Below are 55,761 nucleotides of genomic sequence, written 5' to 3'. Positions count from 1 at the left end.
GGGCCACCCAGCTCGCGCAGTGGCGGCGTTCCGCCCAGCGCGACCCGAAGACCGGCCTGACGAACGCGACGCACTGGAACCGGCTGGCTCGCGCGGAGCTGATCAGGACGCGGGCCAGGCAGACGACGGCCGCGGTGCTGCTGCTGGACCTCGACCACTTCAAGCGGGTCAACGACGAGGTCGGGCACCTCGCGGGCGACTCGGCGCTGGCCGCGGTCTCCGAGCTGTTGCAGAGCGAGGTGCCGCGCAGGGACCTGGTGGGGCGCTTCGGCGGTGAGGAGTTCGTCATCCTGCTGCCCAACACCGACCCGGTCGCGGCGGAACGGCAGGCGGAGCGCATCCGGCTCGCGGTCTCGCGCCTCGCCGTGCCGACCACCGCGGCCGACGGGCACCCGCACCTGTTGACCGGCTTGACGATCAGCATCGGCGTCGCCACGTCGGCCCGCTTCGGCCACGAGATCGACGCGTTGATGGTTGCGGCCGACTCCGCGCTGCTGAGCGCCAAGAACGCCGGCCGCAACCTCGTCACCCTGGCCTAGTCGGGCGTCGCGGGCTCCGTCGTCTCGGCGAGGACGGGCGATTCACGCGTACTGGACAGCGAACGGATCGCGGCGCTGATCACGGCCAGCACCGGGACCGACAGCAGCGCGCCGACCAGACCGGCCAGCGCCAAGCCACCGACGATGGCCACCACGACGGCGAGCGGGTGCAGCTGCACCGCCTTGCCCAGCAGCAGCGGCTGGAGCACGTGGCTCTCCAGCTGCATCACCGCGATCACGATCACGAGCACGATCAGCGCGGACACGAAGCCGTTGGCCACCAAGGCGACCAGGACCGCGACCGTGCCGGCGAGCAGACCACCGACGATCGGGATGAACGCGCCGAGGAAGACCAGTGCGGCCAGCGGGATCGCGAGCGGGACGCCGACCGCGATCAGGCCGATGCCGATGCCGACGGCGTCCACGACCGCGACCAGCACGGTGGCCTTGACGTAGGCGGACAGCGAGTCGAACCCCTTGGAGCCCGCGACGTCCACGCGGTTCCGGATGCGGGTCGGGACGGCCTTGAGCAGGCCGCGCCAGATGCCCTGGCCGTCGTGCAGGAAGAAGATCAGTGTGAACAGCACCAGCAGGAAGCCGGTCAGGATCTCCCCGACGGTCGCCGCGGTGGACAGCGCGCCCGAGGTGATCACCGAGGTGTTCGCCTTCAGCGCCTCGATCGCCTGGTTGATGTAGCCGGTGATGTCCTCCTGCTTGAGGTGCAGCGGCCCGTTGATCAGCCAGTCCCTGATCGTCTCGAGGCTCTGCGTCACCTGCTTCTGGAGGTCGGGGACGCCCTCGATGAACGCGGTCACCACGGACGTCAGCACGCCGATGACCAGCGCGAGCCCGCCGACGAGGACCACGGTCGTCGCGGCCCACTTCGGCACCCGCCAGCGGACCAGCGCCTTCACCGCCGGGCCCATCAGCGCCGACAGCAGCAGGGCGACGGCGATCGGGATGACCACGGTGGCGAAGTACGCGGCGACGTAGCCGAGCACGACGAGCGCACCCGCGATCACCAGCATCCGCCACGCCAGCGCGGCACTCACCCTGATGCCGTAGGGGATCGGTTCGTCGGCGTCCCGACGGATCGGAGTCGGTTCAATCTGCCTGGGTGCGCTCACGGGTGAAGACGGTAGTGCCAATCACGCCGCCGCGTCCGCTCATCACGGCTTGGTCGTGCGCCCTTCCCACCGGCGCCGCGAACCGGTGAGATCGATCAGGACCAGCAGGGGGCGGAGGAGCACGTGGGCGAGTACGTCAAACCCTCGGACCTGACCGAGGCCGAACGCGAGGTGTGCCGGGCGTTCGGGACGGGGGACCGGCTCGCGCTCCCGCTCCCCGGCAAGACCGATCGCCAGGTCAGGGCCGCTGTGCTGATCGCGCTGCTCACCGACCTCTACCGGGTCAAGATCGCCGGTGTCCCCGCGCTGCGGCTGTCCGGGGCCAGGGTCACCGGCACGCTGAACCTGGAGTCGGTCAAGGTCTCCTACCTCGTCGAGCTCGCCAACTGCGTGTTCACCAACCGGATCGACGTCCGGATGGCGCAGCTGGCGGGCCTGCGGCTGCCGGGATCGCGGACGCCGGGACTCAACGGCAAGAACCTCCGCGTGGACAGCGATCTGGTGCTGGAGGCCGGGTTCACCTGCGACGGCTGCCTCGACCTCACCGACGGCGCGGTGCAGGGCACGGTCCGGTTGGCGGGAGCGGTGCTGCGCAGTCCGCAGGGGCACGCGCTGCTCGGCGCCCGCCTCAACATCTCCGGCTCGTTGCAGGCGACGGCCATGCGCGCGAGCGGAGAGGTCCGCCTGCGCGGGGCCAACGTCGGCGGCAGCATCCACCTCGGCGGCGCCTACCTGGCCAATCCGGAGGGCGACGCGCTGGAGGCCTCCGGCGTCGTCGTCGCGGGCAACCTGTTCTGCGACCGCGACGGCGGGCAGTTCACCACCGAGGGCCGCGTGGTGTTCGCCGGCGCGCGGATCGGCGGCGACGCCGTGTTCTCCGGAGCGCGGCTGCGCACCCCGCAGGCGCTGGACCACCAGGTGCTGGTGATGCCGCGCGGGATGGCCGACACGACGGCCTCCCTCGTCGCCGACCGCATCCACGTCGACGGCAACGTGGAGATGGACAACGGCTTCACGGCCTCCGGCTCCGTGCGCGTGCCGAACGCGACGATCGGCGGCTACCTCCGGCTCTCCGGCTCCTGCCTCGGCGAGGAGGAGTCGGTCATGGGGCTCGACGAACAGGGCACCAAGCCGGTGCAGCGCGTCCCGCTCGCGTTCATCGCCGACGGCATCGAGGTCGGCGGAGACCTGGAGGCGCGCGGTGTCGGCGGTGAGGACGACGCGGCGGCCGGTGAGCGCAACGGTCCGATGTGCGCCTACGGGCAGGTCCGGCTCGTCGACGCGAAGGTGCGCGGCAGCGCCAGCCTCTCCGGGGCGCACCTGCACGGGCCCGGTATCGACTCGCTGTTCGCCGACCGCTTGGACGTCGGCGGCACCCTGTTCCTCCGGCACATCCGCGCGACGGGCTCGATCCGGCTGCAGAACGCCAACATCGGCTCGACCCTGGACTGCACGGGCGCGCACCTGACCAAACCGCGCCTGCGCCCGGACGGCTCGCTCAAGCCGTCGCTGGACGCGCGCGTCGCCATGGTCGGCAAGGACCTCCTGTGCACGCACGGCTTCCTGGCCAGCGGCGGCGTCCGCGTGCGCCTGGTCGAGGTGCACAAGATGGCCAGCTTCACCGGCTCCGTGCTGGGCAGCAAGGAGGCGCGGATCGCGCTGAACGCCTACGGGCTCTCCGCGCAGCAGCTGGTGGTGCGCTTCGCCGAGCCGCCCGCCGGGCGCGTGATCCTGACCAGGGCGACGGCCGTCTCGGTGACCGACGGCGAGTTCCTGTGGGCCTCAACGGGCGGCGTCGACCTCGAGGACTTCCGGTTCGAGGCGATCACCGCGACGCCCGAGGTCAGCGTCCGCACCAGGGTGAAGTGGCTGCGCCGGGTCATCCCGGACTTCGCGCCCGGCCCCTACGACCTGTTCGCCACCTTCTACCGGCGCTCCGGCCACGAGGAGCGCGCGGTGCGGGTGCTGCTGGAGAAGCAGCGCAGGCGGCACTGGGAGCTGGGCCTTGCGGGCAAGCTCTGGGGCGCGATCCAGGAGTGCACGGTCGGCTACGGCTACCGGCCCTGGCTGGCGATGATCTGGATCGCGGTGTTCTGGCTGGCCGGCGGCCTGTGGTTCGACGACCACCGGATGTCCCGGCTGGACGACGGGCAGAACCCGGAGTGGAACCCGTGGCTGGTCTCGGCCGATCTGCTGCTGCCGATCATCAACCTCGGCCAGGACAACATGTGGGCGTACACGGGCACCTCGCAGTGGGTTTCCGGTGGTCTGGTCGCCCTCGGCTGGGTGCTCGCGACCACGGTCGCGGCCGGTGCGACGCGGGTGCTGAAGCGGAACTGAGCGAAACCCTCGAAATATGTCTAGAGAGATTATTCTAGACAACTTATCTTCGAGGCTTCGAAATGCCGCCTTCGGTCAATGTTGATCACCTGCGAATTCGAAATGGGGTTGCTCGGGGTCGTTGGAAATGCTCGTGATCTGGACCACACTCGTCCATTAACCCGATGGTGGCATAAAGCGCGGCGCTACTCGCTTTCGGCGTTGTGCGCCTGACAGAGTTCAGCTCGTCGACAACGACACCAAGATCTGAACTCAGCGGAGGCAGAACGTGACCAGCAACCAGAGCGCGAACACGGGGGGTGGCCGAGTGCGTCGGCTGCTGACCCGTGCGCTCCTGGTCGCCGGTACCGCTGCCACCGGCTGGCTGGTCGCCTCCGGCACCGCCACCGCCGCTGAAGCTCCGCTGCTGTCCGCGCCTCTTGAGGGTGTCGTCGACTCGATCGAGGCCACCGCCAAGCCGGTCGCGGACACCGCCAGCTCCGCCCTGACCGCCGTTGTCCAGCAGGTCGTCTCCGCGCCCAGCAAGGCTCGCAGCCTCGCCGCGCAGGAGGACGCAGACCCGCTGCACGGCGCCGTCGAGGGGCTGGCCGGGCTGCTCAAGCCCAAGCACGACAACCTGATCGACGTTCCCTCCGCCGTTCTGGAGAAGGTGCTGACCGGCGCGGGCTCGCCCCGCTCCGCCTCCGCCGCCCAGGACGCCGGGACGGCCCAGGCCGACCCGGTCGGCCCGCCCAAGACCGGCGGGCCCGCGAAGAACGACGCCGGTCACAGCCCGGTCGCCCTGCCGCCGGTCGTGGTCAACCACGGTCCCGCTGCCGGTGAGACCGAGCGCCCCCAGCCGAGCAAGGACGATTCGCCGCGGTACCCGCTGCCGTCCTCGCCCGTGCAGATGCCCGGTGGTTCCTGCTCGTGCCTGCACGACGGACCCGGTACCGGTGGTTTCAACGTGGGCGGCTACCTCTCCGCCGCTCACAACCTCGTCGTGCGTGGACAGGCGCTGAGCGCCGCTGCCCTCCACCGCATGGCCGCCGCGACTGCCAAGCAGCCCGGCACCACTCCTGACTGAATTCCCCGCGCGGCCAGCGACAGGTTGAACGCCTGCGCCGCCGGGTCAGTCTTCTGACGCCTCGTGTGAGCGCTCGTCTTCTCCTTCGCCAGTGGCCGCGCCAACAGCCCGGTGGGCATCCGCCCATCACCCCCAAGACATGGGTGGCTGTTTGCCCCGACGCGACAGCGTCCAGCCACCCGCCTAAAACCCCCGAATTCAGGGGACAACCAGAAGGAGATCCACATGCATTCCTGGGCGAAGCGTGGCATGAAGGCTGCGCTCCTCACCGGTGGGATGTTCATCCTCGGTGCCGGTATCGCGCAGGCCGGTGAGGCGCAGGTCAACCCTGACGCCCCCACCACCCCGCTCGGCGGCAAGATCTCGATCCCGGTCAACATCGACAACAACGCGGCGGGCCTGCCGCTCGTTGGTCAGATGGACCTGCCCAGCTTCAAGCGGGACATCACCATCGACGTGTCGTCGCTGGTGAGCGGCCTGCCCGGCGGCAGCGCCGACGCGGGTGCCGAGGCCAAGAAGGCCGACAAGAAGGCCTACGGCCCGAACAAGAAGGCCGCCAAGGAGTCCGGCACCGTTCAGGACCCGTTCCGCTCGAACAAGGTCGACGCCGACCTGATCGTGCCGGTCGACCTGTCCGGCAACGCGATCGCGGCCGGCGGCAACGTCGAGGTCGAGAACGAGTCGTCCTACAGCTACAACAACCCCGAGGTGATGGTCACCGACGGGACCCACCAGGGCCTCGCGGGCAACGTCGTCGACGTTGACGGCGTCGTGCCGGTGCAGCTGACCGGCAACGCGATCGCCGCGGTCGGCTCGGCCACCACCTGGAACACCTCCAGCACCGACGTGCAGTCGGGCAGCTCCGTCGTCACCAGCGGCGAAGAGGGCTCGCTGGCGGGCAACGTCATCAAGCCGGCCATCGCGCTGCCGATCCAGGGCTCGGGCAACGCCATCGGCGGTCTCGCCGGTGTCGCCGAGGCCAACAACCAGTCCGACATCTCGGCCGACGTGAGCGGCGACGCCGCCAGCACCGGCGAGGACGGCACGGTCTCCGGCAACATCGCGCACGCCCCCATCGGGCTGCCGGTCGAGCTGAACAACAACGCGCTCGGCGCGCTGGTCGGCACCTCCGACACCAACGGCACCACCTCCGCGACCGCCGTCGCCAACGGTGACCGCGACACCAACGGCCTCGACTCGCTGCTCGGCGGCAACGTCGTTCAGGCGCCCATCTCGGCCGACGCCGTCGCGTCCGGCAACTCGGGTGGCGCGCTCGGCGCGAACACCGACTCCGACAGCGCGACCGAGTCCTTCTCCGAGGCCGCTGGCACCACCCACACCAACGGCTCCGAGAGCCTGGGTTCCGGCTCCGTCGTGGACGTGCCGCTGGCCCCGTCCGCGCAGGTCCTCGGCAACGCCGCTGGCTGGGTCGTCAACGCCGACTCGTACCACGAGCAGACGACGACCACCGGTGCCGGTGGCAACAGCTACACCCTGGGCGACGACTCGCTGGCCTCCGGCCTGCTGCCCAGCGTCCCGGTCGCGCTGCCCGCCTCGGTGGCCGGCAACTCCGGTGGCTGGATCGCCAACACCGACGCTCAGGTCGCTGACCAGGGCACCCACGGTGCCGGTGGCTTCGTCGGCACCCGCGGCAACGACTCGCTGATCTCCGGCGACGCCGCGCAGGGCTCCATCGCGCTGCCGATCGACGTCGACGGCAACGCCCCGGGCTGGATCGTCAACTCCGACGCCGTCAGCACCGACACCACCACCACGCACTCCGGTGGCGAGGTCTCCGCTGACGACGACGACGCGCTGGGCAGCGGCAACGCCGTGTCCGTGCCGGTCGCGGGCCCGGTCGGCCTGTTCGGCAACTCCGGTGGCTGGATCGCGCACACCGAGGCCGTCGCCGAGAACACCGACGTGGTCACCGCTGGTGACGACGTCAAGGCCAACGGCGTCGACGGTGGCATCGCGGGCAACGCGGTGCACGCCCCGGTCGCCCTGCCCGTCCAGGGCTTCGGCAACTCCCTCGGCTGGATCGTCGTCGGCGAGGCCGACGCCACCAACGCCACCTCCTCCACCGCTGGTGGCGACGTCGACACCGACGGCACCGACGGCGTCATCACCGGCAACGGTGTTGTGCCCCGCGTGTCCGGCCCGGTGCAGCTGTTCGGCACGGGCCTCGGCCTGACCAACAACGTCGAGGGCACCGCGGACAACGTCACCGAGGTGACCACCGCGGGCAACAACACCACCGTTGGTGACAACGGCGGCATCGCGGGCGACATCGTCGACGTTCCGGTCGCGCTGCCGGTCCAGGCGTTCGGCGACGGCATCGGCGCCGGCGGCATCTACGACGGCACCGCCACCAACACCACCTCCTCGGTCGCCGGTGGCGACAACGTGACCAGCGGCGTGCACGGCACCGCCAACGGCACCGTTGCCTCCGTGCCGCTCGCGGGCGCCGGCCAGATCTTCGGCGACGGCGTCGGCCTGGTGGCCAACACCTCGGGTGTCGCGGACAACGTGACCTCCTCGGCGGCCGGTGGCTCCACCGCCACCAACGGCGTGACCAGCTTCCTCGGCGGCGACATCATCACCGCGCCGCTCGCCCCGGTCGTGCAGGCCGACGGCGTTGCCGGCTCGGTCGGCGGCACCTCCGACGCGCTCGCCGTTGGCGACGCGGCGGCTGTCGCCGGTGGCGACTACGTCACCGCTGGTGACAACGGCTCGGTCTCGGGCGTCATCGCCCAGGTTCCGGTCGCGGTCGCCGGTGAGGTCGTCGGTGACGCGGTCTCCGGCCTGGCCGTGACCGACGGCACCGGCAGCAACGCGGTGACCACGGTCGCCGGTGGCGCTGCTGCCACCAGCGGCGAGGAGGGCGGCAGCCTCTCGGGCGTCAACGCCCTGCTCCCCGTCGCGGGCGAGGCTGCGATCTTCGACCTGCCGATCGAGGTTCTCGGCGAGGCCGTTGCCGACGGCGAGCGCGCCACCGCGGTCTCCGCTGGTGACCAGGCCGCTGCCTTCTCGCTGCCGGTGACCGACAAGGCGCTGGGTGGGGGCCTGCTCAAGGCCGCCGAGCTGCCCAGCATCTCGTCGCTGCCGAAGCTGCCCACCACCGGTGGTGCCGCTCGCTCCGCCACGCCGCAGCTGCCCAACCTGGGTGGCCTGACCGGTGGCCTGACCAAGGTCCTGCCCACCGGCCAGATCGGCCAGCTCCCCAAGCTGCCCGCCGCGCAGCTGCCCACCCCGGGTGCCAAGGGCCGCGCGTTCGACGCTCCGGCGCTGAACACCATCGACACCTCCATGGTGTCGGGCCTGGTCGGTGGCCTGGGTGGCCTGAAGGGCTGACCCACCTCCCAGGGGTTCCCTGAACATGTGGGTGCATCGGGGAACCACTGAGCACTGCCGATTCTGAAAGGCGAAGCCGGGAAGCGAAAATCGCTTCCCGGCTTCGTCGTGTTCTTTATTCGGGACGTTTCGCCAGGGCGTGACCCGAGAGTGGAGAAAAGCGTCAGTGGTGGAGGCGCTTTTCGACGCAGTCGAGGACCGAGAGAAGTGGCGCCTTGCCGTCGCTGGTCACCCAGGAAACGCGCAGATCCGGCCGCAGCGCGCGGCCCTTGCCCATTCGGACGGGTCGTTCGGCCAGCTCGCGGACGCGGTCGGCGATGGCCGCGCCGTCGCCGTTGGGGTGCTCGGCGACCACCGCGAACTCGTCCCCGCCGTAGCGGGCGACCGTGTGGTCCGCGCGCAGACCCGCCCTGAGCCTGCCGCCGAGCGCGGCCAGCAGCTCATCGCCCTTGTCGAAGCCGTACTCCGCGTTGACCTTGGCGAGGTGGTGCACGTCCAGCAGCACCAGCGTCGTCAGCGTGCCGAGGGTGCGCGCCCTGGTCAGGGCCTGTTGCAGGCGGTCGACCAGCAGCGCGCGGCCGGGCAGTCCGGTCAGCGAGTCCAGCAGTCCCCTGCTGTGCGGCATGTCGTCGTTCACCGGGTTCAGCTGGATCAGCACGCAGCCGCGGCTGCGGTGCCGGACCGGCGTGAACTCCACCCACAGCCGCGTGTGCGGCAGCCCGGCGTGCTGGACGAGCACCGCGAGCGACATCTGGGCCCAGTTCCGCAGCACCTGGGAGCTCAGCTCGCTGGGGGTCGGCAGCGGTGCGCCGGAGTCGTCGAAGGCCTGCCAGCCGTCGGGGCGCCTGCCGGAGAGCAGTTCCGAGCGGCTCAACCCGAGCAGCGATCCGGCGAGGCGGTTCGCGGCGATCACGTCGCCGTGCTCGTCCTGCAGCACCAGCCCCACGGGCAGTTCGGAGACCAGTTCGTCCCACACCGCGTGAGTGGTCGGTGCCGCCGTGGAGTCCATCTGCACGGTCATGGCTGCGCACCTTCCGCCGATCGAAGGCTGTGACTAAGCCCCTCTGTCGTAAATCGGCTCTGGCAAGCGCCGTAGAGACCACCCGAATGGGGGATATCTGTCGAGTGGTCGGCTGCCGCGCCTGGTCCAGGCGGCTCACGCGCCGCAGTGAACACAGAACTAGCACGTTTTCTGGTTCCCGGTGGCTGTCGGGGCGCTGAGGTAGACAGAAGTCATGACACCGGACGACCTCCGCGCGGCCGTCGCCGCGTGCGTGAGCGGGCTGAGCGCCGTCGCCGACCAGGACTGGTCCCGCCCGGCCGCCGGGCTGGAGTGGACCTGCTCGCACACCGCCGAGCACCTGGCCGACGACCTCCTCTACTACGCCACCTCGCTGGCCGCGCGGGCGACCGAGCAGCTCAAGGTCTGGGGCAAGATCGAGGAAGGTGCGACGAACGCCCAGGTCATCGAGGTGATCAGGGCGACCGGCGAGCTGTTCGCGACCGTCGCCGACGCGGCCCCGCCCAGCGCGCGGGCCTTCCACCCGGCCGGTCCCACCGATCCCGCCGGGTACCTGGCGACCGGGGTCGGCGAGGCGCTGCTGCACAGCCACGACATCTGCGCGACCTTCGGCGTCCGGCTGGACCCGCCCGCCGACGTGTGCCGCGCGATGCTGGCCCGCCTGATGCCGCACGTGACCGAGGGCGGAGACCCGTGGCGGGTGCTCCTGTTGGCCACCGGACGAGGTGATCTACCTGGGAAGACACGTGTGACGAAGTGGCACTGGCGGATTCCCGTCGGGGACTGATACAGGTTGGTATCACGCGGTATCATTCCCGCATGGCGATGACTCTGCGGCTCACCGACGAAGAGACCGAGGCGCTGCGCCTGGCCGCCGAGCGGGAACGCCGGTCGATGCAGGACATCGCGCGCCGGGCGATCCGCGAGTACGTCAACCGCCGCAACGCGACCAGGGACGCGGCGCTGGCGCGCATCGTGACCGAGGACGCCGAGCTGCTCAAGCGCCTGGCCCAGTGACCTGATGGTCGAGGACCCCCAGGTCGAACCGGTCGACTACCTCGACCTGGACGACCTGCTCGCCGCCGCCAACGCCGCGCTCGGCCACGCCCCCGACGTGCGCGACTGGGGGCTGCTCGAAGCCGCGCTCGCCCGGCCGAAGGCCGTCGTCTTCGGGCAGGACGCCTACCCGACGCTGCACGAGAAGGCGGCTTCGCTGCTGCACTCGCTGGCCCGCAACCACGCGCTGATCGACGGCAACAAGCGGCTGGCGTGGGTCTGCACCAGGCTCTTCTACGTGCTCAACCAGCGCGATCTGCGCGCGCCCTCGGTCGACGACGGCGAACGGCTCGTGGTCGACGCCGCCACCGGCGCCCGCGACCTGCCGCAGATCGCCCAGGTGCTCGGCGAGTGGACGACTCAGTCCTTCAGCTGACTCGTCAGCACCTGTGAGCAGCGGCCGAGCAGTGCGCGCAGTTGGTCCTGCTCCTGCTCGGTGAACTCCGCCGCCAGCGCGCGCTCAACCGCGGACGCGCGCTCGTCGGCCAGCTCGAACGCCTTGTACCCGGCCTCGGTCAGCCGCGTCTCCAGCACATTGCGGTGCAGCTCGTGCGGCTCGCGCCTGATCAGGTCCGCCGCCTCCAGGTTGCGCAGGATCGTGGTCATCGTCTGCGGCGTGACCCGGCAGCGCCTGGCCAGCTCGGCAGCGGAAACCCCCGGCTGCTCGGCGAGCACGAGCAGCGCGGCGTACTGGGGGACGGTCAGCCCGGCCGGGCGCACCGCCGCCTGCTTCACGGCCATCAGCTCGTGCTCGACGCGCTTGATGTCCGAGCCGAGGCGCTCCTCCAGCGGCATGCCCATCCGCTGATCGTACGAGGCCGCCGTTCGCGATGAGTATTGACGAGCATCAGAGTACTGATTACTTTGTGAGTCCTTACTCAACTATGAGGACGGACTGCAATGCGTAAACTGACTATGGGGCGGCGGTCGCTGCTCGCGCTCGCCGTCGCGACCACGGCGGCGGTCACCTTCGCTCCGGCGGCCTCCGCGACGCCGCACGGGTTACCGGCGGTCGTCACCGCCAAGGCGCAGAACCTGTTCCCCGAAGGCATCGCGTGGGACCCGGTGCGCGGTGGGTTCCTGGTGACCTCGATCAGCGACGGCACGGTCTCGCTGGTCCGGTCGGACGGCGGAGTGCGCCAGTTCGCCGCGCACCCGCGGATGGTGCAGACCTTCGGCGTGCACGTCGACCCGGTGCGCGACCGAGTGCTGGTGGCCTACGGCGACATGGGCAGCGGGCGCCGCTCGACGCCCGAGACGACCTGGAAGTCTTCTGGCGTCGGCATTTTCCGCCTCAGCACGGGCAGGCTGCTGCACCTCGTCGACCTCGCCATCGGGCCGGGCAGGCACGCCGCTAACGACCTCGCGCTCGACCGCGCGGGCAACGCCTACGTCACCGACCCGGCCTCCGACACGCTCTACCGGGTCGACCCCGAGGGCAGGCCCTCGGTGCTCGCCCGCGATCCGAAGCTCGGCAGCACCGGCATCGGGATGAACGGAATCGTCTGGCACCCCAAGGGTTTCCTGCTCTCAACGCGCTACGACACCGGGGCGCTGCTGCGCATCCCGCTCAACGCCCCGACCCGCATCAATGAGGTCCGCACCGACCAGCCGCTCTACGGCGGTGACGGCCTCGACCTGCGTCCGGACGGCACCCTCGCGGTGGTGACGAACTCCTTCGGTGGCAACGGAAAGCCCGCGGTGAGCGTGCTCCGCGCGAACCGCGACTGGACCGAGGCGCGCGCCGTGCACCGGGCCGATCCGTGGGCGGACTCGCAGCCCACGACCATCGCGCGCACGCCGTACGGGAGCTACGTGCTCGACGGGCGGATGGGCGTGTGGCTCGACGGCAAGGGGAACGCGGACCGGTTCACCCTCCGCAGGCTGTGATCAGGACGAGTCGAACAGCGCGCTGACCGACTCCCCGTTGTGGATGCGCCGCATCGCCTCGGCCAGCGCGGGCGCGATCGAGAGGATCTTGAGCTTCGGCCCGCGTTCGTCGGCGGAGATCGGAACGGTGTTGGTGCAGACGATCTCCAGCACGTCCGGCTGGTCCCCGATCCGCTTGAGCGCGCCGCTGGAGAACAGGCCGTGCGTGCAGGCGACCCGGATGGTCCTGGCGCCGAGCTCGCGCAGCCGGTCGAGCAGTTCGAGCACCGTGCTGCCCTTGGCGATCTCGTCGTCGAGCACGATCACGTCGCGCCCGGCCACCTGACCGATCACCGAGCTGATCTGCACCTTGTCGTCGGCGAAGCGCTGCTTCGCGCCCGCCGCGACGGGGACGCCGAGCAGGCGGGCGAAGTGCGCGGCCTCCTTGGCGTTGCCCAGGTCGGGCGACACCACGGTGGTGTTGGAGAGGTCGTACTGGCGGAAGTGCACGGCCAGCTCGCGCAGTGCGTGCAGGTGGTCGACCGGAACGCTGAAGAACCCGTGCACCTGCGGGGAGTGCAGGGTCATCGCCAGCACCCGGTCGGCCCCCGCCGCGACCATCAGGTCCGCGACGAGGCGGCCGCCGATGGAGATGCGCGGCGCGTCCTTCTTGTCCGAGCGCGCGTAGGAGTAGTGCGGCATGACCACGGTGATCCGCCCGGCCGACGCACCGCGCGCGGCGTCGGTCATGAGCAGCAGTTCGACCAGGTTCTCCTGCACCGGGCGCACGAGCGGCTGGATCAGGAACACGTCCCGCTCGCGGCAGTTCGCCTGGAGTTGGACCTCCAGGCAGTCGTTGGCGAAGCGCTGCGTCCGCACCGGGTGCAGCGGGACTTCGAGGTGCGAGCAGATCTCGGTGGCCAGTTCCTGGTGTGCACTACCGCTGAAGACCGCGATGTCCCGCACGGACCGCTCCCTGTTCGACGACTGGGCAGGCGCTTCCGATCGTAGCCGTGATCAGCCGGCCTTTCGGCTCGTCATGCCCTCGCTCGTAGGGTCAACGCCCCAACTGAAGATCTTGTCCGGGTGCACGCGGATCAGCTCCGCGCTCATGCCCGCCGGTGTGTTCTCCTGCTCCGACAAGGCTTCCGCGCGGCCGCGGATCTCGATCCCGCGCACCCGCCACGGCTTGAACGAGGCCACGTCGTCCACCACGAGCGCGGCCCTGCCGGTCGCCAGCACGTTGCGGAACTTGCGGGTGGCTCCCATGTTGTAGCCGCCGATGTCGATCGTGCCGGTGTCGGCGTTGTAGCGGAAGCCGACCGGGTTGTTCTGCACCGCCCCGTGCGCGTCGACGGTGGCCAGCCTGCCGAGGACCTGCTCGGCGAGGTAGTGGAGTTCGTGCTCGGTGAACGTCATGCCTCCAGCGAACAACCTGAACCGGAGTTGAGGTCAAGGTACGGTGGGGGCGTGAACCAAGTGCCGCTCCGAACGCCCGAGCTCACCGTCGGCCAGCTCGCCGAACGCAGCGGGGTCGCCGTCTCGGCCCTGCACTTCTACGAGCGCAAGGGGCTGATCCACAGTCGCCGCACCTCCGGCAACCAGCGCCGGTACAGCCGCGACACCCTGCGCAGGGTCGCCTTCGTCCGCGTCTCGCAACGCGTCGGCATGCCGCTGGAGGTGATCCGCGAGGCGCTCGCGTCGCTGCCCGACGAGCGCACGCCGACGCCGGAGGACTGGGCGCACCTGTCCCAGGAGTGGCGCTCCGAGCTGGACACGCGGATCGAGCAGCTGGTGCAGCTGCGCGACAACCTCAGCGACTGCATCGGGTGCGGCTGCCTCTCGCTCAAGACCTGCCACCTGTCCAACCCGCGCGACGTGCTCGGCCAGCAGGGCCCCGGCCCGCGCAAGCTCCTCCCGGAAACGTTGCGTACCAGGGAAAGCGCTCAGTCCACTATGGACTCATACGCGCCGGTCTGCGAGTAGCAGCGTCGCGACCATCGCCAGCGCGACCACCCCGCCGAGCGTCATGACGGTGGCGGTGGACGTGGCGTCGACGACGAGGCCGCCGAGCAGCGCGCCCGCGGAGAGCATCGCCTGGAACGACGAGGTGAACAGCACGGTGGCGGCTTCCGGCGTGTTCGGGGCCGCCGCCGCGAACCACTTCTGGGAGCAGGCCGGAACGGCTCCGTAGCCGATTCCCCAGAGCACCAGCAACGCGAACGCGCCGATCTCCGAACTCCCCGCGACAGGAAGGGCCAGCGTCGCGAACGCGATCAGGAGACCGCTGATCGCGAACATGCGCGGAGACGTTCCCGAGAGGAAGTTCCCGACGACTCCGGCAATGCCGTACGCGATCAGGAAGACCGTGACGGCACTGGTCTTCGTCACTTCCTGGAGGAACGGCGTGACATAGGTGTAGGTCGCGAAGTGCGCTGTCACGACCAAAGCGGTGACCGCGATCCCGAGTCGGATCTGGCGCTGCCGCAGGAGTTCGCGGAGCGTGCCGAGACGTGTCACCTGAATCGCTGGTAGCGGCTGCATCCACCACAACAGCGCGCCCAGCACCACGAGCGTCAGCAGTCCCATCACGACGAAGGCGCTGCGCCAGCCCGCGACCTCGCCGATGAACGTACCTGCGGGAACGCCCAGAACCGAGCCGAGCGGAACGGCCGAGAAGATCACCGAAGTGGCTCTGCCGACCGATTCCGCCGGAACCAGCCGTGCGGCGAGGCCGGAACCGATCGACCAGAAACCACCGATCACCAGGCCCACCAGAAAGCGGGAGAACAGCATCACCCAGTAGTTCGGCGCCGCTGCGGCCAGGAAATCCGCGACCGCGAGCACGAACATCAACGCGCACAACATGGTTCGCCGGTCGAGGCGTCCGGTGACCGCGGTGAGCACCGGAGCGGAGATCGCGGCGAGAATTCCCGGCAGCGTCATCATCAGACCCGCGACGCCCTCGGAGATCTCGAAACTCGAACCGATCGAGGTGAGCAGTCCGATCGGCAGGATCTCCGTGGTGACGATGGAGAAGATCCCCATCATCACCGCGACGACGGCGGGCCAGTTCCTGGTGCGTGTTGTTGTTGGCACGAAAGACAGCCCACCAGCCGTGAGTGCCGCTGTCTGGCGGCTTCGCGACAACTCCGTGCCCTCACGAACTCAAGATCAACTCAATGATCTCGTCGGTGGGCCGCACATCGCCGAAGGTCCGATAGACCGTGTGCAGCGTGGCGTTGTGGTCCTGGTCTCGCCGCGCGGCATTGGCGTCGGCCGCCATGATCACCCGATAGCCCAGGGTCTTCGCGTCGCGGGCCGAGGACTCACAGCACACGTTGGTGACCGTCCCGGTGATCAACACCGTGTCGATCCCCTTGTGCGCCAGCAACTCCGGGAGGTCGCAGCGCCCGGGGAAGAACGCGCTCGCCGCCGACTTCTCCGCGAAGAGGTCGTTCTCGTGCGGCGCGAAACCCGACCACAGGCGCTCCGGCAACGGCCCCGTCCCGCCCGACGTGCGGAACACCTCCGCCACCTCCGGGCCGTAGAACTCCTCGTCGATCGCGGTCCGCTCCGTCGTCGCCGGGAGCACCCACGCCACCGTGCCGCCCGCCCCGCGCAGAACCTCGGCGAGCCGGTTGATGTTCGGCACGATGCCCTGGCAGTACGGGCTCTGCGTCACGAAGAACGGCACCATGTCGATCACCACCAACGCCGTGCGAGCCGGAACGAGGCTGGTGAAGGCGAAGCGCCTGCCCCGCCGCTGCTCCTGGCGCGCGTACTCGCGCTCCTCGATGAACCACTCGTGTCGCATGTCAGGGCGGTGTCAGCGTCGTGGCGGTCCGCTGTCAGCGCGGCTGGCCATCGTGGTTCTCGTCAGCAGTTCAGCTCGACGGCCCACGAGAGGAATCATCATGGGACAGCAGGGTAACGGCGGCTTCTCCGACTCCGGTCTGCGCAGGGTGCGCGAGGTGCTGGCGGGCCACGTGGACTCCGGCAAGATCCCCGGCCTCGTCGCGCTGATCAGCCGGGGCGGGCACACGCACGTCGAAGCGCTCGGCACGATGCGCCACGACGGCGGCGCCGCGATGAGCCGCGACACGATCTTCCGGATGGCCTCGACGTCGAAGCCGGTCGCGATGGCGGCGGCGATGATCCTGCTCGACGAGTGCAGGCTGCGGCTGGACGACGTGGTGGACCCGTGGCTGCCGGAACTGGCCGACCGCAGGGTGCTGAAGCGGATCGACGGCCCGCTCGACGAGACCGTCCCGGCGCGCCGGCCGATCACCGTGCGGGACCTGGTGACCTCCACGTTCGGGCTCGGCATGGACATGACCGCGCTCGGTTCTCCGATCATGAACGCGGTCTTCGAGCAGGGGCTCACGCCCAACCTGCCGACGCCGATGCCCGAGCCCGACGAGTGGATGCGCCGCCTCGGTGAGCTCCCGCTGATGCACCAGCCCGGCGAGCACTGGCAGTACCACCTCAGCAACGACCTGCTCGGCGTCCTCGTCGCCAGGGTCACCGGCCAGTCGTTCGAGTCCTTCCTGCGCGAGCGCCTCTTCGAGCCGCTGGGGATGAAGGACACCGGCTTCGACCTGCCCGCGAGCAAGATCCACCGGCTGCCGCCCGCCTACGCACCTGACCCGGCGACCGGCGAGTTCACCGTGTGGGACGAGGCCGAGGGCGGACGGCACAGCAGCCCGCCCGCGTTCCAGGGCGGAGGCGGTGGGCTGGTCTCCACCGTCGACGACTACCACGCCTACTTCCGGATGCTGCTCAACCACGGGGTGCACGACGGCGAGCGCGTCCTGTCCCGGGCCGCCGTCGAGCTGATGACCACCAACCGCCTCACGCCCGAGCAGAACGCCGCCCGCAACGCCATGGCCACCAACAACGTCCACCTGTCCTTCGGCCAGGGACAGCACGGCGGCTGGGGCCTTGGCATGGCCGTGCGCACGTACCGGGGCGACTACGCGCCCATCGGCCAGTTCGGGTGGGACGGCGGGAGCGGCACCTCGACCTACGCCGACCCGGACAACCAGCTCGTCGGCATCCTGCTCACCCAGGTCGGGATGTCGGTCCCGAACGCCGCGCACGCGATCCACGACTTCTGGACCACGGTCTACCAGGCGGTCAGTCCTGCGGAGTGAGCAGGACGACGGGGATCTCCCGGGCGGTCTTCCCCGCGTACTCCGCGTACAACGGGAAGATCCGCACCATCTGCGGCCAGAGCGATTCGCGCTCGGCCGGGGAAGCGACCCGGGCTCGGGCGGTGAACCGCCGGGTGCCGACCTGCACCCCGACGCTGGGCTCCGCCCGGAGGTTCTTGAACCACGCGGGATCGTCGTCGGAGCCGCCCTTGGAGGCGACGACGACGAAGTCCTCCCCCGCCGTGCCGTAGATCAGGCACGTGCGACGCGGTGTGCCGGTCCTGCGCCCGGTCGTGGCCAGCACGAGCATGCGGACGCCGTCCGACTCGTGCCCCTCGGTGCCACCGGAGGCCAGATACGCGCGGACCTGCTCAGCCACCCAGTCCCACCGCGAATCGGTGGCGCGGTCGAGGTCGTCAGCGACAGCCATGACGGAGCTCCTTCCTTCAGTTGGGCTGCTCGGCGAGCCCGACGATGATCCCCTCGGGACCCCGGACGTAGCAGTACTGGTAGCCGTCCCCGAACCGCGCCACCTCGCTCACCAGCTCGGCGCCGTGGCCGCGCAGGCGGTCGAGGATCTCGTCGACCGACTTGACGGCGAAGGTGATGCGGGGAATGCCCGGGACGTTCACCGGAGCCCTCGGCGCGGTGGCCGTGGTGGTGGGCGAGCGGAACGTGGACAGCTCGATCAGGCCGTGGCCGTCCGGGGTCCGCACGAAGACCATGTCCGCCCGAACGCCGTCCAGCCCGACGAGCTGGTCCGCCCACTTGCCCTCGACCGTCGTCCTGCCGTCCACCTCAAGGCCGAGCGCGACGAAGAACGCGACAGCGGCCTCAAGGTCCTCGACCACGACACCGACGTGATCCAACCGGTAGATCATGGGGTCCTCCCAGGTCACGCGGCCTGTGGCGGCCGCTCGTACCCCTGGGACGGAACCGGCGCGACGTTCTCGACATCGCCGGGCGGATCAACCTTGGGCGAGATCGGTGAAGCGGCTGTAGTGCAGCTGGTGCGCCACGGTGATCGTGCTGGTGGGACCGGCACGGTGCTTGGCGAGGATCAGGTCGGCCTCACCGGCGCGGGGGTCGTCGCGCTCCCACGCGTCGGGCCGGTTGATCAGGATGACCATGTCAGCGTCCTGCTCCAGCGAACCGGATTCACGCAGGTCGGAGAGCATGGGACGCTTGTCGGTGCGCTGTTCCGGACCACGGTTCAGCTGACTGATCGCGATCACCGGAACCTCGATCTCCTTCGCCAGCAGCTTGAGCTGACGGGAGAACTCACTGACCTCCTGCTGCCGGGACTCGACCTTCTTGCCCGAGGACATCAGCTGCATGTAGTCCAGCACCACGAGCTTGAGGTCGTTGCGCTGCTTGAGCCGCCTGGCCTTCGCGCGGATCTCCATCATGGTCATGTTCGGCGAGTCGTCGATGAACAGCGGCGCCTCGCTGATCTCGCTCATCCGGCGCGCGAGCCGCGTCCAGTCGTCGTCGGTCATCCGGCCACCGCGCATGTCGCCGAGGCGGATGCGGGCCTCGGCGGAGAGCATGCGCATCACGATCTCGGTGCGGCTCATCTCCAGCGAGAAGATGACGCTGGCCATGCCGTGCTTGATGGAGCACGAGCGAGCGAAGTCCAGCCCGAGCGTGGAGTTGTGCGTCGGGATCATCGCCCGCCCGGCGAGGTACAGGTGGTCGGCCGCGCTGACCTCGACGCAGCGGACGGGCACGCTCGCGATCGGGCGCACGTCCACGATCGCCCGCACACCGCGCGTCGCGGACCGGAGTTCCTTGTGCGCCAAGCGCTTCGACTCGACGCGGAACACGTCGTCCTCGGTGGCGAACACGACGTCGGAGTCCGGAGCGCAGTCGTGGCCCAGGCTCTGCACGAGCTCGCGGGCGTCCTCGCCCAGCGGCAGGCGGACGGAACCGTTGTCGTCCACCGAGCCCAGGACGTCGAGCAGCCCGGCGAGCACCGCGCGGCGCTGAGCCCGCGAAGCACGCAGGTACGGCACGGACAGCTCGGGCTCGCCCTCCGCATCGGCGAACAGGGTGATCTCGGGATCGGAGCTGCCCCCGGCGAGCGCCACGCCCAGCGCGTACGGGGCGGTCAGCTCGGCCAGCTCTGGCAGCTCCAACGCGGCGGCGGTGACCACCGAGCTGACGACGCCGCGCCGCATCGAATCCGCGATCTCGGCGGTCGTGCGCACCTCGGAGCCGATCGCCCACTGGTGCTCGGCGTCCGCGACGATCACCGTGCCGTCGCCGAACTCGACCTCGAAGCACGGGCGCCCGGTCATCACCTCGGTCGCCGCGACGACGCGCGTCGGCAGGCCGTCGGCCCCGATCAGCTCGTCACCGACCTCGACCGCGCCCATCGTGGTCCAGCCGGTGGGAGTGGGCAGCGGGGTGTCCAGCGCGAGCGCCTTGCCGACACCGGGCCGGGCCGCGACGATGATCATCTGGCCCGCGTGCAGGCCGTTGGTCACCGCGTCCAGGTCGACGAAGCCGGTCGGGATGCCCAGCGCGACACCGCCGCGCGAGGCGATCGCGTCGATCTCGTCCATGGTCGGCTGGAGCAGTTCCTCCAGCGCGACGTAGTCCTCGGTGGTGTTGCGGTCGGTGACCTCGTAGATCGCCTGCTGCGCGCGGTCGACGACCTCGTCGAGCTCACCGCCCTCGGCACCGTGGTAGCCCAGGTGCACGATCCGGGTGCCCGCCTCGATCAGCCTGCGCAGCACCGCCTTCTCCGAGACGATCTCGGCGTAGTAGCTGGCGTTCGCCGCGGTCGGCACGGTGGCGATCAGCGTGTGCAGGTACGGCGCTCCGCCGACCCGCATCAGCTCGCCGCGCTTCTCCAGCTCGGCGGAGACGGTGATCGCGTCGGCGGGTTCACCCCTGCCGTACAGGTCCAGGATGACGTCGTAGATCGACTGGTGCGCCGGACGGTAGAAGTCGTCGGGGCGGACCACCTCGACCACGTCGGCGACGGCGTCCTTGGACAGCAGCATGCCGCCGAGCACGGACTGCTCGGCCGCGAGGTCCTGGGGAGGTTGGCGTTCGAAGTGACTGCCGGACGGCGGTCCTCCGCGGTCGTCGGCCAGTGCCACCGGATGCCTCCTCCTGTGGACAGAGCTGTGGACAACCTGGGGATGGCCTGTGCACACCCGGCCACAGCCGCAGTCGCCTTCTGGGGACTACCTGGGGACAACTTCTCCACCGGTCATGAAACACCCAGGTCAGACCCTGTGGAGCGAATGTGGAAAACAAGGCGCCGATCCTGTGGCCCCTGTCATAGCACCGCACGCGAGTTGTCCACGGCATGCGGCGGATCAAGCGCCGCAGCGGTCACGGCGCAGTGCGAAAGTGCCGCCCGCCGGTGATCACTCGTGGCGGGCGGCACTCGCGGTCTTACTCGCCCGCGGTCACCTGGAGGTTGACCGAAGCGGTGACGCTCGGGTGCAGCCGGACGGACACCGCGTGCTTGCCGGTCGTCTTGATGTGACCGGAGAGTTCCACGGCGCGCTTGTCCAGCAGCGGGCCACCGGCCGCCTTCACGGCGGCGACGACGTCGACCGCGGTGACGGAGCCGAACAGCTTCTTCGAGCCGGCCGCGGCGCGGCCCTTGTGCTCGACGGCGCCGAGGCCCTCGAGCTTGGCCTTGACCTCCTTGGCGTGGTCGAGGTCGCGAATGCGGCGACCCTCCTGAGCACGCTGGATGGTCTTGACCTGGCGCTCCGCACCCTTGGTGGCCAGGATGGCCAGCCCGCGCGGGAGCAGGTAGTTGCGGCCGTAGCCGTCCTTGACCTCGACGATGTCGCCGGGACCGCCGAGGCCACTCACGTCAGCGGTGAGGATGAGCTTCATCTGACTCTCTCCTTGGCCGGATCAGCGGGCGGTCGAGGTGTACGGCAGCAGCGCCATCTCGCGGGCGTTCTTCACCGCGGTGGCGACGTCGCGCTGGTGCTGGCTGCAGTTACCGGTGACGCGACGGGCACGGATCTTGCCGCGGTCGGAGATGAACTTCCGAAGCAGCGTCGTGTCCTTGTAGTCGATGAGGGCGAGATTGCCCTTCTTCTTGTCCTTGCAGAAGGCGCAGACCTTCTTCTTAGGCTTGCGCACAGGCGGCTTGGCCATGTGTGGTCCTCACAAGATGTGGTTCAGGTTTCAGTCTGGAATCGCGGTGCGGGCACCGAGGTCAGAACGGCGGCTCGTCGCTGTAGCCGCTGCTCTGGGGAGCCGCCGGAGCGGAGCCCCACGGGTCGTCGGCCGGGGCGTTGTTGCCACTGAAGCCGCCGCCGTAGCCGCCGCCTCCCTGGCCGCCTCCACCGCCGCCGCCTCCGCGGCTGACCCGGTTGACCTTCGCCGTGGCGTAGCGCAGCGAGGGGCCGACTTCCTCGACCTCGAGCTCGTACACGGTGCGCCGCTCGCCGCCGTCCTTCGGTTCGTAGGACCGCTGCTTGAGGCGACCCTGCACGACAACGCGCATGCCACGGGTCAGCGACTCGGCCACGTTCTCGGCGGCCTGTCGCCAGATGCTGCACCGCAGGAACAGCGCTTCGCCGTCCTTCCACTCCCCCGACTGCTTGTCGAAGGTGCGCGGGGTCGATGCCACGGTGAAGCTGGCAACGGCCGCGCCGGATTGGGTGAAGCGCAGTTCTGGGTCGGCGGTCAGATTTCCGACCACCGTGATCGTCGTTTCACCAGCCATGGTGTCGCCCTCCGAGTCGGATTAGGACTTGGCCTTGGCGGGCTCGCGGCGCAGGACCTTGGTCCTGAGCACCGAGTCCTGGAGCGACAGCTGGCGGTCGAGCTCCTTGACCGCAGCGGTCTCGCAGTTGATGTCGAGGACGGCGTAGATGCCCTCGGCCTGCTTCTTGATCTCGAAGGAGAGACGACGACGTCCCCAGACGTCGACCTTCTCCACGTTGCCGCCAGAAGTGCGGATCACGTTGAGGAAGGTGTCGAGGGTCGGAGCGACGGTGCGCTCGTCGAGGTTCGGGTCGAGAATGACCATCATCTCGTAGTGACGCATGAAGACCACTCACCTCCTGTGGGCTTGGTGGCCACGGCGGTTCCGTGGCAGGAGGGTCGTCGCGTCAGCAACCCGAGGAGCCTAACAAGTGCCACCGACAGACTTGTAATCGGCTGGTCAGCGGGGCTGGCGGCGCAGCGCCACGGTGCGGACCAGCGCGGCGGTCACGCAGGACAGCGCCAGCGCGGCCAGCAGCACCGGACCGGCGACGCGGCCGGACTGGCCGGAGGGCAGCGCGGAGGCCTGGCCCGCCGAGCGCACGCCGTCGGCGTCCGCCGGATCGCCGAGCTGGCCGAAGCCCGGGTCGTAGCCGGGGACGTTCTGGCCGTAGCGCAGGCCGGGGGCGAGCGCGCCGAGCCCGCCGGGCATCGCGACCGGGAGGTTCGAGTAGTCGTAGAGCGGCACCCTGCCGAAGTCGTAGAAGCCGCCAGCGGGCCACCTGGGCAGCTGGAAGTCCGGCAGCCCGCCGACGCCCGGACCCGGGTTCGCGCCCGGCTGGAGCTGTGGTGGCGGGTTCTGCTGGCCCGGTCCCGGCTGCTGACCCGGCTGCTGGCCGGGGTTCGGCTTGGGCGGCTGGTTCGGGGCCGGGGTCGATCCCCCACCGCCGGTGAGCCGCTGCGAGGCGTCCGCGATCGCGCCGGTGCCGTCCTGGACGGGCTTGCTGGCCTCGTTGGCCACCTTGGTCGTCACGCCGCAGCCCGCGGTCAGCACCTGCCGCACGCCGCCCAGGACCGTGCCGAGCACGGGGCCGAGCAGCGGGATGTCGTCGATCTTGTCGATCACGGCGCTCGCGATGTGCCCGCCGGTGATGAAACCGCCGGAGCCGTTGGGGACCGCGCCGATCGGGATGGGCGGCAGCCGCCGGATCGCCTTGTCCGCCTCGCCGGCGATGGGCGGGCCGAGCAGCGGCACCGCGCGCACCAGGTTCACCACGGGCGCGGCGATCGCGCCGGGGTTGAGCGAGACCGGCTGGCCGGGGGTGCCCATGACGGTGGCCTTGCAGTCGCCGACCACGATCGGCTCGGCCGCGGCGGCGGAGCCCGCGAGCCCGGTGCTCATGGCGCCGCCCACGACGACGGCCAGCGCGGAGATCCGCAGAGCCTGCTGCAGGCGCATGGCCACCCCTCCGGTGCGTACCGATCGGTAACGTCACCGTGTTCAACGACGGAGGACGGCGAAGGTGACGCCGTCACTGGGAGATGTCACTGGGACATGTCACTGGGGAGATCTTCCCGGCTCACGGCTTGTTACCCGGGCACGGCTCGGACTACCCGTTCGGCCTACTACTCTCGTGTTCATGCGCATTGGGGCCCATGTCGGCGCCGAAGACCCCCTCGCCACGGCACAGCGGCTGGGAGCCGAGGTCGTCCAGTTCTTCCTGTCCGACCCGCAGAGCTGGACCGCTCCGGTCCCGCACCCGCAGGGCGAGCAGCTGCGGGCGGCCGGTGTCGAGGTCTTCGTGCACTCGCCGTACGTCATCAACGTCGCGTCGCTGAACAACCGCATCCGCATCCCGTCCCGGAAGTCGGTCGCGCAGCAGGCCAAGGCCGCCGCCGCGATCGGGGCCTCCGGGCTCGTGGTGCACGGCGGCCACGTGACCAAGGGAGAGGACCCGGAGGCGGGCCTGGCGAACTGGCGCAAGCTGTTCGAGCGCCAGGCCGAGGCCGGGGGCTTCGCCGTGCCGATCCTGATCGAGAACACCGCTGGCGGTGACAACGCCATGGCCCGCCGCTTCGACATGCTGGCGCGGCTGTGGGACGCCGTCGGCGAGTTCGGGGCGGGCTTCTGCCTGGACACCTGCCACGCCTTCGCCGCCGGCGAGGAGCTGCCGGGCATCGTCGAGCGGGTGAAGGGCATTACCGGGCGAATCGACCTGGTGCACCTGAACAACTCGCGAGACGCTTTCAACTCCGCCAGGGACCGGCACGCCAACATCGGTTCCGGAACGATCGAGCCGGACGTTCTCGTCGCGGTCTGCGACACCGCTGGCGCGCCCATCGTGTTGGAGACGCCGGGCGACGGTCAGCCCGAGGACATCGAATTCCTCCGGTCAACTGTGAAGCGCTGAGGCGAAAAGCACACGAAGAAAGGCCCCGAACCCGCGGAGTGCGGATTCGGGGCCTTTCTTCAAATTGGTCTAGCCCAATCGCTGCTTCAGCGCGGCCAGCTCGTCGTGCAGCAGGCTCGGCACCTTGTCGCCGATCTTGGCGAACCACTCCTCGATCAGCGGGAGCTCCGCGCGCCACTCGTCGGCGTGCACCGCGAGCGCCTTGTCCACGTCGGCCGGGTCGACGTCGAGGCCGTCCAGGTCCAGCGCCTCGGCGGTCGGCACGTGGCCGATGGCGGTCTCGTTGGCCGCGGCGGTGCCCTCGATGCGCTCGATGACCCACTTCAGCACGCGCGAGTTCTCGCCGAACCCGGGCCACAGGAAGCCACCGTCCTCGTCACGGCGGAACCAGTTCACGTAGAAGACCTTGGGCATCTTCGCCGCGTCGGCGCGCTTGCCCATGTCGATCCAGTGCTGGAAGTAGTCACCGGCGTGGTAGCCGATGAACGGCAGCATGGCCATCGGGTCGCGGCGCACGACACCGACCTGGCCGATCGCCGCGGCGGTGGTCTCGCTGGACAGCGTCGCGCCCATGAACACGCCGTGCTGCCAGTCGCGCGACTCGGTGACCAGCGGGATCGTGGTCTTGCGGCGCCCGCCGAAGAGGATCGCCGAGATCGGGACGCCCTGCGGGTCCTCCCACTCCGGCGCGGTGATCGGGCACTGGTCGATCGGGGTGCAGTAGCGGGAGTTCGGGTGCGAGGTCAGCTCCTCGTCGCCCGGCTTCCAGTCCTTCTTCTTCCAGGTGGTCAGGTGCGCGGGCGGCTCGCCCATGCCCTCCCACCACACGTCGCCGTCGTCGGTCAGCGCGACGTTGGTGAACAGGCTGTTGCCCTTGGCGATCGTGCGCATCGCGTTCGGGTTGGTCTTCCAGTCGGTGCCGGGCGCGACGCCGAAGAAGCCGTTCTCCGGGTTCACCGCGTACAGGCGGCCGTCCTCGCCGAAGCGCATCCAGGCGATGTCGTCGCCGAGGGTCTCGACCTTCCAGCCGGGGATGGTCGGCTCCAGCATCGCCAGGTTGGTCTTGCCGCAGGCCGAGGGGAACGCGGCGGCGACGTAGTGGACCTTGTTCTCCGGCGAGGTCAGCTTGAGCACCAGCATGTGCTCGGCCATCCAGCCCTCGTTGCGGCCGATCGAGGAGGCGATGCGCAGCGAGTAGCACTTCTTGCCGAGCAGGGCGTTGCCGCCGTAGCCGGAGCCGAAGCTCCAGATCTCCCGGTCCTCGGGGAAGTGGCTGATGTACTTGGTCTCGTTGCAGGGCCACGGGACGTCCTGCTGGCCCGGCTCCAGCGGCGCGCCGATCGAGTGCAGGCAGGGCACGAAGTCCGCGTCCTCGCCGAAGCGGGCCAGTGCCTTGTCGCCCATCCTGGTCATGATCTTCATCGACACCACGACGTACTCGGAGTCGGTGATCTCCACGCCCAGCATCGGCTTCTCCGCGGTCAGCGGGCCCATGCAGAACGGGATGACGTACATGGTGCGACCGCGCATGCAGCCCCGGTACAGCTCCGTCATCAGGGACTTCATCTCGGCGGGCGGCATCCAGTTGTTCGTCGGCCCCGAGTCGGCCTCGTCGACGGAGCAGATGAACGTGCGCTCCTCGACCCTGGCCACGTCCGAGGGGTCCGACGCGCACCAGAAGGAGTTCTGCTTCTCCTTCAGCGGCACGAAGGTGCCCGCGCGGACCAGCTGCTCGGTCATCCGCTGCCATTCCTCGTCCGAACCGTCGCACCAGACGACCCGCTCGGGCGTGGTGAGCTCGGCGACCTCGCGCACCCAGGACAGCAGGCGCGGGTGGTTGGTCGGGGCCTGGTCGAGACCGGGAACAGCCAGTGCGGTCATCGCGCTCGTCTCCTAGCTGGGCGGGGTGCCCGTCACTTCCAACGCCGGGGCCGGGGTAGCCGGGCGAATCGAGAAAAAGCTGCGCCACGCCCCGAGGAGGGCGTGGAAGAAAAGGGATGCCTGTGAGGCTAGCGGTACCCGCCAAGAGTGCGCCCCATGCCTGTTGTCGCTTCCCTCACATAACCGATCAGGGAATCGATTCAGCCCCGAATGGGCGCCGGTAAACGGGTGACGGCCAAATGTGCTCGGTCACATTGGGGGCGATGTTGGTCACGTGTGCGATACGCGACGAAACGAACTTCTCGTTGCGAAGGCCAACAAAAAGCCCCGCCCTCCCTGATCGGGACGGCGGGGCCGGTTGCCGCGAACGGCTACTTCCAGCGCGGCTCCTGCGGGGAGGGCGCGTTCGGCGGGAGGCCGGTGTCGCCGACCCACTGGCCGCTCTTCGGGTCGACCTTGATGGTCTTGTTCTCGCTGGGCCGCTCGACGGTCTCGGCCTCCTCGCTCAGGCCCCAGCCCTCGGACACGGTGGAGAACCCGCCGCCGCCCGGCTCGGACGGCGCCTCGCCGCCGCCACCGATGCCGCCGTCGGCCATGCCGAGCTTGTCCTGCTCGACGACCACCCAGTCGCTGCCCTTGGTGTTCTCCTTGACGACCACCTGGCCGTCCTTGGTGATCGTGGTGGACAGCTCCGCGTCGCCGTCGCCGTCGGTGTCGGCGTAGATCACGGTGTTGCCCTGGTTGTCGGTCACCGTGACGGTGTCGCCCTTGCTGTCGTTGTTGGTGTCGACGAGCTGGCCCTCGACCCGGTGGTCGCCGTCGGGACCGTGCACGACCATGCCCGAGCCCGCGCCGTAGGCGCCGTACTTGTCGTCCGGCCCGCGACCGCCGCCCTTCTCCGAGACCCACTCGCCGGTGGCGCCGTCGAACTTGGCGGAGCTGACGACGTCGCCCTTGCCGTTCAGCGTGCGCATCACGTCGGCCTGGCCGTCGTGGTTGGTGTCGGTGAAGCTCAGGTACCCGTCGTCGGTGGACACCATCGCGGTGTCCTCGATGCCGTCGTTGTTCAGGTCGCTGGTGGCTTCGGCGGTGTACTCGTCGCCGTCGACGTTGACCTTGATGTCGCCGTCGGTCCCACCGGTCTCCTCGATGTACACCGGGAATCCCCCCATCCGAACTCGTTCGTTGACTGCAGGTGAGACTCAAGGTAGGCCGCCCCGGTTCCCACGAAAAGCGCGGGCCCTCCCGCTCACCCTGATGGGACGTTCCCGAATGACCGCAGAGCCGAAGCGCAGCAGGTTGCACGCGGTGCTCCCGCGCCCGACCCCGCCCGTCGACCCCGCTTTCCGGCACCCGCGCCCCGACGAGGCCGATGAGCTGGGCGAGCTGGCGCTGCGGGCGTACCGCGGAACGCCGGACGAAGGAGACGTCGGAGCCACACCGCAGGAGGCGGCCGAGGAGATGGCGCAGCTCTTCGCCGGCGCCTACGGGCCGCCGCTGCTCGAAGCCTCCTACGTCGCTGAGCACAAGGGCCGCGTCGTCGCGGGCGCGCTGGTGACCCTGTGGAAGGACGGGCCGCTGCTCGCCTACCTGTTCACCGCGCCGGAGCACGCGGGCGCGGGCCTGGGCACCCGGCTGGTGAACGCGGTGATGTCCGCGCTCGGCGACCTCGGGCACACCTCGCTGAACCTGGCCGTCACCGAGGACAACCACGCCGCCCGCCGGTTGTACCGGCGACTCGGTTTCGCCGAGGTCTAGGCGGGGGTGGTCGCGTCGGTGGGGTCGGTGGGCGCGGCCTGGCGGTGGTGCTGGCGGATCAGGCCGAGCAGCTGCTCGCAGCGCTGGAGCGCGCCGCCGGAGTCGGCTAGGCGGCGGTTGACCACCTGGAGCCGCCGCCCGCGCTCCTCGGCGTCCAGCCGCAGCGCCCTGTCCACCTCGCGCAGCTCCTCCTCGATCGAGGTGACGCGCTTGAGCAGGGCGTCGTCCAGCGCGAGGGTGAGCTGCTGCTCGGCCTCGATGAGCTGTTCGGAGACGAGCTGGTCCATGGTGGAGCGCCCGTCGGCGATCGCCTCGGTGATCCACTGCTTGAAGTACTGCTTGTCGGCGGCGTGCTTGCGGGTGCGGGCCATCCACCACCCGGCGCCGAGCCCGATCGCGATGGTCGCCGGCAGCACGATGGCGCTGCTGAGCGCGACGCCGACCCCGGCCAGCGGCATCATCGCGACGGCCCGGCCGAGGCCGAGCCCGCCGGAGACGCCCATGAACACCAGCAGCTTGTCCTCGGCGGTCGGCGGGCGGCGCTCCGGCGGGCGCAGCACCACGGGCGGCTGGCCGGCGCGGGCGAACTGCGCGCGGATGACGGCCAGCTCCTCCGGGGAGAACAGCTCGCTGAGCACGGTGGTGGCCACGCGGTCCAGGCGCTGGCTGAGCATCACGCTGATCCGGCCGGAGATCATCTGCAGTGCGGCGTCCACCTGCGCGGGGAGGTTGGCCAGCGCCTCGCGGTCGGCGACGTCGGTCTGGCGGCGGAACCACGACGAGACGTCGCGCATCTGCCTGCTGACCTCGTGGCCGCACTCGACCCGGGTGCGCTGGATGTCACCGCGCAGCTTGAGCTGCCAGCCCCTGGTGGAGGACCGGCGCTCGGTGTTCAGCTCGTCGCGCCGGGCGCGCAGCGCGTCGGCCTCGGCCTCGCCGGTGCTCAGCGCGCGCTGCTCCGCGTGGAACCTGGCCTGCGCCTCGGCGAGCGCGGTGACCGAGGCGCGCAGCGCGTTGGCCTCGCCGAGCATCGCGGCGCTGCCGACGACGACGCGCTGGAGTGCGCTCTGCAAGGCGGCGATGCCGGACTGCTCGCGCAGCATGGTCGCGGCCTGCTCACTGGGCGCGTTTCCGGCGAACTCGAACAGCCGCGAGGACACCGGGTAGAAGTCGGCCTCGGCGAAGCGGGGCGCGTGCTCGCGCAGCAGCTGGCGGTTGGCGTCGAGCACCTGGCGCCAGCCGCGGTGCTGGTCGGTCTTGGTGAGCGCGAACAGGACGGTCTCGACGCGCTCGCCGACGTCCTGGAGGAAGCGGAGTTCGCCCGCGGTCAGCGGGGCGGAGGCGTCGACGACGAACAGCAGCGCGGTGGCGTTGGCCGCGGCCTCGGCGGCGAGCTCGCCGTGCATCGAGTCCAGCCCGCCGACCCCCGGAGTGTCCACAATGGACATGAAGCGGAGCACCGGGATCGGCGCCTCGATCTCCACGTAGCGCGGCGGGAGCTGACCCTCCGGCAGCTCGGCCCGCACGGAGACCCAGTGGTGCAGCTCGTCGATGGGGAACTCGACCGGGGGGACCTGGCCGGCGTAGCAGGCGCGGCCCGCCCACTCCTCGCCCTGCTTGATCACCAGGTAGGTCGCGGTCGCCACGTCGGCGTCGACCGGGGAGACGCTCCGCATCGCCAGCAGCGCGTTGACCAGCGAGCTCTTGCCCCGGTTGGTCTCGCCGACGACCACGACCGAGGGGACCGCCTGCGCGGCCTCGCGGGTGGAGCGGACCCACTCCGCGGCGTCCTTGTCGGACTCGCGGAGCAGGTCGACGACTCGTTCAAGGGTCTGCCCGACGAGCTTGGGCAGGGGCACGCCGGGAGTGCTCACGCTTCGCTGGCTCCGCTTCGCCTGGTGTAGACGGTGACGATCGGCGGCCGCAGCGCGCGGCCGTTGTCGGTGAAGCCGACGACCTCGGTCTCGGCGATGACGCCGTCGAGGTTCGGGTCGTCGGTCGGCAGGGTGCCGCCCGCCTCGTGGTGCGCCGGGTCGAAGCGCTCCCCGTCCGGGCGCACGGCGAGGACGCCGACGTCGGCGAGCCCGTGCTCGATCCGGTCGGCGACGCCCGCGCTGCGGGCGCGGTCGTGCGCGTAGAGACAGAGCTGGACCAGCTTGCGGCGCGAGTCGTCCTCGGTGATGTCGAGAACGGCGTTGTCCGGGTTCACCACAGACCCCATGTCGGTCTCTGACGAGTCCTCGCCGCGCTCGGTTCCTTGCGCACCGGACATTCTTCTCAGCCTCCCTCGCGGACCTGCTGCCAGAGCAGGAAGTAGGCCCGGTGGACCACGTGCGCGACCCGGCTCTGCCCCGGGGTGGCGCCGAAGGAGGCGAACGAGCGCCACCAGCCCGCCCGCTCCAGCGCGTACGCCTCCAGCTCCTGCCTCGGCCGTCCCCGCAGTCCCAGCTGGGCGTCCACCCCGCCGCCGCTGCCGACCCTGATGACCTCCTCGGTCAGGTCGACCGGCATGTCGACGGCGCCGGAGGTGACCAGCGTGAGCGCTTCGAGCAGCCGCAGCTGGTGCGCCTCGGGCTTGGCGAGCAGCACCTCGATCGCGTCGTGCACCCGCTGCCGCTCGCCCGGGTCGCCGCTGGCCTGCGCGAGCGCGGTCACCGACGCCAGCGCGGCGGCGGCCTTGATGCCGTCGGAGCGCGCGCGGAACACCGCGTCGATCCGCCCGCGCACGCCCGCGAGGCCGGAGGAGTCCAGCAGCGTGCGGCGCAGCGCTCCCGCCGTGATCGCGGGCTCGGCGTCGAGGGCGTGCAGCGCGACCGCGATCCCGTGCAGGTCGAGCTTTTCCAGCAGGCGCGAGCGCACCGACGCCGAGACCGGGCAGTCCCACGCGGTGAACAGGTCGGCCGACATCAGCATGGTCATCCGGCTGGCCTCGTCCAGCTGCGCGAGCTGGCGCAGCGCGTCGGCGTCGGCCGAGGTGAACCCGCCCGTCTCCGAGGTCTCGGCGAGCAGGCCGATCACCGGGAGCACGTCGGCGACCCTCGGCTTGAGGCTCAGCGCCTGCTTCTCCGCGAGCAGCGTCGCGGCCTTCCACACGTCGCCGCCGGAGCCCTCCACGGTGTCGGCGACGACCGTGTCGGCCTTGTTCAGCACCGCGATCGCGTTGACCGGTCCGGCCTCGCGGCTCGCGGTGGCGGCGGTGAAGGCGGCGAGCGCCTGCTGGTCGTCGGCGCGCACGCCCTGGGTCACCACGTAGAGCACGGCCTCGGCGCCCGCGACGGCGTTGCGCGACACCGGGTCCAGGTCGTCGGACTCGGCGACCTCCGGCTCGGCCTCGGCCGCCGCGCCCAGCAGCTGTTCGGTGCGGGCGACCGACGCGGCGTCCAGCGAGCCGAGCCCGGGTGTGTCGATCACGGTGAGGTCACGGAGCACGGCGTTGGTCAGGTAGGCCTCCAGGTGCGAGACCGTGCTGATGTCCACGCCCAGCTCCGGCGGGATGGTGCCGCTGCTGTCGAAGGGCAGCACCTGCTTGCGGCCGTCGGTGAAGACGACCTCGACGCGGTCGACCGTCCCGTACTGGAAACGGGTCACCAGCCGCGTGCACTCGCCGACGTCGGTCGGTGCCACGCGGCGCCCGATCAGGGCGTTGACCAGCGTGGACTTACCGGACTTGATCCGCCCGGCCACCGCGACCTGCAACGGCGCGCTCAGCCTGCGCAGCACCTCGCGGAACCCCGCCGCGGTGCGCGGGCCGACCTGCGGCTGCAACCGCTGGCAGAGGTTGGCGACGGCCGCCGACAGCGGTCCCGGCCAGTGCCCTTCGCTCCCAGTCACCAGTTCACCCCCACTACGAGCGAACAGCATCGTGCCATGATCGCCCGCCCGGCGGACGCCGGGCGGATAACCGCCAGGTCACGGCCCTCGCCGAAGCGCGAGCAAATGTCAGACCTCGGAGGGACGCAGCACGGGGGTCGCTTACCTAACCTCACGAGCGTGCGGCGGCTCAGTCTGTGGTTGCGTACCCACCCCCTGGTGGGCGACACGATCATGGTCGCGTTCCTGATCCTGCTCGACGTGCTGCTCTGGGAGATCTTCAAGGTCTCCCCGGAGAACTACTACTCCGTCGGCGCGCTGCTGCTCTGCCCGCTGATCATCCGGCGTCGCCAGCCGGTGTTCGCCGCCTCGATCATCGCCTTCGGCGCGGTGCTGCGGATCTTCACCCACCCCGACGACCTCTCGCTGCCCAGGGTCGCCGAGTTCGGCATGTTCATCGCGCTCTACACCCTGGTGCTGCTGGGAAACCGCAAGGTCGCCGCCGTGTACCTGCTGTTCTCCCTCGCGCAGAGCGCGCTGTTGATCAGCCGCGCCTACAACGAGAACCCGCAGGCCCCAGACGCCGTGGAATGGCTGTTGATCAACGTTTTCTGGTCGGTCGCGCTGCCCGCGTTCTGCTGGCTGCTCGCCGAGTTCGTCGCGGCCAGGCGGGCCTACCACGCCGAGGTGGAGCAGCGGCTGCGCATGCTGGAGCTGGAGCGCGACCAGCAGACCAAGATCGCGGTGGCCCAGGAGCGCACCAGGATCGCCCGCGAGCTGCACGACGTGGTGGCGCACGCGGTGAGCGTGATCATCGTGCAGGCCGACGGCGCCAGCTTCGTGATCAAGGACCAGCCCGCGGTCGCCGAGCGCTCGCTGAAGACCATCGCCAGCACCGGGCGGCAGGCGCTGAACGAGCTGCGCAGGCTGCTCGGCGTGCTGCGCGCGGAGGACGAGAACCCGGAGATGGTGCCGCAGCCCAACGCCGGGCAGCTGACCGAGCTGGTGGACAAGGTCCGCTCGGTCGGGCTGCCGGTCGAGCTGGAGCTGACCGGGGACCTGGACAAGCTGCCGACCGGGGTCGGACTCGGCATCTACCGGATAGTCCAGGAAGCGCTGACCAACATCCTCAAGCACGCCGGGCCGGGCGCGATGGCAACGGTGCGGGTGGAGCGGCGCGAGGACGCGGTGACCGTGCAGGTGCTCGACGACGGCTTCGGCACCCCGGGCGACCTCGTCACCGGCGGCAACGGGCTGATCGGCATGCGCGAGCGCGCCGCGGTCTACGGCGGGTCGCTGGACACCGGCCCGCGCGAGGGCGGCGGGTGGCGGGTGAACGCCCTGCTGCCGCTCACCCCTCGGCCGACCGGACCCAACCCGGTGCGCTGATCGCGTTCATCACCAATCTCATCCTCCCTGGCCTGCCCATGGCGGACGCGGCGCTCTAAGCTCGCCCTCGTGATTCGCGTGATGCTGGTGGACGACCAAGAGCTCATGCGCATGGGGTTCCGCATGGTGCTCGACGCCCAGGAGGACCTGGAGGTCATCGGTGAGGCCGGTGACGGCGACGCCGCCGTGCGGCTGGCCGCCAAGCTCCAGCCCGACGTCGTGCTGATGGACGTCCGGATGCCCCTGCTGGACGGGGTCGAGGCGACGAAGCGGATCACCGGCGACGGCAGCTCCAAGGTGCTCGTGATGACCACCTTCGACCTCGACGAGTACGTGCTGGCCGCGCTGCGCAACGGCGCGAGCGGCTTCCTGCTCAAGGACACCCCGCCCGCCGACCTGGTCTCGGCGCTGCGCGCGGTGGCCAGCGGGGACGCGGTCGTCTCCCCCAGCGTGACCCGCCGCCTGCTGGAGCGCTTCCTCGGCGCGCCGGAGTCCGGGCAGCTGCGCGACGCCGCCGTGCTGGAGGTGCTGACCGAGCGCGAGCGCGAAGTGCTGGTGCTGGTGGCCAAGGGCATGTCCAACGCCGAGATCGCGAAGACGCTGTTCCTGTCCGAGGCCACCGTGAAGACCCACGTCGGCCGCATCCTGTCCAAACTCGACCTGCGCGACCGCGTGCAGGCCGTCGTGCTCGCCTACGAGACCGGCCTGGTCCGCCCCGGCGACGCCTGAGTTCCGCGGTCGCCGGGCGTCGTCAGCCTGCGACGTTGCGGGCGCCGATGACGCGGTCGATCCGCATTCGGACGAGGAGTTCGCCGGGCACGGCGTTGCGCTTGCCGTACTGCTCGGCCTTGTCCTCGCCCATGTAGCGCGCGGCGATGACGGTTCCCCAGCGCAGCAACGATTCCGGGTCCTCGCTGGTGCTCGCGGTCCCGACGAGCGTGACGAAGTCGAACGGCGGGCGCTCGTCGTCGAAGCAGATCGCGATCCGGCCGTCCCTGGCGATCGCCTTGCCCTTCACGGTGTCCTTGCCGGTCATGAAGACCAGCTCGTCCCCGTCGACGGCGACCCACACGGGCACGACGTGCGGCGAGCCGTCCTTGCGCACCACCGCGAGCTTGCCGGTCCGCGCGGGCAGCGCGCCGACGAACTCCTTCCACCAGCCTTCATCAGGCTTCGTGTAACCCATGCCCCTGACCCTATGGCGGTTGCCGTACTCCTACGAGCTGAGGCAGATGCCAGACCCCAGGCGGACGCGGTGGGCGCGGGCAGTGGCGATGGTGGAGCCTGACGCACGCGGTGCGCCGTTCAGCGGACACACCGATGCCGAGGTCCGGGCTGCCTTCGGGGGCCGGCCCGGCCCTCGGCCGGCGGCTCCCTCACGGATCGGGGCGCACCACCAGCACGGGGCACTTGGCGCCCCGGACGCACTGGTCGGCGACCGGGCCGGCTGAGCGCCCGCCGCTGTGGCTGATGACCAGCAGTTCGGCCGCCTCCGACATCACCAGCAGCGCCTCGGGCGAGCGGACGTGCACCACGTGCACGTGGATCTCCAGGTTCTGGTTCTCCCCGAGCTGCTGCCGCGCGAGCTTGTCGGTGACCTCGGCGAGCCAGGTCTCGTACTCCGACAGCGCGGGCACCGATCCGGGAGGACAGCTGGGTGGGCGCGGCGTTGCGCGCAACGTCCACTCACGGACCACGTGCAGCGCGCAGCCCCGTCGGTTGGCTTCCTCGATGGCCGTGCGCAGTGCACGGGCGGACTTCAGCCCGTCGACTCCCACCACGACGCCACCGACTATCCGCGGCAGTTCCACCGTGCGAGTTCCCATCGACTCAGAAAAGACCAACCCCGGGGTGTTGTCGAGACCACACGCGGGTTGCGCTGAACGTGTGGATCGCGTCAAGACCTCGTGAACCGGCGCACAAGCGCGTGACACTGGTTCGAGATCGGATTCTTATGGAGCTGAGCTGCACAAACGGCTCGTTCGGCGCTACGGGCGGGGCGGTGTTTGCCGGTCGGGATACGCCGGATGAGCGAAGGCGAAAGTGATCTCCACGCGGTAGTTTCGAGAACACAGCGCGATCGTCAGCGACGGGTTGTCACGCGGTCGCCGATTGCGCAGACCCATTGCGCAGACCCGATGCGTGAGGCGCACCGGGCCACCCCACGAGCGGCACCTCGACGGCCGGCAACGGCGCCCGCGTCGCGGTCACGCAGAAGAACCGGTGCACCCATGACCGAACCGCTTCTGAACGCGCACGACGCAGTCCGCACCCCGCGCCCGGGCATGCCGGAGCAACGGCGCATGGTGATCGGCAGACAGCCCCCGTCCGGGCTCTCCGGCATGCGGGTCTCCTCGGTGCTGGGCCTGGAGTGGTCCATGGCCCTGTCCCGCAGCGGCGCCGCCGAACTCTCCCGCAGCCCCGCCGACAGCCGCAGGGCCTGGATACACCGCGCTCCCGAGCGCCAGGTGCTCACCCTCTACCGCGAGGTCGTCGTGGTGTCCCCGGGCGCGGCGGCCCCGTGGTGGCTGCGCGCGGTGCGCCGGGGCGACCTGTTGCACCGCGAGGCCGGGTTCACGCTGGAGGACGGGGTGCACGAACTGCTCTCCGGCCGCGCGGGATGGGCTTACGTGCCGTGGGTGAACGAGGGCGAGGACGGCTACTGGGAGTACGAGCCCTCCGACAGCGGCGTCTACCAACCGATCACCGTGCGGCTCACCGACCGGCACCGCGGTTGGGTGGACGTGCTGCCCGCCCAGGTCAACGCCAACGACATCGTCCAGCCGGTCGCGCTGGCCGGTCCCTTCGACCTGCGCGCACGGATCTCGGAGTTCGAGAGCTGGTAGTTCGAGAGCTGGTGGGTCGCCGGGTACGGTCGCCGGGTGCGCGAGCTCTCGGTCGACTTCGGCACCTCCAACACGGTCGCCGCGGTGCGGACCGCGCCGGGCCTGCCGCCCCGGCTGCTGGCGGTCGACGGCTGGCCGGTGCTGCCCTCCGCTGTGTGGCTCGCCCCGGACGGACAGCTGGTGGTGGGCCGCGACGCCGAGCGGCAGGCCCGACTGGACCCCAGTCGCTACGAGCCGAACCCGAAGCGCCGCATCGACGACGTCGAGGTGCTGTTGGGTGACCGGGTCATCCCCGTCGTCGAGCTGATCGCCGCGGTGCTGCGCCGGGTCGCTGACGAGGCCCGGAGGCAGCTCGGCGGAGAGCCGGACCGGGTCGTGCTGACCCACCCCGCCGACTGGCGGCTGATCCGCTGCAACACGCTGCGCGCGGCCGCGCGAGCCGCGGGCTGGTCGGTCCCGGTGCAGTTGCTGGCCGAGCCGGTCGCCGCCGCGGCGCACTTCGCGGAGAACGGAGCGGTCGTCGCGCCGGGCCAGGCGCTGGTGGTCTACGACCTCGGCGGCGGCACCACGGACACCGCGGTGGTGCAGCGGATCGGGCACGACGACTGGCAGGTGCTCGCCGAGGCCGGGCTGTCCGACGTGGGCGGGACCGACTTCGACCAGGCGCTGACCGAGCACGTTCGCGCGACCGTGGACCGCGACCATCCACTGTGGACAGAGATCCGGCGTCCGGGGACCGCGGCCGCCCGCCGAGCCGCGCGCACCCTCGCCGACGACATCCGCGCGGGCAAGGAAGCGCTGTCCCGCTACCCGCAGACCGACATCCCGCTGCCCGATCCGCTCCCGGACGCGCACGTCACGCGCGCTGAGCTGGAAGCGTTGGTGCGCCCCGGGATCGAGCGCACGGTGTCCATGCTGAGCGGCACGATCGCCTCCTCCGGGCTCGACCGCTCGCGCTTCGCCGGGATCTACCTGGTCGGCGGCGGGACGCGGATGCCGTTGGTGGCTCAGGTGATCAACGACCGGCTCGGCGTGCTGCCGGTCGCGGTGGAGTCACCGGAGAGCACGGTGGTCGTCGGCGCGCTGTCGATTCCGCCGATGCAGGACGCGACCGACCCGCAGGAGCGCTACCCGCACCAGCACGGGCACCCGGGCTACGTCGGTCACCACGCCCAGCCCCTTCCGCCGACGGCACCCGTTCCGGTTCCCGCTCCGGCGCTGGGCATGTCCATGCCGCCGCCCGGCCAGTCCACGGTTCCCAAGCGCAACCGGGGCAAGCTGGTCGGCATCGGGATGGGCGTGCTCGGCCTCGGCGCGCTGGCCGTCGTGGCGGTGCTGATGATCGTCAACGGCGGCCGGGGCACCGTGCCCAGCGATCCGGGCGACCCCGGCACGCCTCCCAGGTCCTCCTCGGCGGCGCAGAACGTGCCGGCCGGGGACAAGGACGCGCCCTTCGGCACGGACGCTGAACTGCGGGAGTTCGCGGGCAAGGCCGTCGACCGCGCGCAGAGCTGCAAGAAGTACTCCTCCCCCGCGGTCGACCTGGTGCTCAGGGCGCGGACGCAGGTGCAGTGCGAGTACAAGGTGGCCGGGCAGGACCGCCCGATGTTCGCGAGCTTCTTCGCCACCGAGACCGCGGGCGCGTGCACGACGTTCGCCAGCAGCTTCGCGATCGCGGCGCAGCCGGGCGGCGAGGGGCAGTGGAGCGGGGCGGGGCGCTCGGGGACCTGGCGCGACTACACGGTCGCGGCGGTGCGGGCGTCGACGACGATCTACCTGGACTCCGGCGGCAAGCTCTGCGGCGTCGTCGAGTCGGAGGAGGGCTCGGGCGTGGCCGCCGACGCCGTGCACCGCTTCTGGGAGACGCAGGTCAAGCCCGGCGTCTGAGCTGCTCGGGGGAAATGACAGCATCGTGGGCGTGACCTCCAGCGAGCAGCGTCCGTCGCACTGGCGGACGATCGTGAGTTACGTCCAGCGCGGCGAGCGGCAGACGGTCGGCCAGGACAGGGCGTGGAACCAGTACTGGGCCGACCTCGGCAAGCACGTCGAAGAGCTGCCCGAGGGGCCGCTGGACTTCGACGCGTGGTTCGGCAGGAGCGCGCCCGTGCTGCTGGAGATCGGCTCCGGCATGGGCGAGGCCACCTCGCTGCTCGCGCGGGACGCCCCGGAGATCAACTACGTCGCGGCCGAGGTCTACAAGCCCGGGCTGTCCCAACTGATGCTGCGGGCCGAGGAGTACGACCTCAAGAACCTGCGGCTGCTGCGCGGGGACGCGGTGCGGTTGCTGCACGACCACGTCGCGCCGGACTCGCTGCACGGCGTGCGGCTGTTCTTCCCGGACCCGTGGCCGAAGAAGAAGCACCACAAGCGCCGCATCGTGCAGCCGGAGTTCGTCGCGCTCGTCGCCTCGCGGCTCGCGCCCGGCGGGGTGTTCCACATGGCCACCGACTGGCAGCACTACGCCGACCAGATGCTGGAGGTGTGCTCGGCCGAGCCGTCGCTGCGCAACCAGCACGACGGCTGGGCGCCCCGTCCGGACTTCCGGCCGGTGACCAAGTTCGAGCAGCGCGCCCGGGTCGAGGGACGGATCTCCAGGGATCTTTTCTTCGAACGCGTTCACGTTTCCGCAGAGGCGTGAAGTGCCATCGCATATCACCCTGACGGGTAGTCAAGACTCTTGTTGATCATGCCGAATGCGCACGCTGCGTTGCGCTGACCACGATCGAGTGGGAAGCCTTGACCTGCGACTTTGCCCCATCTGGTAGTGACGAGTCACGGGCGATTCCGAGTACGGTTCCCGCCCGTGACCGCACTCCGTGACGAGCTGATCACCCTCTCGACGGGTTCGCGGAACCCGTCCGGGCGGATCACCGACATCGCCGCCGCCGAAGAGTTCCTGCGCATGTTCCACGACTCGCACTCCGACGCGGGTCCGCTCGGCAAGCGCCTGACACAGGTCCGCGCGGAGATCGAGAAGACGGGCACGTACCGGCACACACCGGCGGAGCTGGCCTACGGCGCGCGCGTCGCGCTGCGCGACAGCGGCTGGTGCACCAGCGGGCTGCCCTGGCGGCGGCTCAAGGTCAGGGACCTGCGGGGCGTGCGCAAGACGGCGGCGGTCGCCGCGGAGTGCTTCGAGCACCTGCGCCTGGCCACCGCCAACGGCAAGGTGCACCCGCTGATCACCGTGTTCGCGCCGGACACGCCGGACCGGCCGGGGCCGTGCATCTGGAACGAGCAGCTCGTCCGCTACGCGGGTCACCGCGACAAGAACGGGCGCGTCACCGGCGACCCGCGCTACGCCGACTTCACCGAGGCCGTCGTGCGGATGGGCTGGCAGCCGCCGGATCAGCGCGGCCGGTTCGACCCGCTGCCGCTGGTGGTGGAGACCTACGACGAGGGGCCGCACTGCTTCTCCGTGCCCGCCGACGTGGTGCGCGAGGTGGAGCTGACCCACCCCGAGCTGCCGTGGTTCGGCGAGCTGGGGCTGCGCTGGCACGCCGTCCCGGTGATCGCCAACATGCGGCTGCACATCGGCGGCGTCGACTACCCGGCCGCGCCGGTCAACAGCTGGTTCGTCGGCGCGGACATCGGCACCAGGAGCCTGGCCGACGAGGGCGGCTACGGCGTGGCCCGCGACGTGGCCGACCGGCTCGGGCTGGACACCTCCAGCGAGCGGACGCTGTGGCGGGACCGAGCGGTGGTCGAGCTGAACCGCGCGGTGCTGCACTCCTTCGACAGCGCGGGCATGACGATCACCGACCACCACGCCGAGGCGCAACACCGGCTGGCCTGGCTGCGCAACCGGCAGCGCACGCGCGGCAACCGGCCGTGCTTCCGCGTCGACCCGGACACCGCGCAGCGGGCGAGGCAGGGCGCTCCGGAGAAGTTCCCTGCCGGGTCGATGGAGGCCACCGAACCGCAGCACGGCAGTCGGCTCGCCGCGCTGCTGCGCCAGCGGCTGGGCAGTTCCTGAGGGTTACAACGGTTTACGGGGGTCCCCGACGGGGTCATTCCTGGCCGAAAAGCGGGGGTGCGCCAGCCATCCGGATGATGAGCGCTCTCCCGCCCGCCCCGGAGAATGGTCAGCCGTGTCCCCCTTGTACTTGCAGAGCATTCAGACCGGGTTGCTGTACTTCCTGGTCGCCGGTGTCGCACTGCTGATCCCGGTCGTCGCCTTCCACTACTTCAGGTTCGGCCGGGTGGAGCCGCGCCGCTCCTTCGTGCTCTACGCGGCGCTGCTCTACGCGCTCGTCGTGCTGGCGCTGGTGTTCATGCCGTTCCCGCCGGTCGCCAGCGTGTGCAAGCAGGGGCTCCAGACCACGCAGTGGGTTCCGTTCCAGTTCATCGCCGACATCCAGGCGGAGATGACCAAGCGGAACCTCAGCGGCTTCGGCTCCGCGATCACCAGCAAGTCGATGCTGTCCTTCGCGTTCAACGTCGCGCTGTTCGTGCCGCTGGGCGTGTTGCTGCGCAAGGCGTACGGGCTGAAGTTGCAGTGGGTGGTGGTCGCCGGCTTCCTCGCCTCGCTGGCCTTGGAGATCATCCAGGTGACCGGCAACCTCGGCATCTACCCGTGCCCGTACCGGCTCCTCGACGTGGACGACCTGATGGCGAACACGCTGGGCACCGCCCTCGGCGGGCTGATCGCCCCCGCCGCGCTGATCGTGCCGAAGGTGTTGCCCGCCAACGAGGTCCGCGCTCAGCTGGACGCGGTCGGGCTGCCGCGGCAGATCGTGGCCTACGGCCTGGACATGTTCCTGTTCGGCCTCGGGCTGATCATCTCGCGGCTCGGCCTGGACGGCTCCGCGGCGAACTCGCTGTGGGCGATGCTGGCGATCTTCGTGGTGATCCGGATCGCGTGCCCGCTGCTCACCGACGGGTACACGCCCGCGGGCAAGCTGCTGAAGTTCAAGGTGCGCACCGTCGACGGCGGTCCGCCCGGTCTGGCCAAGCTGGTCGTGCGCGAGGTGTTCGGGCCGTTCGGCATGCTCGTGTTGCTGGTCACGGTGGTGATGACCTTCGGGCCGACCGTGCTCGAGGTGATGGACCGCTTCGCCATCGCGCCGACCTACGGCCTCACCCGCAACGAGCTGGTGCTCAGCGTGGCGCTCGCCGGAACGCTCGCCTTCGTGTTCTTCCTGCTCACGCCGGTGTTCCGGAAGGACCAGCGCGCGTGGCACGACCAGGTCGCCGGGCTGCGCTGCGTGCTGGACAACCCGCGCCCCGAGCCCACGACGCACGCCGACGTGGAGGAGGCCATCGAGGAGCTGACCGCCGCGCGGCCGGTGGAGGGGGCGAAGGCGGAGTAGCCGGGGGCGGCCTGGCAGTATCCGTCCATGTCGGTATCGCTGCGCCTGAAGGCCCCCGTCGTCCTGCCCTGTGACCCCGCCTGTTCCGTGCTGCGGGACGCCGTCGTCGACGTCGACGCGGACGGCCGGATCGTCCACTGTGGACCGTCGGCGGCCGCGCCGGAGCTGCCCGAGGGCGCTCAGCTGCGCGAGCTGACCGGAATCCTGGTGCCGGGCCTGGTGAACACGCACGCGCACACGCCGATGATGCCGTTGCGCGGGCTCGGCGGGGACCTGCCGCTGATGCGCTGGCTGACCGAGGCGATCTGGCCGTCCGAGGCCAAGATGATCGACCGCGACTCCTACGACGGCATGCTGCTCGGCTCGGTGGAGATGCTGCGCGCGGGCGTCACCACCAGTGTGGAGATGTTCTTCCACGGCGAGCACATGGCGCAGGCGGTGCTCGACACCGGCGGCCGCGTGCTGCTCACGCCGGGCATCCTGTCCGCGCCCGGGTTGGAGCGGCTCGGCACCTGGCAGCAGCTCGCCGAGGAGACCACGCGGTGGATCGACACCGACGGCCTGCGCTTCGGCCCCGGTGAGCGGATCGAGCTCGGCTACGGCCCGCACTCCGCCTACACGCTGCCGCCCGAGGCCATTGCGGAGATCTCCCAGCTGGCCCGCGACCGCGGTGCGCTGATGCACATCCACGTCGCGGAAACCCTTGCGGAGGACGAGAAGCAGCGCTCGGAGCACGGTTCAGTGCCGCAGCTGCTGGAGAAGATCGGTGCGCTCGGCGGCCGGGTGCTCGCCGCGCACGCCGTGCACCTCTCCGACTCCGACATCGAGATCTTCCAGCGCTACGACGTCGCCGTCGCGCACTGCCCGAACTCCAACGCCAAGCTCGCGTCGGGCACCGCTCGGCTGCTGGACCTGTTGGGCGCCAACGTCCGCGTCGGCCTCGGCACGGACGGCCCCGCGAGCAACGACGACCTCGACGTGTGGGACGAGGTCCGCCTCGCCGCCCTGCTCGCCCGCCTCGACCGGGGTGACGCCGCCGCGCTGACCGCTCCGCGCGCGCTGCTGCTCGCCACCCGCGACGGCGCCGCCTCCATCGGCCGCTCCGACATCGGCTCGCTGGAGCCCGGCCGCTGGGCCGACGTCGTGCACGTCGACGTCGACAGCCCCGCCTTCCCGCGCGGCACCGACGCCCCCGACGTGCAGCTGCTGTCCAACCTCGTGTGGTCCGCCGCGGCCAGCCAGGTCACCGACGTATGGGTCGCCGGCCAGCACGTCATCGCCGACCACGAGCCCACCCGCGTCGACCGCGCCAAGGCCCAGGCCGAAGTCCGCCGCATCGCCGACCGCATCTCCAGCTGACGCCGTTTCACCTGAATGACTCGTTCATGTGGTTGAACGTGCTGAACGAGTCATTCAGGTGGTTGAGCCACCTGAGTGAGTCGTTCAGCACGTAAGCGGCTGGGGTTAGAGGCGGGTGTCGGGGCGGACCACCAGGTCGGTGAGGTGGGCGTCGCGGGGTGCGGTGATGGCCATGAAGACCGCGCCGGCGACGGATTGGGGCTGGAGGTACTTGTCGGGCTCGTAGGCGCCGCCCTCGGCCTCGCGCACGCCGCGCTGCATGTCGGTGGCGGTGCGGCCGGGGTGCACGGAGGTCACGCGCAGCGAGGGCTCCTCGCCGCGCAGGCCGTCGGCGAACGCCCGGAGCGCGAACTTGCTCGCGGCGTAGGCGGTCCAGCCGGGGTTCACGCGCAGCCCGGCGCCGGAGTTGATCAGGATCACGTGGCCCTCTGCGGAGCGCAGCGCGGGCAGCAGGAGCCGGGTCAGCTCGGCGACGGCGATGACGTTGACCTCCATGGTCCTGCGCCAGGTGGCCACGTTCGTCTCCGCGACGGTGCCCAGCGAGGACACACCGGCGCTGTGCACGAGCACGTCCAGGCGCGAGATGCCGGAGGTGGCCGCCGCGAGCGCCGCCGAGTCGGTCAGCTCGACGGGCCACGGCCGGGCGTCGGGCAGCGAGCGCGCGAACTGGTGCAGCGCCTCCAGGTCCCGCCCGCCGAGCAGCAGGTGGTGGCTGGGCGCGAGCAGCTCGGCGACGCGGCGGCCGATCCCCCTGGTCGCCCCGGTCACCAGTGCAACAGGTCGTGAGTCCATGCGCTGACCCTACGGGGGTTGACGGATCGGCCGTGCTGACCTGGGATGTCGCGATGGACACCGATGTTCTCCGGGCCAGGGTGATGCGCAAGGTCGCGCTGCGGCTGGTGCCCTTCCTCGGGCTGCTGTACTTCATCAACTACCTGGACCGGGTGAACATCGGCTTCGCCGGGCCGAACGGGATGACCAAGGAGCTCGGGCTCACCGCGACCGCGTTCGGCCTGGCCTCCGGGGTGTTCTTCATCGGCTACCTGCTGCTGGAGGTGCCGAGCAACCTCGCGCTGCACCGCTTCGGCGCGCGCAGGTGGATCGCGCGGATCATGGCCAGCTGGGGCGTGATCGCCACCGTGATGGCGTTCATCCCCAACGAGACCACGTTGCTGGTGCTGCGCTTCCTGCTCGGCGTGGCCGAGGCGGGCTTCTTCCCCGGCATCATCCTGTACCTGACGTACTGGTTCCCCGCCTCCGAGCGGGCCCGCGTGGTCGCGCTGTTCATGGCCGCCGTGCCGATCTCCAGCGCGATCGGCGCCACCGTGTCGAGCCTGCTGATCAGCTACGGCGACGGGATCTTCGGCCTGACCGGCTGGCGGTTCATGTTCCTCGCCGAGGGCCTTCCCGCGCTGCTGCTGGCCGTGGTGACCTGGTACTACCTCACCGATCGGCCGAGCGATGCGAAGTGGCTGACGGAGCAGGAGCGCGACTGGCTGTCCTCCACGCTGGCCGCCGAGGAGAAGGCCACTCAGGACGCGCACGCGGGGTGGACCCTGAAGAAGGCGTTGACCAGCCCGCGCATCCTCGCGCTCGCGGTGGTCTACGGCGGCATCGTGTACGGCCTGTACGCGTTGAGCTTCTTCCTGCCGACCATCATCGCGGGCTTCGAGCAGCAGTTCGGCACGACCTACGGCGTCGTCGAGCGCGGCCTGATCAACAGCGTCCCGTACGCGGTCGCGGCCGTGGTGATGGTGTTCTGGGCCAAGCACGGCGACCGCACCGGGGAGCGGACCTGGCACGTGGCCCTGCCCGCGCTCGTCGGCGGGCTGGCCATCCCGATCGCGCTCTACCTCGGCAACCCGGTCGCCGCGATGATCGCTGTGACGGTGTGCGCGGTCGGCGTGTGCTCGGCGATGCCCACGTTCTGGGCGCTGCCGACGACATTCCTGTCCGGAGTCGCGGCGGCCGGGGCCATCGGGCTGATCAACTCGCTCGGCAACCTCTCCGGCTTCGCCGCGCCGTACATCACCGGAGCGCTCGCGGACCTCACCGGCACGCAGCGCGCGGGCATGTGGGTGGTCGGCGGCGCCATGGTGCTCTCCGCCGTGGTCGTGCTCCTGCTGAGGCGTCAGCGACCCAGCCGCACGTAGCGGAAGTGGTGGCTGGTCGCGGGCAGCCACATCAGCACGCCCGCGGTTCCCGTTCCCACTCCGAACAGCACGGTGACAACCACTTCGGCGGGTGCGAGCACCCCTGACGACAGCCCGTTCCCGAAGCCGATGAACAGCGGGAACATGACGAGGGTGAGCACGTAGCGAGCGCCGCGGAACGCCGCGCGCAGGTTCACCGCGCCCAGGAACAACCACACGCCCAGGCCGAGCCACATACCGGCGCGGTAGGACGAGGTGGCCATGCTCAGCGCGCCGAGCAGGAATGCCGCGCCCGCGAGCGCGAGCCAGAGGCGCACCGACACCTTGAGGCTGACCGGGGGCGCCGGAAGGTCGTTGTTCTGCACGCCGCGGACGCTAGGAGGAGTGGCCGGGACCGGTCCCACGAACGGGTGCGGACGTTGTCAAGATCAGCGAAATGATTGAGGCACCGCAACTCCATCGACTATCCACAAAGGACACACAAACCTGTTGGGGGATGTTCGATGTTGAAGCGAATCGGAGCCGCACTCCTGGTGAGCGCCGCCGCCGCGACCATGACCACGCTGACCGCCGCGCCCGCATCGGCGGCGGAGGAGGTGCGCTCGCACTGCGGCCACGGGGTCTGCGTCGCGGTCAGGATCGACTACCGGTGGTCGCGCTACGCCAGGGTCGTCGACATGACGGTGTCCACGGTGAACAAGAAGCCCGCGAAGCTGCACGGCTTCATCGCGGACTGGAGCCGCTGGGCGGACAACAAGCACAACCAGTTCTGGAGCGTCGGCCAGGACTTCGACCGCAGCACCTGGGCCTGCGGCGAGGCGTGGGTCGGTGACCACATGATCGACCGCCCCTGCGTGCGGATCTGACCGGGGCAGACCAGACGGTGACTGCGACAGCGCCGTTCGCACCGCCCCGTCCGTCGACTGCTCGCCGGACGTGGTCCCGTACGTCAGGGGCATCCGCGCGCGGATGGAGGGCGGCCGCGCCGCCGATCTGCACGGCTTCATGAAGGACTGGGACGGGTGGCGTCGTGACAGCGTCGACCAGCACATGATCAGCCGTCCCCGCATCCAGGTCTGACGCGCTGCAACGAGAGGGGCACCCTCCACTGTGGAGGGTGCCCCTTCTCTTGCGCAGCAGGAAGGTCAGCGACCGATGCGGCCGCCGTCCTTCTTGAACACCGCGACGACCGACGGGCGCGGCTGGCTGGTGCCGCCGTCCGGCCAGTGCGAAGCGGGCTTCTCGACGGTGGCGCCGTCGAGCTCGCCGGGGTGCTGCACGGACACGAGCACGTGCCGCTCGGTGATGATCGGGCCGCAGCACTCCGCGCCGATCGGCACCGTCAGGAACTGCTTGACGTGACCGCGCTCCTTGCCCTCCAGGGGCAGCGCGAACAGGCCGTCGTTCTTGTCCAGCGCGTTGCCGTCGGTGGAGACCCAGAGGTTGCCGTACGGGTCGAAGGCCACGTTGTCCGGACAGGAGATGGGGCTGACCTTGGACTTGTCGAAGCCGCCGTAGTAGGTGTCGGCCGCCTTCGGGTCACCGCAGACCAGCAGCAGGTTCCAGGAGAAGCGCGTCGCGGTGTTGTCGCGGCGGTCCTCCTCGATCTCCAGCACCTGGCCGTTCTTGTTGCTGTGCCTGGGGTTGACCTCGGTGGCGGCTTCCTTGCCCGCAGGGCCGCGCTCGCTGTTGTTGGTCAGCGCCGCGTAGATGCGACCGGTCTTCAGGCTCGGCTCGACGTCCTCGGGGCGGTCCATCTTGGTGGCACCGACCTTGTCGGCCGCGATGCGCGCGAAGACGTAGACCTCTTCGGCGGTCATTCCCGGCACGAACGACTTGTCGTTGTGCGCCAACGGAATCCACTCGCCACGGCCGTCGAACTTGCCGTCGGAGGGCAGCTTGCCGGAGCCGTCGATCTCGGCGGCGGGGCTGTTGCCGGTGAACTTGGCGGCGTAGAGCGTGCCGGTGTCCAGCAGCGTCTTGTTGTGCGCGCGGGCCCGCTTGCTGTGGCCCTTCATGAACTTGCCGTCGGAGACGAACTTGTACATGTACTCGAAGCGCTCGTCGTCGCCCATGTACGCGACCACGCGGCCGTCGCGGTTGACGATGACGTTGGCGCCCTCGTGCTTGAACCGGCCGAGCGCGGTGCGCTTGATCGGCGGCTGGTCCGGCTCGAACGGGTCGATCTCCACGATCCAGCCGAACCGGTTCGGCTCGTTGACCTGCTTGGCGAGGTCGAAGCGCGAGTCGAAGCGCTCCCACTTGCGCGTGGTGACCTTGTTGGTGACGCCGTAGCGCTTCATCTGCTCGAGCGTCTTCGGGTCGGTCACCTTGTCGGCGTTGCCGAAGTAGCCGTGGATGTTCTCCTCGCCGGAGAGGATGGTCCCCCACGGGGTGAGGCCGCCGGAGCAGTTGTTCATGGTGCCGAAGACCTTGCGCCCGGTCGGGTCGGCCGGGGTCTTGAGGTACTTCGAGCCCGCTGCCGGGCCGCGCACCTCAAAGGCCGTGGTCATGGTGATCCGGCGGTTGTACTTCGGGTCGAGCTTGACCTCCAGCCGGTTGGTGCGGCGGTTGCGCTCGACCCGCACGACGGAGTGCCCGTGCGCCTCCCAGGCGGTCCTGGTCTGCTGCTCGGTGGGGTTGTTGGGGTCCCAGCCGCGGAACATGTACTGCTCGCTGGAGTACTCGTGGCTGCTGACCATGAACCACTTGTCGTTCTCGCCGGGGATCGGCACGAGCGCGCAGTAGTCGTTGTTGAAGCCCCACTGCTTGGCCTGGGCCTCGGGCGACTGCTTGTCGATGTCCCACTTCGGGGCGCCGGGGATGACCGGGTCGCCCCAGCGGATCAGGACCTGCTGCTCGTAGCCCTCCGGCACGACAACGGCGTCCAGCTCGTTGGGCTGGACCGGCTTGAAGTTCAGCCCGGCGACGCGGCGGCCCAGCTGGACCTCCAGATCCACGTCGATGTCGACGTCGATGCCGGGGGCGGCCGCCGCGGTGCCCGCGAGGGCGGCCGTGCCCGCCGTGGTCAGCGCGAGCGCGGCGCCCGCCTTCAGCGCGCCCCTGCGGGAGAGCGCCTTGCGGGCCACATCGGCGAAGTACTCGTTCTCGGAGACGTTGGGCGCGTCGTGTGCGCACTGGTTGTTGCAGCGGTACTCACAGGTCACCGCTGCCCGGCTGCCCAGGTGGGGGAGCAGCATGGGGAGCATTCGCCGGCCGTCGCGTTCTACCGACACGCGGACCTCCATATCGTCAGCTGGGGAACGCGGTGACGTTAAGCCCGATGAGCGTGCGATGAAAGACCTCTGAGTGAACTCTTCACCAACTGGCCCTGCGTGGTCGAATCGTTACGACCTGTCCAGGTCACGGGGTGGCTGGACCACGAGCCGGTAGAGCGCGGGGAGCGCAGCGTTGATCTTGGTCAGATCCTCTTGGTCCAGTGCGGACAGCCGCTCGGCGAAGAACCGCTCCCGAGCCGCGGTCAGCTCGTCGGAGAGCCGCTGACCGGCCGGGGTGATGTTGACCGTGGTGACCCTGCCGTCCTCGGAATCGCGCTCGCGTTCCACCAGTCCCATGCGTTCGAGGCGGCCGACCAGTTCGGTCATCGACGGCAGCCGGACGCCCTCCTGCTCGGCGAGCGCGCTCATCCGGTACGGGCGGCGGGAGAGCATCCCGAGCACGGAGCTCTGGGTCAGGCTGAGCGATTCCTGCGGTGTCTGCCTGCGCACGACCGAGTACAGCCGGAACACCAGGGGGCGCAGTGCGCGCGCCAGTTCTGCGGCGGAAGTCACTTAGATATCCTAACCAGTTATCTTAGGGTCCCTAAGTAATCTGAGTCACGCCGGATGTGTCCGGTTGGGGAGATTTAGGGGACTTTTCTGTCCACCTTCCCATGATCAATACCCTCGGTTATAAAGCCGTGTCATCAAGGTCCTTCTGGCGGCCGTATCGGCGCAGATGAAGAGGCGCACAGTAGGCGCTAGTACTCCTTTAGCGTGAAAGGTACTTACTGTGCGTAGTGGACAATTCGGGCGTTTCCGCCTCGCCGCCGGTGCCGTCGTCCTGACCGCCGTCACCGTTGTCGCCGGTACCGGTGCCAGTGCTTTCTCAAGCCCGTCCGCTCCGGCGGAAACCGGCGCGAGCAGCACCGAGGCCCGGTTACTGCCCACCGCTCGCGAGATTCGCGCGCAGTTCGACAGCTGGAACCACGATCTCGTTTCCGGTGACGTGAACAAGGTCGTCCGGCACTACGCGCACGACGCGGTGCTGCTGCCGACGCTGTCCAACAAGGTGCGGACCACCCACGAGGGCATCAAGGACTACTTCGTCGAGTTCATGGCGAAGAAGCCCACCGGCAAGATCCTCGAGACCCACGTCGTCCTGCAGAGCGACCACTCCGCCGTCGACGCCGGTGTCTACCGGTTCACCTTCGGCGACGGAACCTTCACCGACGCGCGCTTCACCTTCGTCTACGAGAAGCGGCACGGTCACTGGATGATCATCAACCACCACTCCTCGAAGATGCCCCAGGGCTGATCAGGGCTTCAGCGCGCGGCGGAGCACCTGGGCCAGGTGCTCCGCCCGCCTCGGCGTCCCCTGCGCCACCTGCGTGCGGCAGGAGAAGCCGTCCGCGATGATCGCGGTGTCCGCGCTCGCCGCACGCGCCTTCGGGTACAGCTCCCGCTCCGCGCACTCCTGCGCGACCTCCCAGTGCCCCGGCTCGAAGCCGAAGTTCCCCGCGAGGCCGCAGCAGCCCGCGCCGATCCGGTCCACGTCCACGCCCAGCTCACGCAGCACGGACAGCTCCGCGCCGTAGCCGCCGCCGGACTCCTGGTGGCAGTGCACCTGCACCACCGCGTCGGAGTCCAAGCGCGTGAACGGCGAAGGACCTTCATGTGCCGCAACGATTTCGCCGAGCGTGCGCACGCGCGTCTTCAGCAGCTCAGCGGTGGGATCGCCCGGCAGCAGCTCGCTCGCGTCGTCACGGAGCACCTGCGTGCACGACGGTTCGAGGCCGACCACGACGCTGCCCGCGCGCAGCTGCGATTCCAAGGCGCGCAAGGACTTCCGCAACACACGCCGCGCCACGCCGAGCTGGCCGGTGGAGTGCCACGTCAGACCGCAGCACACCGGGCCCTCGGGTAGCTCGACGCGATAGCCGAGCGCCTCAAGCACTTCCACCGCCGCGCGCCCCGCAGTGGGGTCGAGCAGGTTGGTGAACGTGTCCGGCCACAGCACGACGGTTCCCGCGCTGCCAGGAGCGGGCGGGCGACCGCGCATCCACCCGCGAAGCGTCTTGCGGGCGAAGCGGATCATCTTGCGGCGCGGTTCGAGCCCGGCCAGCCGCAACACCGCCTTCCCGCCGATCGCGTTGGCCAGGCCGGGCGCCACGGACGCCAGCCGAGCCCACAACGGCAGCCAGCCCAGCGCGTAGTGCGCGCGCGGGCGGAGACGGCCCTTGTAGTGGTTGTGCAGGAACTCCGCCTTGTAGGTCGCCATGTCCACGTTGACCGGGCACGCGGTCTTGCACGCCTTGCAGGACAGGCACAGGTCGAGTGCGTCGCGGACGGCCTCCGACCTCCAGCCGTCGGCGATGAACTCGCCGCGCAACATCTCCGATAGCACGCGCGAGCGTCCCCGCGTTGAGTGCACCTCGTCGCCGGTGACCTGGAAAGACGGGCACATCGTGCCGCTGGACTGGCGGCAGCTGCCCACGCCGAGGCAGCGCCGGACCGCGCCCGCGAACGAGCCGCCGTCGTGGCTGAGCGCGTGCACCGGGGTCAGTTCGAGCCGGTTGTGCCCAGGACCGGGGCGGATGTCGGCGTCCAGCGGCTTCGGGTCGACCAGCAGCCCGGGGTTGAGCGCGCCGGTCGGGTCGAAGGCGCCCTTGAACGCGGCGAAGGAGTCGATCACTCGCTGCGAGTACATCCTCGGCAGCAGCTCCGACCGCGCCCGCCCGTCCCCGTGCTCGCCGGAGAACGACCCGCCGTGCGCCGCGACGAGGTCTGCGGCGCGCTCGATGAACTCGCGGTACTCCCCGATCCCCCGCGCGGTGGTCAGGTCCCAGCCGACGCGCAGGTGCAGGCAGCCCTCGCCGAAGTGCCCGTACGCGATTCCCTTGCGCCCCATGGCATCCATCAGCCCGTGCAGCTCGCGCAGGTAGTCGGCCAGGCGCTCCGGCGGCACCGCCGAGTCCTCCCAGCCGGGCCACGCCTCGCCCCCGTCCGCCATCCGAGTGGCCAGTCCGGCGCCGTCGCGGCGGATCTTCCACAGCGCGGCGGTCTCGGTGGCGTCGGTGACCACCTTGCCGCCGAGTTCTGCCGCGCGCGCAAGGGCTTCGTCGATCGTCTCGCCCGGGACCTCGCAGTACACCCACGCCTCGCCGGGCGGGAGGAGATCGGCCAGCGCCGAGCCGCCCGGCCTGCTGCGCAGCGCTGCGATCAGGTGCGCGTCCATGCCCTCGGCGGTCAGCACACCCGTCCGCGCGAGCGCGGGAGCTGCCGAAGCCGCCTGGTAGACGTCGTCAAACCCTTGCACCACAAGGACTTTCGCCTTCGGTAGCTGAGCGAGCCGGACGGTCGCGCCGAGCACCACGCCGCAGGTTCCCTCGGAGCCGACGAGCGCGCGGGCGACGTCGAAACCGTTCTCCGGCAACAACGACGCCAGCCCGTAGCCGGAGACCTGGCGCGAGAAGCGGCCCAGCTCGGTGCGGAACTCGGCGAGGTGGTCGGCGGTGAGCGCGCGCAACCGCTCGTCGATCGCCGCGTCACCGCTGGAGCCCGCGCGCGCCGTGACCGTCCTGCCGTCCGCCAGCAGCACGTCGAGGTCGACCACGTTGTCCGCCGTCGTGCCCCAGGCGACGGAGTGCGGTCCGCACGCGTTGTTGCCGATCATCCCGCCGAGCGTGCAGCGGGACAGCGTCGACGGGTCGGGGCCGAAGGTGAGGCCGTGCCGCGCGCTCGCCGAGAGCAGCTTGCCCAGCACGAGTCCGGGCTCCACCACGGCGGTCCGCGCGTCCGGGGCGAGCGAGCGCAGCCGGTTGAGGTGGCGGGAGAAATCGATCACTAAGCCGTTGCCGATGGAGTTGCCCGCGATCGAGGTTCCGCCGCCGCGACAGGTGACCGGGACTCCGTGTTCGACTGCGACCCGCACTGCGCGCACGACCTCGTCCCGGTTGCGCGGCTCCACCACGGCGGCGGGAACAGCACGGTAGATCGAGGCGTCCGAGGTGTAGGCGGCGCGCGTGGAGTCGTCAACCCGCGCCGCGTACGGCAGCTCGGATGTCAACTGCCGCACGAAGTCCTGTTGCCTGCTCACCTGCGCATTGTGCAGTCCGTGGCCGTCAAGCCTGCGCTAGCGCGGTGTCCCGGTCGGGGCAATCACTGGCCGTCCACGTCGCGGAGAGGTCCTTCGCGATCACCGCGAGGGAGCCCGCCTGGCACGCGATCTCGTGGCTGCACCCGTGCGCGTGCGGCAGCAGCTCGTCCAGCAGCAGCGGGCCGTAGCGGCTCCACTCAGGCGACTCCAGCATGAAGCCGGACACGCCGTAGTAGCGCAACAGCAGGTTCTCCACGTGCTGCCCGCAGCGGTGCCGGAACCGCAGCTCCAGCGTCACTTCGGTCTCGGTGCTGTCGAAGTCCACCCGGCTGAGCACCATGTCCTTGACGCAGCGCGGACCGTCGAGGTCGTAGTGCCCCGGCGACTCCGCGAACGCGCGAGCGCCCGCGGGCAGCGCGCCTGCGAGTTGCGGGAGCTGGGCGAGGTAGCCCGAGGGGTCCAGCCCCGTGCCGCTCGCGATCACGAACCTCATGAACCCGTTGCCTCTCGTTTCTTCCGCGGCCGCAGCCGCACTCCGGTGATCGCGTGGTGCTCGGTCGCGGTGACCTCGGCCGACCACTCGGCGAAGTCCACCCGGTCACCCGGCCGCTGCGGGATGCGGCCGAGCCGGGTGAGCAGCATCCCGGCGATGGTCGTGTAGTCCCCGTTCGGCGCGTCCGCGATGTCCACGCCGAGGTCGACCAGGTCGTGCACGGGGAAGGTGCCCGGCAGCTCCATGCTGCCGTCGTCCTGGGTGCGCACCGAGAGGATGTCCCGGTCAGCCTCGTCGTAGATCTCGCCGACGATCTCTTCGAGCAGGTCCTCCAGCGTCACGATGCCGTCCGCGGCGCCGTGCTCGTCGACGACGACGGCGAACTGCTGGCGCTCGGCCTTGAACCTGCGCAGCGCGTCGGAGACCCGCACCGAGTCGGGGAAGACGGTCGCCGGTCGCGCCACCTCAGCCACGGTCCCGGTCCCGGAGAGCAGTTCGCGCAGGTGCACGACGCCGATCATGTCGTCCAGGTCGCTGCCCCTGACCACCGGTGCGCGGGAGTGCCCGGAGGCCGCCAGCTCCGCGCGGGCCTGCTCGACCGGGGTGTCGGCCTCCAGGGTGAACACCGAGCGGCGCGGCCGGAGCACGTGCCGCAGCAGCCGCTCGTGGATCTCCAGGCCGCCGATGATGATCATGCGCTGCTCGGCGTTGAGACCGCGGTGCCCGGCGACCAGCTCGCGCAGCTCCTCCGGGCTCAGCTGCTCCTGGTCGGCCTTGGGGTCGCCGCCGAAGAGCCGCACCACCACGTCGGTGGACTTGCTCAGCAGCCACACCGCCGGGCGGGAGATCTTCGACAGCGTGTCCAGCGGCCGGGCCACCAGCAGCGCCCAGCGCTCGGCGTGCTGCATCGCCAGCTTCTTCGGCGCCAGCTCACCGACCACCAGCGTGAAGTAGGTCAGCACCAGGGTGACCGCCGCGATCGCGACGCTCTCCGCCGCCGCGCCGAAGAAGGCGAAGGCCGGGACCAGCGGCCGGGCCAGCGAGACCGCCGCCGTCGCCGAGGCCAGCGCTCCGGCCAGGTTGATGCCGATCTGGATGGTGGCGAGGAAGCGCGTGGGGTCCTTGGCCAGCCGCACCAGGGTCCGCGCCGCCTTGCCGCCGTCGCGCTCCAGGCGGCGCAACTGCCCTTCCCGCAAGGAGATCAACGCGATCTCGCTGCCCGCGAAGATCGCGTTCACCACCATCAGCAGCACGATCAGCGCGATGGTGAAGCCATATCCGTCCATTGTGGACTCAGCCCGCCCTGTTCCCGGTCCAGCGCCGGATCACCGGGCTGTCCGGATCGGTGTTGTCGATCACGATGTCGGCCTGTTCCGACGGGCGGGCGCTGTTCCAGTACAGCTCGTGCGCGGGCCGGTAGCGCACCGCGTAGCGCTCCCTGACCCGCTCCTCCGTCCCGAAGATCTCGGTGTCGCGCTCGACCGCGCGGCGCATCTGCTCCTCCTCGTGGACCTCCACGAAGATCCGCACGTCCCAGCAGTCCCGCAGCTCCTCGCGCAACAGGAACACCCCGTCCACCAGCACGATCGCGTCCCGGGCCGCCGTGCGCCTGGCATCGCTGCGACTGGTGTTGGTGAGGTGGTCCCACACGGTCGTGCGGTACCCGAGATCTCCTTGTGGGCCAAGCGGTTCCAGCACTTCGCGGCGCAGGGCGGGCACGTCGAAGGCGTCCATGAAGTAGCCCTCGGCGGACAGCGGTCCCCGGCGCAGCCGCTCCTCGGCAGGGCGGTGGAAGTCGTCGGCGGAGATCCGCAGCGCGCGCCCGCCGAGCGCCTCCCCCAGCTCGTCGGCCAGCGTCGTCTTGCCCGCCGCGTCCGGCCCGTCGACGGCCACGCGAACCGGGCGCGCGAGATCGATGCGGGTCAGCCATTCGACGAGTCGGCCGACCACCTCCGGCCGTGATGCGCTCATGCGCCAAGCCTGCCAGACCCGCCCCCGTGCCCCGTGTACCTCGGGCACCGCGTGGGCGTGATGTACGACTTGACGGATTCGAACACATGTTCGATATGCTGTCGGTGTGACGGTGGACGTGCGGGCCCAGGCCGCGTTCCTGCTCGCCCTGCGGGGTGGGGAGTCGCTGGACGCGGTCGAGCGAGAGGTCCTCGCCTGGCGGCGCGAGGGCATCGGCCTGGTCACCGTCGAGGACCCGGAGTACCCGTCCTGGCTGCGCGCCCAGCCCGACGCGCCGCCGTTCCTGACCTACCGCGGCGTGCTCGAAGCCCGGGATGCGCGATCTGTTGCCGTGGTGGGCAGCCGTCGTCCCTCCAAGCGCGGGATCGCCCGAGCCTGGGACATTGCGCTGGTGCTCGCCGAGGCCGGGTGGACCGTGGTCAGCGGCCTCGCCTCGGGGACCGATGCGGCCGTGCACCGCCGGGTGCTGGCCGCCGGAGCGCGGACCGTGGCCTTCGTGGGGACCGGCCTGCGGCACTGCTACCCGCTGGAGAACTCCCCGTTGGAGGCCGAGATCGCCCGGCGCGGCGCCGTGGTCTCGCAGTTCCTGCCCGACACCCCGCCCGCACGGCACCAGTTCCCCAAGCGCTGCGCGCTGATGAGCGAGTCCTGCGCGGCGGTCGTCGTGGTCGACGCCGAGGAGTACTGCGAGGCTCGGGTGCTCGCCCAGTTGGCGCTGTCCTCGGGACGACCGGTCTTCTTCGCCCACGACGTGCTCGCGTGTCGCTGGGCCGAGGAGATGGCGGCCCAACCCGGCGTCACCGTGCTCTCCCGCCCCCACCAGGTCCCCGACGCCCTCAAC

At 70.3% G+C, this 55,761-nt stretch carries 55 protein-coding genes (1 of these 55 only partly in view); 25 read left to right on the top strand and 30 right to left on the bottom strand.

Annotated elements, in window-relative coordinates:
• A protein-coding gene (locus tag CCN37_RS01025) for a GGDEF domain-containing protein (RefSeq protein ID WP_086818686.1) crosses the window boundary here: on the top strand, window positions 1–539 show its 3' end. The gene continues 664 nt to the left of window position 1, outside the view; the window shows 539 of its 1,203 coding nt (coding positions 665–1,203); its start codon lies off the left edge, out of view; it ends in the stop codon at window positions 537–539.
• Here CCN37_RS01025 and CCN37_RS01020 read toward each other — a convergent pair.
• On the bottom strand, window positions 536–1,666 hold the full coding sequence (locus tag CCN37_RS01020) for an AI-2E family transporter (RefSeq protein ID WP_246842744.1): 1,131 nt from the start codon (window positions 1,664–1,666) through the stop codon (window positions 536–538). The two genes, CCN37_RS01025 and CCN37_RS01020, sit on opposite strands and share 4 nt — an antisense overlap.
• A gap of 123 nt (window positions 1,667–1,789) precedes the next feature.
• Between CCN37_RS01020 and CCN37_RS01015 the strand changes: the two genes are divergently transcribed.
• From CCN37_RS01015 to CCN37_RS01005, 3 genes are all read left to right on the top strand, one after another.
• Window positions 1,790–4,006 (top strand): hypothetical protein, encoded by a 2,217-nt coding sequence (locus CCN37_RS01015; RefSeq protein WP_086818685.1) that lies wholly within the window; start codon window positions 1,790–1,792, stop codon window positions 4,004–4,006.
• 307 nt (window positions 4,007–4,313) lie between these two features.
• Complete coding sequence (locus CCN37_RS01010; RefSeq protein ID WP_168200472.1) at window positions 4,314–5,072, top strand: hypothetical protein; 759 nt, start codon at window positions 4,314–4,316, stop codon at window positions 5,070–5,072.
• A gap of 249 nt (window positions 5,073–5,321) precedes the next feature.
• Complete coding sequence (locus CCN37_RS01005; protein WP_086818683.1) at window positions 5,322–8,426, top strand: hypothetical protein; 3,105 nt, start codon at window positions 5,322–5,324, stop codon at window positions 8,424–8,426.
• A gap of 163 nt (window positions 8,427–8,589) precedes the next feature.
• On the opposite strand, the gene CCN37_RS01000 is transcribed toward CCN37_RS01005, so the two are convergent.
• Window positions 8,590–9,447, bottom strand: coding sequence for a diguanylate cyclase domain-containing protein (locus CCN37_RS01000; protein ID WP_086818682.1), 858 nt, complete (start codon window positions 9,445–9,447; stop codon window positions 8,590–8,592).
• Window positions 9,448–9,661: 214 nt separating this feature from the next.
• Here CCN37_RS01000 and CCN37_RS00995 point away from each other — a divergent pair, with 214 nt between their 5' ends.
• From CCN37_RS00995 to CCN37_RS00985, 3 genes are read left to right on the top strand one after another with little or no spacing between them, the layout of a single operon-like run.
• Complete coding sequence (locus CCN37_RS00995) at window positions 9,662–10,234, top strand: maleylpyruvate isomerase N-terminal domain-containing protein (protein WP_086818681.1); 573 nt, start codon at window positions 9,662–9,664, stop codon at window positions 10,232–10,234.
• A 32-nt stretch (window positions 10,235–10,266) separates the two neighbouring features.
• On the top strand, window positions 10,267–10,464 hold the full coding sequence (locus CCN37_RS00990) for a ribbon-helix-helix protein, CopG family (protein WP_210407816.1): 198 nt from the start codon (window positions 10,267–10,269) through the stop codon (window positions 10,462–10,464).
• A 4-nt stretch (window positions 10,465–10,468) separates the two neighbouring features.
• Window positions 10,469–10,879, top strand: coding sequence for a type II toxin-antitoxin system death-on-curing family toxin (locus CCN37_RS00985; RefSeq protein ID WP_086818680.1), 411 nt, complete (start codon window positions 10,469–10,471; stop codon window positions 10,877–10,879).
• Here the strand turns inward: CCN37_RS00985 and CCN37_RS00980 are convergent.
• Window positions 10,864–11,304, bottom strand: coding sequence for a MarR family winged helix-turn-helix transcriptional regulator (locus CCN37_RS00980; RefSeq protein WP_210407815.1), 441 nt, complete (start codon window positions 11,302–11,304; stop codon window positions 10,864–10,866). The genes CCN37_RS00985 and CCN37_RS00980 overlap by 16 nt on opposite strands.
• Before the next feature lie 99 nt (window positions 11,305–11,403).
• On the opposite strand from CCN37_RS00980, the gene CCN37_RS00975 reads away from it, so the two are divergent.
• The gene (locus CCN37_RS00975) at window positions 11,404–12,393 is read left to right on the top strand and encodes an SMP-30/gluconolactonase/LRE family protein (protein ID WP_143261354.1); all 990 of its coding nucleotides are present in this window, start codon (window positions 11,404–11,406) and stop codon (window positions 12,391–12,393) included.
• Here CCN37_RS00975 and CCN37_RS00970 read toward each other — a convergent pair whose 3' ends face one another.
• Together CCN37_RS00970 and CCN37_RS00965 are read right to left on the bottom strand one after the other, a co-directional pair.
• Complete coding sequence (locus CCN37_RS00970; protein WP_086818678.1) at window positions 12,394–13,338, bottom strand: ribose-phosphate pyrophosphokinase; 945 nt, start codon at window positions 13,336–13,338, stop codon at window positions 12,394–12,396. It abuts the gene before it with no gap.
• A gap of 51 nt (window positions 13,339–13,389) precedes the next feature.
• A complete protein-coding gene (locus CCN37_RS00965) occupies window positions 13,390–13,791 on the bottom strand; it encodes a PPOX class F420-dependent oxidoreductase (protein WP_086818677.1) in 402 nt (133 codons plus the stop codon).
• Between the two features lie 51 nt (window positions 13,792–13,842).
• On the opposite strand from CCN37_RS00965, the gene soxR reads away from it, so the two are divergent.
• Window positions 13,843–14,358, top strand: a complete 516-nt coding sequence (gene soxR, locus CCN37_RS00960; protein WP_086818676.1) for a redox-sensitive transcriptional activator SoxR — start codon at window positions 13,843–13,845, stop codon at window positions 14,356–14,358.
• Here soxR and CCN37_RS00955 read toward each other — a convergent pair.
• The gene (locus CCN37_RS00955; protein WP_246842743.1) at window positions 14,335–15,471 is read right to left on the bottom strand and encodes an MFS transporter; all 1,137 of its coding nucleotides are present in this window, start codon (window positions 15,469–15,471) and stop codon (window positions 14,335–14,337) included. The genes soxR and CCN37_RS00955 overlap by 24 nt on opposite strands.
• 61 nt (window positions 15,472–15,532) lie before the next feature.
• A complete protein-coding gene (locus CCN37_RS00950; RefSeq protein ID WP_086818675.1) occupies window positions 15,533–16,189 on the bottom strand; it encodes a cysteine hydrolase in 657 nt (218 codons plus the stop codon).
• A gap of 100 nt (window positions 16,190–16,289) precedes the next feature.
• On the opposite strand from CCN37_RS00950, the gene CCN37_RS00945 reads away from it, so the two are divergent.
• Complete coding sequence (locus CCN37_RS00945) at window positions 16,290–17,528, top strand: serine hydrolase (protein ID WP_086818674.1); 1,239 nt, start codon at window positions 16,290–16,292, stop codon at window positions 17,526–17,528.
• Here the strand turns inward: CCN37_RS00945 and CCN37_RS00940 are convergent.
• The 8 genes from CCN37_RS00940 to CCN37_RS00905 all read right to left on the bottom strand — a co-directional run bounded on the left by CCN37_RS00940 (window position 17,512) and on the right by CCN37_RS00905 (window position 23,679).
• Window positions 17,512–17,958 (bottom strand): nitroreductase family deazaflavin-dependent oxidoreductase, encoded by a 447-nt coding sequence (locus CCN37_RS00940; RefSeq protein ID WP_086818673.1) that lies wholly within the window; start codon window positions 17,956–17,958, stop codon window positions 17,512–17,514. The genes CCN37_RS00945 and CCN37_RS00940 overlap by 17 nt on opposite strands.
• 16 nt (window positions 17,959–17,974) lie before the next feature.
• On the bottom strand, window positions 17,975–18,409 hold the full coding sequence (locus tag CCN37_RS00935; RefSeq protein WP_086818748.1) for a VOC family protein: 435 nt from the start codon (window positions 18,407–18,409) through the stop codon (window positions 17,975–17,977).
• 87 nt (window positions 18,410–18,496) lie between these two features.
• The gene (gene dnaB, locus CCN37_RS00930) at window positions 18,497–20,638 is read right to left on the bottom strand and encodes a replicative DNA helicase (RefSeq protein ID WP_086818672.1); all 2,142 of its coding nucleotides are present in this window, start codon (window positions 20,636–20,638) and stop codon (window positions 18,497–18,499) included.
• Window positions 20,639–20,939: 301 nt separating this feature from the next.
• Entirely contained in the window at window positions 20,940–21,395 is a 456-nt protein-coding gene (rplI, locus tag CCN37_RS00925; protein ID WP_086818671.1) for a 50S ribosomal protein L9, read from the bottom strand.
• A 21-nt stretch (window positions 21,396–21,416) separates the two neighbouring features.
• Window positions 21,417–21,665, bottom strand: a complete 249-nt coding sequence (gene rpsR / locus CCN37_RS00920) for a 30S ribosomal protein S18 (RefSeq protein ID WP_086818670.1) — start codon at window positions 21,663–21,665, stop codon at window positions 21,417–21,419.
• 61 nt (window positions 21,666–21,726) lie between these two features.
• Window positions 21,727–22,239 (bottom strand): single-stranded DNA-binding protein, encoded by a 513-nt coding sequence (locus tag CCN37_RS00915; RefSeq protein ID WP_086818669.1) that lies wholly within the window; start codon window positions 22,237–22,239, stop codon window positions 21,727–21,729.
• 21 nt (window positions 22,240–22,260) lie between these two features.
• Window positions 22,261–22,563 carry a 30S ribosomal protein S6 gene (gene rpsF / locus CCN37_RS00910; protein WP_086818747.1) on the bottom strand — a complete coding sequence of 101 codons (303 nt, stop codon included), beginning with the start codon at window positions 22,561–22,563 and terminating at the stop codon, window positions 22,261–22,263.
• A 117-nt stretch (window positions 22,564–22,680) separates the two neighbouring features.
• Entirely contained in the window at window positions 22,681–23,679 is a 999-nt protein-coding gene (locus CCN37_RS00905) for a hypothetical protein (protein WP_086818668.1), read from the bottom strand.
• 181 nt (window positions 23,680–23,860) lie between these two features.
• On the opposite strand from CCN37_RS00905, the gene CCN37_RS00900 reads away from it, so the two are divergent.
• Window positions 23,861–24,631, top strand: a complete 771-nt coding sequence (locus CCN37_RS00900) for a deoxyribonuclease IV (RefSeq protein WP_086818746.1) — start codon at window positions 23,861–23,863, stop codon at window positions 24,629–24,631.
• Between the two features lie 69 nt (window positions 24,632–24,700).
• Here CCN37_RS00900 and CCN37_RS00895 read toward each other — a convergent pair whose 3' ends face one another.
• Entirely contained in the window at window positions 24,701–26,512 is a 1,812-nt protein-coding gene (locus CCN37_RS00895) for a phosphoenolpyruvate carboxykinase (GTP) (protein WP_086818667.1), read from the bottom strand.
• Between the two features lie 371 nt (window positions 26,513–26,883).
• Complete coding sequence (locus tag CCN37_RS00890) at window positions 26,884–27,684, bottom strand: hypothetical protein (RefSeq protein ID WP_168200471.1); 801 nt, start codon at window positions 27,682–27,684, stop codon at window positions 26,884–26,886.
• A 100-nt stretch (window positions 27,685–27,784) separates the two neighbouring features.
• Between CCN37_RS00890 and CCN37_RS00885 the strand changes: the two genes are divergently transcribed.
• Entirely contained in the window at window positions 27,785–28,270 is a 486-nt protein-coding gene (locus CCN37_RS00885) for a GNAT family N-acetyltransferase (protein ID WP_168200470.1), read from the top strand.
• On the opposite strand, the gene CCN37_RS00880 is transcribed toward CCN37_RS00885, so the two are convergent.
• Genes CCN37_RS00880 through CCN37_RS00870 form a run of 3 tightly spaced genes read right to left on the bottom strand, consistent with a single transcriptional unit; the run spans window position 28,267 to window position 32,131 of the window.
• Entirely contained in the window at window positions 28,267–30,144 is a 1,878-nt protein-coding gene (locus CCN37_RS00880) for a dynamin family protein (RefSeq protein WP_086818664.1), read from the bottom strand. The two genes, CCN37_RS00885 and CCN37_RS00880, sit on opposite strands and share 4 nt — an antisense overlap.
• Window positions 30,141–30,542 carry a nucleotide exchange factor GrpE gene (gene grpE / locus CCN37_RS00875; RefSeq protein WP_143261352.1) on the bottom strand — a complete coding sequence of 134 codons (402 nt, stop codon included), beginning with the start codon at window positions 30,540–30,542 and terminating at the stop codon, window positions 30,141–30,143. The genes CCN37_RS00880 and grpE overlap by 4 nt, the downstream gene beginning before the upstream one ends.
• Window positions 30,543–30,547: 5 nt before the next feature.
• Complete coding sequence (locus CCN37_RS00870; protein WP_086818663.1) at window positions 30,548–32,131, bottom strand: dynamin family protein; 1,584 nt, start codon at window positions 32,129–32,131, stop codon at window positions 30,548–30,550.
• A gap of 168 nt (window positions 32,132–32,299) precedes the next feature.
• Here CCN37_RS00870 and CCN37_RS00865 point away from each other — a divergent pair, with 168 nt between their 5' ends.
• Both CCN37_RS00865 and CCN37_RS00860 read left to right on the top strand, forming a co-directional pair.
• Window positions 32,300–33,469, top strand: a complete 1,170-nt coding sequence (locus CCN37_RS00865) for a sensor histidine kinase (protein WP_371503573.1) — start codon at window positions 32,300–32,302, stop codon at window positions 33,467–33,469.
• Window positions 33,470–33,538: 69 nt separating this feature from the next.
• On the top strand, window positions 33,539–34,198 hold the full coding sequence (locus CCN37_RS00860; RefSeq protein ID WP_086818661.1) for a response regulator transcription factor: 660 nt from the start codon (window positions 33,539–33,541) through the stop codon (window positions 34,196–34,198).
• 22 nt (window positions 34,199–34,220) lie between these two features.
• Here CCN37_RS00860 and CCN37_RS00855 read toward each other — a convergent pair whose 3' ends face one another.
• Window positions 34,221–34,655, bottom strand: coding sequence for a PPOX class F420-dependent oxidoreductase (locus CCN37_RS00855; RefSeq protein WP_086818660.1), 435 nt, complete (start codon window positions 34,653–34,655; stop codon window positions 34,221–34,223).
• Window positions 34,656–34,845: 190 nt separating this feature from the next.
• Window positions 34,846–35,295, bottom strand: coding sequence for a universal stress protein (locus CCN37_RS00850; protein ID WP_086818659.1), 450 nt, complete (start codon window positions 35,293–35,295; stop codon window positions 34,846–34,848).
• A gap of 405 nt (window positions 35,296–35,700) precedes the next feature.
• Between CCN37_RS00850 and CCN37_RS00845 the strand changes: the two genes are divergently transcribed.
• From CCN37_RS00845 to CCN37_RS00820, 6 genes are all read left to right on the top strand, one after another.
• A complete protein-coding gene (locus CCN37_RS00845; protein ID WP_246842742.1) occupies window positions 35,701–36,315 on the top strand; it encodes a hypothetical protein in 615 nt (204 codons plus the stop codon).
• A gap of 36 nt (window positions 36,316–36,351) precedes the next feature.
• Window positions 36,352–38,202 carry an Hsp70 family protein gene (locus tag CCN37_RS00840; protein WP_086818658.1) on the top strand — a complete coding sequence of 617 codons (1,851 nt, stop codon included), beginning with the start codon at window positions 36,352–36,354 and terminating at the stop codon, window positions 38,200–38,202.
• A 31-nt stretch (window positions 38,203–38,233) separates the two neighbouring features.
• The gene (trmB, locus tag CCN37_RS00835) at window positions 38,234–38,953 is read left to right on the top strand and encodes a tRNA (guanosine(46)-N7)-methyltransferase TrmB (RefSeq protein WP_086818743.1); all 720 of its coding nucleotides are present in this window, start codon (window positions 38,234–38,236) and stop codon (window positions 38,951–38,953) included.
• A 165-nt stretch (window positions 38,954–39,118) separates the two neighbouring features.
• Window positions 39,119–40,291 (top strand): nitric oxide synthase oxygenase, encoded by a 1,173-nt coding sequence (locus tag CCN37_RS00830; RefSeq protein ID WP_086818657.1) that lies wholly within the window; start codon window positions 39,119–39,121, stop codon window positions 40,289–40,291.
• 115 nt (window positions 40,292–40,406) lie between these two features.
• Window positions 40,407–41,627: a VanZ family protein gene (locus tag CCN37_RS00825; protein ID WP_086818656.1), complete on the top strand. Its 1,221-nt coding sequence runs from the start codon at window positions 40,407–40,409 to the stop codon at window positions 41,625–41,627.
• A 27-nt stretch (window positions 41,628–41,654) separates the two neighbouring features.
• Window positions 41,655–42,986 (top strand): amidohydrolase family protein, encoded by a 1,332-nt coding sequence (locus tag CCN37_RS00820; RefSeq protein WP_086818655.1) that lies wholly within the window; start codon window positions 41,655–41,657, stop codon window positions 42,984–42,986.
• A gap of 105 nt (window positions 42,987–43,091) precedes the next feature.
• Here CCN37_RS00820 and CCN37_RS00815 read toward each other — a convergent pair whose 3' ends face one another.
• Entirely contained in the window at window positions 43,092–43,778 is a 687-nt protein-coding gene (locus CCN37_RS00815; protein WP_086818654.1) for an SDR family oxidoreductase, read from the bottom strand.
• Window positions 43,779–43,831: 53 nt separating this feature from the next.
• Here CCN37_RS00815 and CCN37_RS00810 point away from each other — a divergent pair, with 53 nt between their 5' ends.
• Window positions 43,832–45,139 (top strand): MFS transporter, encoded by a 1,308-nt coding sequence (locus tag CCN37_RS00810; protein WP_086818742.1) that lies wholly within the window; start codon window positions 43,832–43,834, stop codon window positions 45,137–45,139.
• Here the strand turns inward: CCN37_RS00810 and CCN37_RS00805 are convergent.
• The gene (locus tag CCN37_RS00805; protein ID WP_086818653.1) at window positions 45,118–45,504 is read right to left on the bottom strand and encodes a hypothetical protein; all 387 of its coding nucleotides are present in this window, start codon (window positions 45,502–45,504) and stop codon (window positions 45,118–45,120) included. The genes CCN37_RS00810 and CCN37_RS00805 overlap by 22 nt on opposite strands.
• A 138-nt stretch (window positions 45,505–45,642) precedes the next feature.
• On the opposite strand from CCN37_RS00805, the gene CCN37_RS00800 reads away from it, so the two are divergent.
• Window positions 45,643–46,005 (top strand): hypothetical protein, encoded by a 363-nt coding sequence (locus tag CCN37_RS00800; RefSeq protein ID WP_086818652.1) that lies wholly within the window; start codon window positions 45,643–45,645, stop codon window positions 46,003–46,005.
• 70 nt (window positions 46,006–46,075) lie between these two features.
• On the top strand, window positions 46,076–46,219 hold the full coding sequence (locus CCN37_RS39565) for a hypothetical protein (RefSeq protein ID WP_168200469.1): 144 nt from the start codon (window positions 46,076–46,078) through the stop codon (window positions 46,217–46,219).
• A 65-nt stretch (window positions 46,220–46,284) separates the two neighbouring features.
• On the opposite strand, the gene CCN37_RS00795 is transcribed toward CCN37_RS39565, so the two are convergent.
• Together CCN37_RS00795 and CCN37_RS00790 are read right to left on the bottom strand one after the other, a co-directional pair.
• Entirely contained in the window at window positions 46,285–48,348 is a 2,064-nt protein-coding gene (locus CCN37_RS00795; protein ID WP_246842750.1) for a PhoX family phosphatase, read from the bottom strand.
• Window positions 48,349–48,486: 138 nt separating this feature from the next.
• Window positions 48,487–48,930: a MarR family winged helix-turn-helix transcriptional regulator gene (locus CCN37_RS00790; RefSeq protein WP_086818650.1), complete on the bottom strand. Its 444-nt coding sequence runs from the start codon at window positions 48,928–48,930 to the stop codon at window positions 48,487–48,489.
• Window positions 48,931–49,150: 220 nt separating this feature from the next.
• Here CCN37_RS00790 and CCN37_RS00785 point away from each other — a divergent pair, with 220 nt between their 5' ends.
• Window positions 49,151–49,675 carry an SgcJ/EcaC family oxidoreductase gene (locus CCN37_RS00785; RefSeq protein ID WP_086818649.1) on the top strand — a complete coding sequence of 175 codons (525 nt, stop codon included), beginning with the start codon at window positions 49,151–49,153 and terminating at the stop codon, window positions 49,673–49,675.
• Here the strand turns inward: CCN37_RS00785 and CCN37_RS00780 are convergent, their stop codons facing one another.
• The 4 genes from CCN37_RS00780 to CCN37_RS00765 are packed head-to-tail and all read right to left on the bottom strand — an operon-like array spanning window position 49,676 to window position 54,920.
• Window positions 49,676–52,435 (bottom strand): FAD-binding and (Fe-S)-binding domain-containing protein, encoded by a 2,760-nt coding sequence (locus CCN37_RS00780; RefSeq protein ID WP_246842749.1) that lies wholly within the window; start codon window positions 52,433–52,435, stop codon window positions 49,676–49,678.
• 46 nt (window positions 52,436–52,481) lie between these two features.
• On the bottom strand, window positions 52,482–52,949 hold the full coding sequence (locus CCN37_RS00775) for a hypothetical protein (protein ID WP_086818648.1): 468 nt from the start codon (window positions 52,947–52,949) through the stop codon (window positions 52,482–52,484).
• Window positions 52,946–54,235 carry a hemolysin family protein gene (locus CCN37_RS00770; RefSeq protein WP_086818647.1) on the bottom strand — a complete coding sequence of 430 codons (1,290 nt, stop codon included), beginning with the start codon at window positions 54,233–54,235 and terminating at the stop codon, window positions 52,946–52,948. The genes CCN37_RS00775 and CCN37_RS00770 overlap by 4 nt, the downstream gene beginning before the upstream one ends.
• A gap of 7 nt (window positions 54,236–54,242) precedes the next feature.
• Window positions 54,243–54,920: an AAA family ATPase gene (locus CCN37_RS00765; RefSeq protein WP_143261350.1), complete on the bottom strand. Its 678-nt coding sequence runs from the start codon at window positions 54,918–54,920 to the stop codon at window positions 54,243–54,245.
• A 106-nt stretch (window positions 54,921–55,026) separates the two neighbouring features.
• Here CCN37_RS00765 and CCN37_RS00760 point away from each other — a divergent pair.
• Window positions 55,027–55,761: DNA-processing protein DprA (locus CCN37_RS00760; protein ID WP_143261348.1), on the top strand; the 735-nt coding region annotated here is incomplete at its 3' end.

Origin of the sequence: Allokutzneria sp. NRRL B-24872 (genome assembly GCF_002155965.1) — a bacterium.
Classification (GTDB): Bacteria; Actinomycetota; Actinomycetes; order Mycobacteriales; family Pseudonocardiaceae; genus Allokutzneria.
Note: the sequence above shows the minus strand (reverse complement) of the source record. Positions and strands in the feature narration are given on the sequence as shown.

Excerpts from the sequence above, each read along its gene's own strand:
- CCN37_RS00845 (WP_246842742.1), top strand. The coding sequence starts at position 35,701 with ATGACCGAACCGCTTCTGAACGCGCACGACGCAGTCCGCACCCCGCGC.
- CCN37_RS00815 (WP_086818654.1), bottom strand. The coding sequence starts at position 43,778 with ATGGACTCACGACCTGTTGCACTGGTGACCGGGGCGACCAGGGGGATC.
- CCN37_RS00900 (WP_086818746.1), top strand. The coding sequence starts at position 23,861 with ATGCGCATTGGGGCCCATGTCGGCGCCGAAGACCCCCTCGCCACGGCA.
- CCN37_RS00950 (WP_086818675.1), bottom strand. The coding sequence starts at position 16,189 with ATGCGACACGAGTGGTTCATCGAGGAGCGCGAGTACGCGCGCCAGGAG.
- CCN37_RS01005 (WP_086818683.1), top strand. The coding sequence starts at position 5,322 with ATGAAGGCTGCGCTCCTCACCGGTGGGATGTTCATCCTCGGTGCCGGT.
- CCN37_RS00995 (WP_086818681.1), top strand. The coding sequence starts at position 9,662 with ATGACACCGGACGACCTCCGCGCGGCCGTCGCCGCGTGCGTGAGCGGG.
- CCN37_RS00985 (WP_086818680.1), top strand. The coding sequence starts at position 10,469 with ATGGTCGAGGACCCCCAGGTCGAACCGGTCGACTACCTCGACCTGGAC.
- CCN37_RS00980 (WP_210407815.1), bottom strand. The coding sequence starts at position 11,304 with ATGGGCATGCCGCTGGAGGAGCGCCTCGGCTCGGACATCAAGCGCGTC.
- CCN37_RS00775 (WP_086818648.1), bottom strand. The coding sequence starts at position 52,949 with ATGAGGTTCGTGATCGCGAGCGGCACGGGGCTGGACCCCTCGGGCTAC.
- rplI (WP_086818671.1), bottom strand. The coding sequence starts at position 21,395 with ATGAAGCTCATCCTCACCGCTGACGTGAGTGGCCTCGGCGGTCCCGGC.
- CCN37_RS00945 (WP_086818674.1), top strand. The coding sequence starts at position 16,290 with ATGGGACAGCAGGGTAACGGCGGCTTCTCCGACTCCGGTCTGCGCAGG.
- CCN37_RS00895 (WP_086818667.1), bottom strand. The coding sequence starts at position 26,512 with ATGACCGCACTGGCTGTTCCCGGTCTCGACCAGGCCCCGACCAACCAC.
- CCN37_RS01000 (WP_086818682.1), bottom strand. The coding sequence starts at position 9,447 with ATGACCGTGCAGATGGACTCCACGGCGGCACCGACCACTCACGCGGTG.
- rpsF (WP_086818747.1), bottom strand. The coding sequence starts at position 22,563 with ATGCGTCACTACGAGATGATGGTCATTCTCGACCCGAACCTCGACGAG.
- rpsR (WP_086818670.1), bottom strand. The coding sequence starts at position 21,665 with ATGGCCAAGCCGCCTGTGCGCAAGCCTAAGAAGAAGGTCTGCGCCTTC.
- CCN37_RS00765 (WP_143261350.1), bottom strand. The coding sequence starts at position 54,920 with ATGAGCGCATCACGGCCGGAGGTGGTCGGCCGACTCGTCGAATGGCTG.
- CCN37_RS00990 (WP_210407816.1), top strand. The coding sequence starts at position 10,267 with ATGGCGATGACTCTGCGGCTCACCGACGAAGAGACCGAGGCGCTGCGC.
- CCN37_RS00855 (WP_086818660.1), bottom strand. The coding sequence starts at position 34,655 with ATGGGTTACACGAAGCCTGATGAAGGCTGGTGGAAGGAGTTCGTCGGC.
- CCN37_RS00795 (WP_246842750.1), bottom strand. The coding sequence starts at position 48,348 with ATGCTCCCCATGCTGCTCCCCCACCTGGGCAGCCGGGCAGCGGTGACC.
- CCN37_RS00935 (WP_086818748.1), bottom strand. The coding sequence starts at position 18,409 with ATGATCTACCGGTTGGATCACGTCGGTGTCGTGGTCGAGGACCTTGAG.
- CCN37_RS00890 (WP_168200471.1), bottom strand. The coding sequence starts at position 27,684 with ATGGGGGGATTCCCGGTGTACATCGAGGAGACCGGTGGGACCGACGGC.
- CCN37_RS00965 (WP_086818677.1), bottom strand. The coding sequence starts at position 13,791 with ATGACGTTCACCGAGCACGAACTCCACTACCTCGCCGAGCAGGTCCTC.
- CCN37_RS00810 (WP_086818742.1), top strand. The coding sequence starts at position 43,832 with ATGGACACCGATGTTCTCCGGGCCAGGGTGATGCGCAAGGTCGCGCTG.
- CCN37_RS00870 (WP_086818663.1), bottom strand. The coding sequence starts at position 32,131 with ATGCTGTTCGCTCGTAGTGGGGGTGAACTGGTGACTGGGAGCGAAGGG.
- CCN37_RS00940 (WP_086818673.1), bottom strand. The coding sequence starts at position 17,958 with ATGGCTGTCGCTGACGACCTCGACCGCGCCACCGATTCGCGGTGGGAC.
- CCN37_RS00885 (WP_168200470.1), top strand. The coding sequence starts at position 27,785 with ATGACCGCAGAGCCGAAGCGCAGCAGGTTGCACGCGGTGCTCCCGCGC.
- CCN37_RS00800 (WP_086818652.1), top strand. The coding sequence starts at position 45,643 with ATGTTGAAGCGAATCGGAGCCGCACTCCTGGTGAGCGCCGCCGCCGCG.
- CCN37_RS00905 (WP_086818668.1), bottom strand. The coding sequence starts at position 23,679 with ATGCGCCTGCAGCAGGCTCTGCGGATCTCCGCGCTGGCCGTCGTCGTG.
- CCN37_RS00975 (WP_143261354.1), top strand. The coding sequence starts at position 11,404 with ATGCGTAAACTGACTATGGGGCGGCGGTCGCTGCTCGCGCTCGCCGTC.
- CCN37_RS00915 (WP_086818669.1), bottom strand. The coding sequence starts at position 22,239 with ATGGCTGGTGAAACGACGATCACGGTGGTCGGAAATCTGACCGCCGAC.
- CCN37_RS00850 (WP_086818659.1), bottom strand. The coding sequence starts at position 35,295 with ATGGGAACTCGCACGGTGGAACTGCCGCGGATAGTCGGTGGCGTCGTG.
- CCN37_RS00770 (WP_086818647.1), bottom strand. The coding sequence starts at position 54,235 with ATGGACGGATATGGCTTCACCATCGCGCTGATCGTGCTGCTGATGGTG.
- grpE (WP_143261352.1), bottom strand. The coding sequence starts at position 30,542 with ATGTCCGGTGCGCAAGGAACCGAGCGCGGCGAGGACTCGTCAGAGACC.
- CCN37_RS00820 (WP_086818655.1), top strand. The coding sequence starts at position 41,655 with ATGTCGGTATCGCTGCGCCTGAAGGCCCCCGTCGTCCTGCCCTGTGAC.